The organism is Salinispirillum marinum, assembly GCF_042650105.1.
GTDB classification, from domain to species: domain Bacteria; phylum Pseudomonadota; class Gammaproteobacteria; order Pseudomonadales; family Natronospirillaceae; genus Salinispirillum; species Salinispirillum marinum.
This window is the reverse complement of sequence record NZ_JBHSAL010000002.1, coordinates 518,831-576,501: the sequence shown is the minus strand read 5'-3', so window position 1 is coordinate 576,501 and position 57,671 is coordinate 518,831. Positions and strand designations below refer to the sequence as shown.

Genomic DNA, 57,671 nt, shown 5'->3' with positions numbered 1-57,671 from the left:
CTGACCGAATTGAGGATTTCCGCACCGAGGTGTTGGGCTTGGTTAAAGCGCAGCAGGTGAAGAACGCTGTCATTGTGCCGGTGGGCGCCAAAGGTGGCTTTGTGGCAAAACAACTGCCAACCAGCGGTGACCGCGATGCCATGCTGCAGGAAGGTATCGCTTGTTACAAAACCTTCATTCAAGGCTTGCTGGACATCACCGACAATCTGGTCCAAGGGGAAGTCGTTCCGCCGGTGAATGTGGTGCGGCACGACCCTGATGACACCTATTTGGTAGTAGCGGCTGACAAAGGAACGGCGACCTTCTCAGATATCGCCAATGAAGTGGCTGGAAAATACGATTTCTGGCTGGGTGATGCCTTTGCTTCCGGTGGCTCGAACGGCTACGACCACAAAAAAATGGGCATTACCGCTCGTGGTGCATGGGTAAGCGTACAACGTCACTTCCGCGAGATGGGCATTAATGTGCAAAAAGAGCCCATTACCGTGGTGGGTATCGGTGATATGGCGGGTGATGTTTTCGGCAACGGTCTGCTGCGTTCGCAAAGCGTCAAGCTGGTTGCTGCCTTTAACCACATGCACATTTTCCTCGATCCGGATCCCGATGCGGCGAAATCGTTTGCCGAACGGCAACGCTTGTTTGATCTGCCACGCTCCTCTTGGGAAGACTACGACGCTAAATTGATTTCCAAAGGCGGTGGCATTTTTAACCGCAACGCGAAGTCCATTAAGTTGTCGCCGGAGGTGAAGAAGCTTCTTCAGGTCAACAAAGACCAGATGCCCCCAACCGAATTGATCAGTCATATTCTGAAAGCACCGGTGGATTTGCTGTGGAATGGCGGAATCGGCACCTATGCGAAAGCCAGCTCTGAAAGCCATGCGGATGTTGGCGATAAGGCCAACGATGCGTTGCGGGTCGATGCCAAAGATCTGCGCTGCAAAGTTATTGGCGAGGGCGGTAACCTGGGTTTCACTCAGTTAGCACGTGTTGAGTTCGGCTTGAAAGGTGGACGCTGTTATACGGACTTTATCGATAACGCCGGTGGGGTGGATTGTTCGGACCACGAAGTAAACATCAAAATCCTGTTGGATGAATTGGTGAAAAGTGGTGATCTGACCAGCAAGCATCGCAATCAATGGATGCTAAAGATGACCGAAGAGGTCGGTGATCAAGTACTGGCGAACAACTACAAACAAACGCAAGCGATCAGTTTGGCGGCGCGTGAGGCAGCCCATCGAATTGAAGAATACCGCCGGCAGATCAATGCATTTGAAGCGGCCGGGAAACTGAATCGGTCATTGGAATATCTGCCCGACGATGAAATGATTTCAGATCGTAAAGCCAACGGCAAAGGCTTGGTGCTGCCTGAGCTGTCGATCTTGATCAGCTACAGCAAGGGCGACTTGAAAGAAGCCTTAATCAAGCAAAAAGCGGGTGAAGATCCGTATTTGGTCAACGAAGTGCAACATGCGTTTCCGGCCAGTTTGGTGAAAGAATTCGGCAAACACATCAAGAACCATCGGCTGCGCAATGAAATCGTGGCGACTCAAGTCGCTAACGATTTGTTCAACCACATGGGTATCAATTTTGTACACCGACTGAGCGAGAGCACAGGGGCAAGTGAATTGGACATTGCCCGTGCCTACATCGCCGCGCGTGATATTTTTGACCTGAAGGGGCTATGGTCGCGCATTGAAGCCTTAGACTATAAGGTGAACGGCCAATTACAGCAGAGTATGATGGCGCGCAGCGCTCGTATGGTGCGGCGGGCAACACGGGCGCTGATCAAAGCCAACCGTTTAAGCTTTGATGTCGCCGCGGTGGTTAAACGTTATAAGGAACCGGTGGCACAGTTTGCCGCCGATATACCGAAGTTCTTACATGGGGAAATGGGGCAGAACTTTTCCGACGCGGTGAAGGAGTATCAAGCCGCGGGGGTCGAGTTGGCGTTGGCGCAACAGGTAGCGGTGTGCGATCACCTATATCATGCGCTGGGCATCATTGGCGTGGCCAATGACCTCTCGGTTCCCGTGAATCAGGTGGCCGAAGCCTTCTTTACCTTGGGTGAAAAACTGTCGCTGAACCAGTTCGCGGGGCAGCTAAATAATTTGTCCGTCGGTACCCATTGGCAAGCCATGGCCCGAGAAGCGCTGCGCGATGATCTGGAGTGGCAACAACAGCGTCTCACGCAGAGCGTGCTAAACATTCAAGGCAAGCAGCCGTTGTCGGAACTGCTTACCGAATGGAGTGAAAAGCATCGCTTGTTGGTTGATCGATGGTTACGCATTGTGCGCGAAATTCTGGCCACCACCGACCCGGAATTCAGCATGTACAGTGTGGCCATTCGGGAGTTGTTGGATCTCTCGCAAGCGACTTAACACCAGCGTATGCAACTCATGGGCGTAAATTCTTCGTCATGAGGATCATCGCCGCCATTGCCTAACCGGTTAATGGCGGCGATACTTGCGTCACCTATCACCTGAGTTGTTTTTGGCTGAGTATGAGTCACTCTATTGATGTCAGTTTTTACATCTCACCGGATGACATTGAGCGTATGTACGCCGGAACGGCAAAAAACGTGTATACCGTTTCGCACGATGGCCGTAGCGTCAGTTTTCCCATTCGTATATTGCAGCCCTTCATTACTCGAAACGGCATCCAGGGCAGTTTTCGCATTCATTTTACCGATCAGAATAAGTTCGACCGGGTAGAGCGCCTAGGTTGAGCGTTTGGATTGAGCATAGGAGTACTCGATGATGATCAGTTGGCTATGGCGTTTGGGTTTGATTGCTTTGCTGACCTGGTTTGCCGTACCGCTGATAATGCGTGAAGACACTCCGGTAGCAGTACCCGATACGGTCGGTGCAGAAGTGGTCGATTCGGCGCTCAATGCATGGCAGCGATTTTGGGCCGAACGTACCCCAGTGTCGCCAAATCAGAGCCCGGCGGTAGCTTTCTCAACCGGCACAATGCCAAACGCTTTGGCGTCGCTGCTGGGTGAGCAAAATATAGAAGGTATAGAAGGTAGCGCATTGTTGAACCTATTGCAGCGGCTGCCGCGCGGGCAGCAATTGAGTGTGGCGCAATTGCAGCAACGAGCACAGGACATGGGATTCGAGTTGGAAGCAGCCGATGCCGAACAATTATTGGCTTGGCTGGAAGCACAAACGCCCAATTAAATCACGCACCCGAATGGTGCGGAGTGCCCACCTACTGTGCATATGTCTACGCCATTTGATGCATGCCAATGCTATTAAACAGCTTCTATATTATTGATAAATAAGGAAAAATAAATATTCAAACAACGTTGGCATAAACTCTGCTTTGAAACCGTCATGAGCATAAGGGTTTGCCACAGGCGGTAAACCGATAAACAACTAACATGAGCAAAGGCGCTCGAACTTGACACCCTAGGGTCGTTGAGTTCGAGCGCTTTTTTTTGGTTCAAAGAAAATAGAGTGCGCTATGGTCAAGCCTAACGAAACAGTTGTTCAAGACATGTCGCCGCATGAAGGTAATGTCCGCGACGATACCATAAGCCCGCATGAACATTGGGTTATCGTCGGGCATGGCATGGCGGCGCAACGCTTATTGGAAGAATTGCATGACCCATTGACTCATCGTAAGCGCCAAGATGTCAGTATCACCATCATCAGCGGCGAACCAGTCGGCGGCTATAACCGGATCGGTTTATCGGATGTTCTGGCTGGCAAACGGACGTTGGCCGAATTAACGCCCCAGCAGATCCACAGTCAGCATTTGCCTAACTGTCAATGGTTGCAAGGCTGGGTCATGGCCATTGATCGTACTGCGCAAACGGTGCGGTTGTCCGATGGCGGGTTATTGCCTTACGACCGTCTCATTCTCAGTACCGGTTCCTCCGCATTGTTACCAGAATTGCCCGGCATTAACGGCCAGGGTATTCAGGCTTTCCGCACCGCCGCAGATACCGAAGGCTTAATGGCGCTGCCAGCCAATGCATCGGTCATCGTTGTGGGTGGCGGCCTGTTAGGCATAGAAGCGGCGGTTGGTTTGGCCGGGCGTGGCGTTAACGTTGCCTTGGTGCATCGCGGCGCGTGGTTGATGAACCGGCAGCTCGATGCGCTTTCGGGTGACTGGTTAGCCGAAGCGCTGACCAGCCGCGGCATCCGCGTTTATTTGAATAGTACTGTGGCCGAAATAGCGCGGGATGAGAGAGAGGACATGCAAGGCGTGATTCTGCAAACCGGCGAACAGTTGGACGCAGCCCATGCCGTGTTTGCGATGGGCGTAAAACCCAATGTCGATTTGGCCCAACGTGCCGGTGTGGCGGTGGCGGATGGCATCGAAGTCGATGACCAGATGATCACCAGCGACCCCGCTATTTATGCCTTAGGAGAATGTGTGTCACACCGTGGCGTACAGTTTGGCTTGGTTGGTCCGTTGTATGAGCAAGCGGCCGTATTAGCGCGGGTGTTGGTCGCGAATCGTGATCATATTGCGTGTGACGCCCGCTATGAGGGTACGGTGGTTGCGACCCATCTAAAAGTCAGTGGTGTACCTGTCTATTCTGCCGGTGACATCGATCCTGCGCAAGAGTCCCTAGTGTGGCAAGACCTACCTAAACGGCACTACAAACGACTGTTTTTAAAGGAAGGCCGTCTGGTCGGTGTCGTGTTGTATGGCGACATCTCGGATGGTGGGTTCTACCACGATCTTATTCAACAGCAGGTGGATATCCGTGCATGGCGTGAACATCTGATATTCGGTGCGGCGCATTGTACTGGCAATGTTGAGCGCAACAACAAGCCACAGGCTATCTCCCAAAAACCCTATTCGGCAGCAGCCTAGAGGACAATCCCATGACAATAGAAACACAACAACCGCACGTAGTGGTGATTGGCAACGGAATGGTGGGTCATCATCTGGTTGAACAATTTGCAGAAGGCGGACATCTAACCCGTTTTCGGGTCACCGTCATCGGAGAAGAGCAGCGCATTGCGTATGATCGGGTTCACCTGTCGGAATATTTTCAAAGCGGTGATGCCGAAGCACTGGCCTTGAGTACGGTTGACCAGTACAGCCAGTGGGGCATTAATCTGCTTTTGGGCGTTGCCGTCACCGCCATAGATCGTACCGCGCAAATCTTGCAATTGAGCGACGGTAGCAGCCTGCACTATGACCATGTGGTTCTAGCGACCGGCTCCTTTCCTTTTGTGCCACCCATGCCGGGGCATGATCGCCCCAATTGTTTTGTGTACCGTACGCTGGATGATCTAGATGCCATTCGTGCCGCCGCCAAAACCGCCACTACTGGCGTTGTGGTTGGGGGTGGTTTGTTAGGGCTGGAAGCCGCGAATGCTCTGCGCGAACTAGAGCTGGAAACCGCCGTGGTGGAATTTGCCCCACGCTTGATGCCCATGCAGGTAGACGCCGAAGGCGGTGTTGTCCTGCGCGAAAAAATTGAACATTTAGGTGTACAGGTGTTGACCGACCGCGCCACTCAGCGCATTGAAGATGGCATAGACAGCGCACACCGCATGGTATTCCAGGACGACAAAGTGCTGGAAACCGACCTCATTGTATTTTCTGCCGGTATCCGGCCGCGTGATGAACTGGCTCGACAAGCGGGTTTGACCATGGGAGAGCGCGGCGGGGTAGTGATCGACGATCATTGCCGTACCAGCGACGCGAACATTCTAGCCATTGGTGAAGTGGCCTTATGGAACCGGAGCATTTTCGGTTTAGTTGCCCCCGGTTATCAAATGGCCAAGGTGGCTCTCGATACCTTAACGCAAGGCGAACGGGTGTTTACCGGTGCCGACATGAGCACCAAACTCAAACTGATGGGTGTTGATGTAGGTGCTATTGGTGATGCCCACGGTACTCAGCATCCAGGTGCAAAATTATACCGTTATCTTGATCAGGTTAAGCAAGAATACCGCAAGCTGGTCGTCTCGGCAGACGGAAAACAATTGTTGGGGGCCATGTTGGTTGGCGACAACAGCTACTACGATACCCTGCTGCAGTATTACCTCAATGGCCTAGAACTCCCGGCCCAGCCGGAAGCCTTAATTTTACCGCAGCAAGAAGGCGGAGCACCCGCTCTTGGGGTGGATGCTTTACCCGCCACAGCAACCATTTGCTCTTGTCATAACGTGAGCAAAGGGGCCATTGTGAGCTGCATTGACGCCGGGGCGGCGGGAGTGCCTGACGTCAAAGCATCCACCAAAGCAGCTACCGGCTGCGGTGGTTGTGCCGCCATGCTGAAAGATGTGGTAGACCACGAATTGAAAGCGCGTGGCGTGGAAGTCAGCACGGATATCTGCGAGCACTTTGCCTATTCACGGCAGGATCTGGAAAACATCGTGCGCGTTGAGGGCATTACCACCTTTGCTGATTTACGTCAGCGCTACGGCCAAGGGTTAGGCTGCGACATCTGTAAACCTGCGGTGGGTTCTATATTGGCATCGGTCTGGAATGACTACGTGCTGAAACCTGAACACACCCCACTGCAAGACACCAATGACACCTTTTTAGCCAATATGCAAAAAGACGGCACCTTCTCTATTGTGCCGCGCATCGCCGGTGGTGAGATAACGCCACAAGGACTCATTACCCTCGGTGAAATTGCCCGTGACTTTAACCTTTACACCAAGATCACCGGTGGTCAACGCATTGATTTGTTCGGTGCCACGCTCAATCAATTACCTCAGGTGTGGCGTCGTCTGATCGATGCCGGGTTTGAAACCGGGCATGCGTACGGCAAATCGGTGCGTACGGTAAAAAGCTGTGTGGGCAGTACCTGGTGTCGTTACGGCGTTCAGGACAGCGTGCAACTTGCGATTGACTTGGAGCACCGCTACAAAGGCTTGCGCGCACCGCACAAAATCAAGTTTGGCGTCAGCGGTTGTACCCGCGAATGTGCCGAAGCACAGAGCAAAGATATCGGGGTCATTGCCACCGAGAATGGCTGGAATCTGTATGTGGCCGGGAATGGGGGGATGCGCCCGCGTCATGCGGACTTGTTTGCTACCGATCTGGATACCGCAACGCTGATCAAATATATCGACCGTGTATTGATCTTTTATGCGCGCACCGCCGACCGGCTGCAACGGACCGCCCGTTGGATAGAGAATTTGGATGGCGGCTTGGACTATCTGCGTCGGGTGGTGATTGATGATGCCCTGGACTTAGGCGAAGAACTGGAAGCGCAAATGGCGCGAGTGGTTGAGCAATATCAGTGCGAGTGGAAAACCACGCTGGAAAATCCTGAAGCATTGAAACGGTTCCGGCAGAACATCAATGACACCGCGGATGATCCTTGTGTGGTCATGGTGCCCGAACGCGGACAACCACGACCTGCCACCCCTGAAGAAAAACAACAGCGCATACCTGCGCAGGCTATTTAAGGAGATGACCATGACCACGACACTGACTCGGCATTCATCGCCAAGCACAACTAAACCGACCGATTCCGGTTGGATTGCCGTAGGACAGGCCGACGACCTCGTCGCATTCTCAGGCATCGGTGCGGCGGTACCGCAACAAGAAGGCAGCACTTCCGTCGCCATTTTTTGGTTACCGGGCGAGCCTACAGAATTGTTTGCCCTGAGCAATTATTGCCCGTTTTCCGGCGTGCATATTTTGGCACGCGGTATCGTCGGCGACCTCGGCGGCGAACCTGTTGTCGCGTCCCCGTTGCACAAAGAGCATTTTTCCTTACGCACTGGCGTGTGCTTGGAAGATTCAGCCGTGCAAGTGGCCGTTTGGCCGGTGCGGCTGCGCGGGGGCATTCTGGAAATTGGGTTATTGCCCGTACAGTCCGCGGCGGAAGAAAACAGCCAAGGTAAGGCGGCATGAAACGACGCGTAGACACCACATGCCCGTATTGCGGCGTCGGTTGTGGCGTCAGCGCATTAGTGCATGATCAACAGGTTATTGCGGTAGAAGGCAGTGCCCGGCATCCGGCGAATCGAGGCAGGTTGTGCGTGAAGGGCTCTGCCTTACATGAAACCCTAGACCCACAAGCCCGCTTGCTGCAGCCCAGCGTGCGTGGCGAAACCGTCGACTGGTCTACTGCGATTAATGAAGTGGCGACGGGCTTGCGCCAAGTTATTAAAGAACATGGCCCCGACAGTGTCGCCTTTTACGTGTCCGGCCAACTGTTAACCGAAGACTATTACGTGGCCAATAAGCTGATGAAAGGCTTTATTGGTAGTAGCAACATCGATACGAATTCACGCTTGTGCATGTCGTCGGCCGTGGCCGCGCAAAAACGTGCCTTTGGCAGTGACACTGTGCCCGCGCATTACGATGATTTGGAACTCGCCGATCTCTTGGTGTTGACCGGCTCTAATGCTGCTTGGACCCATCCTGTGTTGTTTCAACGCATGATGGCGGCTCGGACCGCTGCGCAAGAAGCCGGTGCGCCCGATAAGCGAATGGTGGTGATAGACCCGCGACGAACCGCTACCGCAGAAAGTGCCGACCTGCATTTGGCCATTCGTCCGGGTACGGATGCGGTGTTGTTCAACGGCCTGTTGGTCTGGTTACACCAGCGCGGCATAACGAATGCGGCGTATATTAAACGCCATACCCAGGGTTTTGCTGAAACGCTGGCTACCGCGCAACAAACCGCAGGCAGTGTGGCGGCTGTTGCTCAAGCTTGTGCGGTGCCCGTGCAGGATATTGTGCAGTTTTATGAATGGGCGGCGGAAACGCCCAACATGGTGACCTTCTATTCCATGGGCATCAATCAGTCCACCAGTGGTGTCGACAAAGCCCAATCCATCATCAATGTGCATTTGGCTACCGGTCGCATAGGCAAGCCCGGTGCTGCGCCATTTTCTATCACTGGACAACCGAACGCCATGGGAGGGCGTGAAGTAGGTGGCTTAGCCAATCAACTAGCGGCGCACATGAATTGGGATAACCCCGACGACATCAATCGTGTCGAGCGTTTCTGGCGTGCGCCGAACATGGCACGAGAGGCGGGTTTAAATGCCACCGATCTATTCTCTGCGGTGGGTGAAGGGCGCATCAAAGCGATCTGGATCATGGCAACCAATCCGGTCGTTAGCATGCCCGATGCCGATCGCGTGCGTGCTGCCTTGGCCCAGTGTGATCTCGTGATCGTGTCCGATTGCATGCAACACACTGATACCCTAGACATGGCACATATCCGATTGCCCGCTACTGGATGGAGCGAGAAAGACGGCACGGTCACCAACAGCGAACGCCGAATTAGCCGTCAGCGCGCGCTGGTCAAACCGCTGGGTGAAGCACAACATGACTGGTGGATCATCACACAAGTCGCGCATGCTATGGGCTTTGGGGCCTCATTTCCCTACCAGCAGCCGGTCGATATATTCCGTGAGCACGCCCAATTATCCGCCTATGAAAATAACGCCACGCGAGATTTCGACCTGTCATTGTACGCCGACATCAGTACCGCAGAATACGATGCCATGGCGCCCATGCAATGGCCCATTACCGCCAAAGCGCCCATGGGCACCGCGCGGCTATTCGGCGATGGACAATTTTTTACCCCAGAAGGCAAGGCGCGGTTATTTCCTATCGTGCCCCGGCGCCCGGTGGCGGAAGCCAACCCCGAACAAAGCCATTTTGTGTTGAATACCGGGCGGCTGCGCGACCAATGGCATACCATGACGCGTACCGGTCTAGCTGAGCGGCTAGACCAACATGCACCCGAACCTCGCGTCAGCGTACATCCAGACGATGCCGAAGCCCTGGGTGTGTCGCCCGATGGCTGGCTAAATTTAGCCACCTTGGGTGATCAACCGACGGGAGAACTCAAAGCGCGCGTTGTCTTGAGCACGACACAGCGCCGTGGTGAGCTATTCATGCCCATCCACTGGACTCATCAAAACAGTCGTCATGGCCGGGTCGGTGCCTTAATTCCAACCGCCATTGATCCCATTTCAGGTCAGCCAGAACTGAAGCATGCCGTGGTGCAGGCGCGTGTTTGGCAGCCGCAACAACAAGGCATGTTATGGTGCCGCCAGCCATTACCAAACCCGCCTTGGGATACGTGGCTAATGCGTACCGTCGGTGGAATCACGGTGTATCAATTTGCCGCTGAACGTGCGCTTGCACTCGACGCACCATTGGAAACATGGCTGCGCGATGAATGGCCCTATGGCGAGCTTTTGCAACGTTTTGATGACGCCACGAATGGCATGACGCGTGTGTTATGGGGGCAGGGGAATCGTATAGAAGCTTTGGTTTGGTTTGGCCCTACCATGCCTCAGCCAGACATTGCTTGGGTGGCTAATTGTTTACAGGCCGACACGATCAGCGCACCCGACCGCCGCGATTTACTGGCTGGGCGCAGTGGCGGGCAAGAAGACGCTGGCCCAACGGTTTGTAGCTGCCATCAAGTTGGCGAGTACCGTATTCGTCATGCCATCCAGCACGAAGGACTCACCACGGTAGCCGCCTTGGGTAAAGCACTTAAATGCGGCACACAATGTGGGAGTTGTATTCCGGATTTGCAGCGCTTGATTAGCACGAGTGTGGAGAGCGTGAAATCCGATTGATCAAACGAGATTCTGTTGTTACATAGGGGGAGACAGGTTTTTTTGGAGCCATTCGTGACCGACGCCCATGCGAGAGGCTATAATCCGCGCAGTCTAAACGGGAGCCCCGCATGTACCACCTTCTACAGCCATTATTATTCAGTCTGACGCCAGAAACTTCGCACGACCTTAGCTTGGATGCGTTAGGTGCGCTTAATCGTCTGGGTTTGCTCTCCTTGGTGGCACCTAAAGTGCCAGCGCATCCCGTTGAATTATTGGGTTTGAGTTTTCCCAATCAGGTTGGTTTAGCCGCCGGTTTGGACAAAAATGGCGACTACATTGATGCCTTGGGTGCACTCGGTTTTGGCCATATTGAAGTGGGTACCGTTACCCCATTGCCGCAGCCGGGAAATCCATTACCCCGGCTGTTCCGCTTGCCCGACGCACAGGCCATCATCAACCGTATGGGGTTCAACAACAAGGGTGTTGAGCACATGGTGGCGAATCTGAAAAAGCGACGCTTCAAGGGCATTGTGGGCGTCAATATTGGCAAAAATGCGGTGACGCCGGTCGAGAACGCTGCTGATGACTATTTGATTTGTTTGCGGGCAGTTTATCCCCATGCCGATTACATCACGGTGAATTTATCTTCGCCCAACACGCCGGGTTTACGTGCTTTGCAATTTGGTGCCATGTTGGATGCCTTGTTGCAAACGCTGATGGCAGAGCGGGAGCGGCTGTCGCAAGAACACGGGAAAACGGTTCCTGTGTTGGTGAAAATTGCGCCCGATATGAGCGATGATGATATTCGTTCGGTGGCTGCTTCACTGCAACAAGCCGGGGTTGATGGTGCGATCGCTACCAACACCACCATCGAACGGCCCGGCGTGAATGGCGTAGAGTATGCAGAAGAAGCCGGTGGGCTAAGCGGTAAACCCTTAGCGGTCGCGGCCACGCATGCCTTAAGTGTATTGACCCGTGCACTGGCTGGTAGCATGCCGGTAATCGGGGTAGGTGGCATCACGGATGGCGACAGTGCCCGCGCAAAAATAGACGTGGGTGCGGCTTTGGTGCAGGTGTATTCCGGTTTTATCTATCGGGGTCCAGGCTTGATAAAAGACATACAAGAAGCGCTGAACGGATAAAAGAAACTTTCTAATAAGGGGAAAAGGCAGGTTACCAGCAGCAGGCCGCGTCATGCGGCCTGCGAGGTTTGGGGAAAATACTAACCCTGATGAATTTGGTGATATACGACTCTGTTCAGTTTATGTACGGCACTGGCACCTTGGAAACCGTTCCACATATCGTCACGGCCTTCACGCCATCCGTTCATCCATTCCTGGTGCTCCGCACCATCCTGCTTTGGACATAACGACTTTGATCGCCCCTCCAAGCCTGCCAGATATCCACGCTGATAAGCTCTATCGTTACGATCACGTTTCTGTCTTTTCATAAAAGTCGACCTCATGCTTGTCGAAGATGTTCAGGGAACTGCTCAATCTGAGCGGAAATACGCAATGTTCCTGCTATACTCCTTTCCTTAATGGGCACCACTGGGGTACCGCGACACGTGAGAAGAACCCGATGCCAGATGTTGAGCGAGGGTTCATAGAGGGCTGGTGGCGACTGCAATGCCACAAGCTAGGTTCATTTTTACGGCAGGCTTGGGGTAAGTGTCGAATGCTATTGCGGTCTAAGAAGCGTTCTTTTTAGGCGAATAACATCTAAAAACTTCATCAAGCTGTAACCGACTGATTTGTCGAAGCTTTAAAATTCGTGCCAACTTTGTCTCGTTATTTTTTATAGCGCTTTTTTCTAAAAAACTGGTTTACATACGAAATGCATCTAAACAACACCGCTGATTTATCCTGGTTCATTGCTTGTCCCACCTTCATTGAACCTTTATTAGCCGACGAGCTAACGTCTTTGGGTGCACGCGATGTAAAAATCGGGCATGCCGGCGTTCAGGCCACAGGTTCTTTAAACTTTGGTTATGAGGTGGTGCTGTGGAGTCGTTTGGCGTCTCGTGTAACCCTGCAAGTGGCTGCCGGTAAAGCGGCGAATCAGGATGAGTTACGTGACCTTATCCAAGGTGTTGCTTGGGCCGACCATATGCACCCTAACGGTACGCTTAAGGTCCGGTTTTCGGGTCGTACCGAGGATTTACGCAATACCCAGTTCGGCGCTCAGTGGGTAAAAGATCAAATTGTCGATTTTTTCATGGCTTCGCACGGTGTGCGCCCCAGCGTGAGCGATGACCCTGACATCAACATAGTGGTTAATCTGCATAAGGGTTTGGGTACGGTCGGCATCGAAATCAATGCGCAAAGCTTGCATCATCGTGGTTATCGCCAGCCGGGTGCGAAAGCGCCGTTGCGGGAAAATCTGGGTGCAGCGGTGCTCATTCGGGCTGGCTGGCCTGAGCTGGTGGCCAGTGATAAAGCCGCGGTGCAGTTGGTTGACCCCATGTGTGGGTCAGGCACTTTATTGATTGAAGGCGCGTTAATGGCCTTTGACTGGGCGCCCGGCTTACTGCGCCAGGACAACTTGGCACGGCGCTGGCTCGGTCACGACCAAGCCCTATGGGACAGCGTCGTAGCGGAAGCCGAAGAGCGCCGCGACGAAAAGTTGAAGAACACAAAGCGCTTTGAGTTTTGGGGTAACGATGCCGATACCGATATGTTCAATTTGGCGCGTCGGCACTGGCGTTCTATCGGTTTGCCGGAAGCGCGCTGGAGTCATTGTGATATCGCCAGTATGCCCGGTGCAGCACCGACAGATGCCGGTTTGGTGGTGTGTAACCCGCCGTACGGTGAACGCCTGAGTTCGGTGGCTGAACTGAAGCCGTTGTACGAGGCACTTGGTGCCTTCATGAGTTCGCTCTCGGATGTTTTTCGGGGTGCTATTTTTACCCAGGCGGACGTGCCTATCACGCTGTCGAACCTCTATTACAGTAAAGAATATCGTCTGATGAATGGCGACTTGGACTGTAAACTGTTCCGCTTTGATTCGTTGGCGCAGAAAGAACGGCCCGCTAAAGTGCTGGCCGAAGACTTGGCAAACCGCATCACCAAAAATCTGCGCAAGCTCAAGCCCTTCATTAAAAGCGGCATCACCAATGCATACCGCGTGTACGATGCCGATATTCCCGAATATTCTATTGCCGTTGACCGTTACGGTGACTGGCTGCACGTGCAGGAATACGCGCCGCCGAAAGATATCGACCCGACCATTGCGCAAAAGCGTTTGAACTCGGCTTTGATGACGTTGCCCGAAGTGTTGAATATACCGGCCGATCAGGTGGTGCTGAAACAACGCAAGCAGCAGAAAGGCAGCAGCCAATACGAAAAGCAGGACGACCAGCGCAGCACGGGTAATGATCAAATTGTGTTCGAGCACGGCGCACGCTTCATCATCAATCTGACCGATTATCTGGACACCGGGTTGTTTCTGGATCATCGGTCTATGCGTTGGTGGTTGCAACAACAGGCGAAAAACAAAGTGGTACTGAACCTCTTTTGCTACACCGGCGCAGCCAGTGTGCATGCCGCATTAGGCGGTGCTTCTCGGGTCGACAGCGTGGATTTATCGAACACCTATTTAGAATGGGCTAAGGAAAACTTTCGCTTGAATAGATTGCAACCGGCCCGATATAACTTTATTCAGGCGGATGTGGTGGAATGGCTGGCTGACGCGCAGAGTAAATACGATCTGATCTTTCTCGACCCGCCAACGTTCAGTAACTCGAAACGCATGCGTGACCACTTCGATGTGCAACGTGATCATCAACAGTTAATTCACAACGCCATGAAGGTCTTAGTGCCGGGCGGAACGCTGGTGTTTTCCAACAATTTCCGTAAGTTCAAAATGGACGACGAGATAATGGCGGACTATGACGTGCAAGACTATCGACAGAAGTCCATTCCAGCAGACTTTGAACGCAACCAGAAAATCCATGGTTGTTGGTTGATTAAACACCGGGATTAGTTCAAACAGTGGGGGCATTAGGCGCTGATTAGCGCCAGTGCCAATTCCATGCGTTCTTCCGTGCTTTGCTGTGCTTCCGCACTTAATGCGCCGTTAGTGCATTTAATTAAGGCTGGGACGGTGGCGTCCGCATACTGCGCATAGCGACCTTTTTCGGTGCCGTAATGCAGCAAGTTTGCGGCGATCACCACGTCCACATAGTCCGGCGTTTCTTCCCCGGTTTCGCGCATAATCCGTTCATGTTCGCGCGCCATGCGCACCAAGTCATCGGTCATCTGCCAGCGCCGCAGCATGATGGCACCCACTTGTGGGTGCAAAATTTGTTCAAATTGCATCCGTTCGGTAGGCGATAGCTCCGCCTGACGCTCCAGAAAGTCACGCAGTGGCAGTTTACCAATATCATGCAGTAATCCGCCCAGGGCAGCCAGTTCAGGGTCTAGTTGCGCGTGTTGTCCAGCCAGCGTATGACATAAGGCACTGATGCGCAGGCCACCAGCCACAAAACCGCGCAGGCGATCTTTATCGCTGCTTGATTGCATGGTTTGCAGAATCGCTAATTGCGTGACGAGGGAGCGCACCAAATTAAAGCCAAGGCTGGTTATGGCTTGGCGGAGCGAGGTGAGCGGGCTGCCGCGTAACAAAGCAGAGCTGTTGGCGACTTTTAGTAAGCGCGCGGCAATGGCGGCATCTTTGGCAACTTCATGTTCGAGTACATGGACCTTACAGTCCGGGTCGGCCGTGAGTTCGCGTACCCGCATAGCGACTTCGGGTAACGAAGGAAGAATCAGTCGATTCGCCGCGATATCACGTTCGACCATACTCAATAAATGCTGTGCCCGCTCTTTCATGAGCCACTCCTGACTGTCCGCGCAGGTCATTATAAGAGATTACTGAACGAAAGCCAGAACAGTGCTCAAAATCTGTGGTTGTCGGCACGCTTAATATTTTATAGGTCGTATGTACTTTCGATGGATCAAAGATCAAGATGGCTCCCCCGGCAATCGTTGCGTTTGGTCCACACATTTAAGGAGTTGAACCATGAGCTTGTACATCGTAACCATAATATTGGGCGTCTTGCTGCTGACCGGTGGGGGTGAGTTGTTGATTCGTGGCGCATTGGCGGCGGCCAAACGATTGGGTGTTTCGCCGTTGCTCAGTGGCTTGATCATCGTAGGATTTGGCACCTCTGCGCCGGAGTTGGCGGTGTCGGTCGATGCGGCCATAAACGGTCAACCGGACATTGCAGTAGGTAATGTGGTCGGCAGTAATATTGGCAACATCTTATTGATTTTGGGTATTTGTGCGTTAATTTCACCCATGAACGTTAAGCCTTTGGTCTTGCGGCGTGACGGCGTGATGATGATCATCGCGACGGTTCTGTGCATGATATTGATTGGTGGGCAGGGCTTGGTGCGTTTAGACGCCGCGCTGTTGCTGGCCGCATTGCTGGCCTATTTGATTTGGGCTTATGTTACCGAACGTGATGAGACAGTGCCTTCAGCGGAGGTGCATAAGGCAGAAAGTGAAGCGGTAACGGCGATACCCGTATCCATGCTGTGGACGGTCGCATCCGTAATCTTAGGTTTGGCCTTATTGGTGGTTGGGTCGCGTGTTTTTTTATATGGCGCCATCGGTATCGCAGAATCCATTGGCATCTCGGAAGCGGTCATTGGCTTGACCTTGGTGGCGGTTGGCACATCGTTGCCGGAGTTATCCATTTCAGTGTTAGCGGCCATACGTCGGCAGGCCGATGTAGCGATCGGTAACGTGTTGGGCAGCAATATTTTTAACGCCTTAGGTATTTTGGGTGTTTCGGCCTTGCTGCAGCCTTTGCCGGTGCCCGAGCGCATTTTACACATTGACCAATGGGTCATGCTGGGCAGTGCGTTGTTGGTGTTGGTCTTTCTGTACACCGGAAAACGGTTGACGCGCTGGGAAGGGTTAGCACTGATACTGGGCTATGGAGTATATGTATTCAGTGCCTTATAGCGCTCTTTATTTAGGACGAATTAGCTACCCGGTGCAAACCTTCGGCGGCGCTCTGTAATTGTGTTTCCGTGACGTAGGGCGCTGGACCAAGGCGCAAGCTATCGCCTCGACTGTCACACCAGATACCTTGTGCACGAAGCCTGTGTACCCAGTCTTCCGCTTGCGGGGTTTTGATGACCAGAAACCCACCCAGTGCCGTCAAGGGTTCCGTTGGCAGAAGGACATCTTGAGGCCAGCGATATTGCGCTAATTGGGCACGTAAAAAACTCAATTGAGCTGTATTGATCGATCGCAATTTCGCTACGTCGAGTTGTTGTTCAGCGAAGAACTGCCAAACGCGTGCGGCGCGATAATGGCTGGTAGGGTCGTACGTTGAACCTTCAAAAGCCCAGCGACCTGTGCCGTAAGGGACGGAGTTGCCGGGTGCCGCGCTCAGATGGGCAAATTCGGCGTACCAGCCAGTCACCAGAGGCCGCCAGTTACAGTTCTTCGGTACTCGCAGAAAGCAATTACCTTCGCCAAGTTGGCAGTATTTATAGCCACCACCCACGATAAACGTACTGTCGGGTAACGCTTCGTCCATGGTAAAGGGCAGGGCGTTGACCAGATGGTAAGCGTCCAACAGCAGTGGCAGCTCACGTTCGGCACAGCGCTCCGCCAAGGCGTTAAGGTGTGGCACAATCTGCCCGGTTTGGAATAAAACCATGGAACACAATAGCGCTGCGGTTTGCTCTGTGCAGGCATGCCATAAACGCTCGGCGAGTGTATCCACGGGTTCCGTTGCGACCCGAGTCACAGTAATGTCGGTTTCGTTCAAACGCGCCAACAGGCGTCGCATGGAATGGAATTCACCATCGGTGGTCACTATGTGTGGTTTGCTGATCAAAGGCAGAGCTGACAACCACCGCACGAGCAATTCTTGCGTGTTTTGACCCAGTACATATTCACCACGGGAGTCACCCAGCCGTTCAGCAAAGCCTTTCCGTACCTGTTCCGCTTGAATAAAGGCGTGCTGCCATTTGTCATCCACATGCAGTGCTGCGTGCTCGAACGCCAGTAGTTGACCTTCACGCGCCACGTCTGGCCAGGCTTGGTGGGAATGCCCGGTAAGCAGTATTCGGTCACTGACGTTGAAGGTTTGATAATGTTGTTGCAGGTGGCGTGCGGTATCCGACCAATCCATAGTGTCTTTGTTCATCATCATGCTCCGTTAAAACTGTGCGCGAATGGCCCATAAATCCGGGAATACCGGTTTGAACAAGGTGGTTTGTAAATAACCTACGCCGTCGCTTCCCCCCGTACCCATTTTGCTACCTATGGTGCGGCGAACCATTTGCACATGGCGATACCGCCATTCCTGTAAGCCTTCGTCGAGATCGACGAGCAGCTCCATGATCAAGGTCAAGTCCGGGATGTTTCGATAAACCTCCAACAACACCGCTTGTATGTCTTCATTCGGTTCGGTTGCGGTTTCTGTCACCGCTAAGACAGTTTCGGGAATGGCGTAGTTGCGTTGCGCCAACAGCATGAGAAATTGCTGCCAAAGGCTGGGTTGTAACAGGTAGTGTTTGAGCAGTTCAGTGGCCGGACTGTCTTCGGGTTGGTGTTTCAGGGGTTCCAGACGTTTGTAACCCAAGGCAAATTCAAAGGCGCGAAATTGGTAACTTTGAAAACCGCTGGACGAGGCCAAAAAGGTACGGAAGCTGGCAAACTCCAATGGCGTCATGGTTTCCAGTATATCCACTTGGCCCACCAAGGTTTTCATGATCTTCAAGATGCGTTTCAATGTATGGGCGGCGCGTGATGTGTCACCTTTAGCCAGTGACCGCTGAACGAAGTCGATTTCGTGCAGTAATTGCTTAAACCACAGTTCGTAGGTTTGATGAATGATGATGAACAAGGTTTCATCATGTTCAACCGGTTTGGACACCGGCTGTTGTAAATTCAACAGTTCGTCGATGTTTAAATAGGATGTATAGGTCAGCATAAGTCGGTGTCTGCGTAGAATTTTTTTGGTTATTAAACAGAACGTCACAGCTTAGCCTGTATCATCTTGATGACGAAGTTGTCGAATTTTGCAAATGCTCTTCCCGTGCAAACTTATGTGCACAGTCAGTCTGAGTTGGGCGTCCAGTCTGGACGGCGGATGAGGTGGCGCAGACGATTCCGCCAGGTTTTATGCGGCGCGCGCGCATCACGCAGCATGTCACGCCATTCGTGGAAGGTGAGGGTAATGGGGTTGTGGGTGTGAATGGGTTTGGTGATGCCATACACACAGGGGTTTGCGTCGTTTTCAGGCACGAAGGTGCCAAACAGTTTGTCCCAAATGATAAGCACACCGGCGTAGTTACGGTCTATGTATTCAGCGTTGCGGGCATGATGTACCCGATGATGCGAGGGTGTGTTCAGAATGGCTTCCAGTAGGCCCAGCCGCTTTACTATTTGCGTATGCACAAAGAATTGGTACGCCAGATTCAGTAACACCACCATAATGATGATCTCGGGCGGAAAACCTACGATGGCCATGGGGAGCCAGAATACCCACATACCGGCTATGGGGTACATCAAGCTCTGCCGAAAGGCGGTCGAGAAATTCAGGTGTTCCGATGAATGATGCACTACATGCGCCGCCCACAGCCAGCGGATTTGGTGGCTACTACGGTGAAACCAGTAGTAAAGGAAGTCTTGTAGAATAAAAGCGCCCAATAAGCTCCAGCCATTGATCGGCAGGTCGAACAGACGCCAATCAAAAAAGCGGGTATAGACCCAAACAATCAACCCGGCGGCCAATAATTCACCGCCTTGGTGCATAGCGGCCAGCGTGGCGTTCGACAACGTATCTTTCAAGCCGTATTGTGCATTTTCCAGCTCAGGGTGTTGGCGCAGCCAAACCCATTCGATACCAATGAACAAAAAGAACACCGGAGCCAAGGCCAACAGAATGAGTTCGGGATGAAAGCTCATGAGATAAACCTCTAGCCGCCGGTGAGTTGGCCAAAAATACGGAAGCCGCCGATGTAGGTTGCGGCTGCGGAACCCAGGGTGGCGAAAAAGAACACCAACAATGTCCGTGACACCCGGTTGCGCCACCAACCCCACACTGAACTCACATCGTCCCGCAGATGGGCGAAGTCACCCACCGTAGGCTTACGTGCATACAGTTCAACCGCAGCGGCCACAAAGCCTGCGCCAATGGTTGGGTTCAACGAAGTGAAGGGCGCCGCTAAAAAGCCTGCAATGATGGTCAACGGGTGTCCACGGGCGATCATAATGCCTATGGCCGTTAGGCTGCCATTGATCAAAATCCACTCGGTGATCAAACGCAGGCCCAGCTCAGGACCACGACTGAACCCAATCGCAAAGCCGGTAAGGATCAGGGCTGCGATGAGCCATGGTAAGTACTTTAACCATTGGCTACCCGGTTGGACGGTTTCTAATATTTCACGTTGTTCTTTCGGTTTGGTTGGTAAGTGACTGTTTATATTGACTTCTAAGCCAGCCAAATGACCTGCGCCGATCACCACCAAGACGTTTTTATAGCGACTGTTGCCATTTTCTTCCGCCAAGCGCAGCGCCATGTAATGGTCGCGTTCGGTGATCAGGGCTTGATACAGCGCTTCCGATTCTTCCGCAAATTCGGCAAACGTGGCTTGCAGTACATCGCCTTCTTTCAGCTTTTCGACATCTTCCGCTGACACTTTTTCTTTTGACACCAGACTGCCGACAATACCGGCAATGAGTTGTGAGCGTTGCCACCACGGCACCCCACGATAAATGCGTCGTAAGGTGATGCCAATGTCACGGTCGATAGCCATGATGGGAAGTCCAGCGTTAGCGGCTTCTTCCAGTGCTGCTTTCATTTCTTCGCCGGGTGCAATCCCCGACTCGTCAGCCACTCGCTGTTGAAACGCACCCATGGCAAGATTGGCGGCAACCATGCCTGCTTTGCCTTGTTTGATCACCTGAAACAAGTCCAACTTGCTGAGTTGATCCGGGTCTTTCATGGCTTGCAAGCGCGCCGGGCAAAGCTCAACGGCAACGGCATCAAAGGCACCGGAACGAATTAAGGCACGCACTTCGTCGGCGCTGGCTTTAGAAACATGGGCCGTACCCAACAAGGTATATTCAGTATCGTACTTCTTAACCACCCGGCGTGGTCCGGCGGTGGAGGGTTGGGTATCGTTTTGGGTGTCGGAATCGTTCAAAGCAGCAGTCGTCATGGTTAGGTGTCGGCAAAAAAACAGCGGCTATTGTATGCAATAGGGCCGGTTTTGGACAGTGATTACACGGAATCCCCCAGCCATGCTGGTCAGGGTATGCGGCGCAAAAACGCCAAGCCTTTGTCAATTGCCCGCTGTGCCGTAATAAATGCCGTCGCATGACCGCGCCAGCGCATGAGATAGACTTCGTGTTCGATGTTGCGGCTGGCTAATGCGGCAGCATAATCCAGGCTGTGCTCAACGGGCACTAAATTGTCGTTGCGGCCATGATACAGAAAATGCGGTGGGGCGTTGTCGTGCAGATGCCACTGTGGAGACGCTAAGGCATATTGCTCGGGAATATCTAGGGGCGTTCCACCAAGATATTGTTCCACCAGGCGCCCTCCGGAAAACTTCAACAAGTCCAATGGCGCGCCGCCAATGATTACGCCATGGGGCCGCGTAGTTAACCCGCCGTAGGGCCTATCAAGTTCGCCGCCTTGACCGGCCACATTAGCCATTAGGCTTACTAAATGGGCACCGGAGGAAAAGCCGATGGCGCTGATTCGCGTCGGGTCGATGCGCAGCGTATCCGCCTGATCATGCAGCCAGTGCATGGCGATCTGGGTGTCATGTAGCGATGCAGGGAAAGGGAATTCGGGCGCGAAGCGGTAGTCTATATTCAGCACCACAAAGCCTTGCCGGGCCGCCCGGCGTGCTTGGGCGTTCATGTCCTGGCGCGAACGCGCCTCCCAGCCTCCACCGTGCACCAGTAACACGGCGGGTTTTAAACCCTCATAATCGGGTATGTACAGGTCGCCATATAAGTCTTGTGGCCAGTCATCGGGACTGAAACGTATGGCTTCGGTTTGTTCGTAGCCGACTCGTATTTTGTTTGTGCTGTCCACCGAGTCACTCATGGTTGATACGCTGTGTTGCGCACAACCCGCCAACCCTGCGGCCAATATGCCGACCAATACGCGCATGCGTCCTTTTGCCCCTTAATTTATGTCCTGATGCATACGAGCGTGGCGAGTTATTGGATGATCAGCCTGGGCGTCTCGTCAATAGAGCACCGGCTTCACGATGGTGTGAATACGGGAACTGGTCAAACAACGCCATTCGCTTGACCTCGTGCGTTGACTGTAACGCTTGAATGTTGGCCAAAAGCGTTTCCGGATTGCACGAAATGTACAGGATATGGTCGAATTCGCGCACGAGTTCAACGGTGTCGTCGTCGAGCCCGCTGCGCGGCGGGTCAACAAAGACGGTCGAGAATTGATAGCGGTCGAGTTGATATTCTTTTATGCGTCGACCTTCGCCGGTGCGCCAACCAACGCTAAAGTCTTCCGCCGACATGCGGCCGATCACAACATTCTCGATGCCGTTGAGACCTAAATTGTGTTCAGCCGCTCGCACGGAGGTTTTGGAAATTTCAGTCGCTAGAACGCGGTCAAACTGATACGACAGTGGGATGGTGAAGGTGCCCAAGCCACAGTAGAGTTCCAGCAAGTCGCCTGACAGCGGTTCCGCTTGCTGAATTGCCCATTCCAACATTTTTTCACACACCTGCGCGTTAGGTTGAGTGAAACTGTTCTCGATTTGGCGATAGCGGAATTTTTGCCCGTTTACCACCAAGCACTCCGTGACATAATCGCGCCCAATCACGATGCGCTGTTTGCGGCTTCGGCCAATGAGCTCAATGCCTAGGTTTTCAGCCAAGTCACGTGCCGACTGCTCCCAGGTTTCGTCTAATTTGCGGTGATAAACCAGCGTGACCAAGGCCTCATCCGATAGGGTGGTCAGAAATTCCACCTGAAATAAGCGATAGCGCAGCTCGGAGTCCTGATGGATGGCTTCCATCAACAGTGGCATCAGGCGGTTAATGGTTTCGGAGCCAATAGGGAAGTCAGGTACTTCAATCGGGTCACGCGGATTTTCCGGGTCAAACATCGCAAAATAGCTGCGTTCGCCTTCGTGCCAGACACGAAATTCGGCGCGCATGCGAAAGTGGGCGTCCGGCGATGCATAGACATCGATGGCTCCCGTATAGACGGGCTCGAAAGCCATCCGAAGCTGGTTAATTTTGTCGGTTAATTGTGCCTCATACTGGGCAGGATAGACCTGACCGGGTCGGTCTGACATGGCTCAGCAATGCTCTGTAACTGTGTTGGCGTGCATGGTAGCGGAAATCGTAAGGATTCTCACCCTTTGCGTAAAACAGCTATTTTTAACCGGGCGTAAGCCGCTTGCACTGCGCGGAAGGTCTGTGCGTCACCACCACGGTCTGGGTGATGCTTCTGACATAGGCGGCGATACTGCAAACGCAGTTCGTCACTGGTAACCGGCGGCTGTAAGCCCATCACGACCCAGTCATCGGGTTGCGCCGGACCTACCGACAGGCCGCGCCAAAACGCCTTTAATTTGTCATTGATGGACTGCGGTGTCTCGCGATCCAGGTTGTCGAGATCAAGATAATAGGCGCGCATGGTGTCGCCTGCGGCGGGCAAATCTGAGCGCTGAAGCATTGTTGCTGTGGTGCGCGGCTCTGCCGTGTTGAGCACGGCGGAGGTCGGCGGTAGCAAGCGCACTCGGGTGGCAATGATGTCAAGCATTTCGCCGGTGGTAGACAGCAACTCTACCTGTAACAAGTACAGGCAGTGGAATAACCAGAAATGACATTGAAACAGCATCCACGAATCCGTCATATTGGGCTTGGTGAACGGAATATCGGGGTCGTTATTGAGCACTTGAATCAGTTCGAACTCACTGATCCCTGCGCCATGTTGCCGCACGATGCGTTCGAGATGCGGAATCAACTCATGGGCGTTCATGCGCTTGGGCCTTGGCGCGCAACGGAGCGGCGGTGAAAGTTCTTGCCGTTTAATGCAGTTCTGGTGGCACGTACCCAATCTTGCGCTTGCATAAGCCAGTCATCGGGCACCACAAACAGCACTGTATGAGTGCCAGCTTCGTGGTTGGTCGGCACCCAAAGGAGCACTGGAGCGCGGTGCTTCAGTGGCTCTTGCAGCACATCGTAGCTACACCATTGCGGCACGTCAGGCCCTGCCAGCCAGTGTTGACGCGGTAAAATCATTGCTTCTGACGCGGCAAAGTTCTGTTCATAGGCGCTCAGTGACAACCAGCCCGAACGTTGTGGGTGTTCCGCCGACCAAGGCAAAAAGCCACGGCCTTTCATCACGCACTCATGACGCTCCGGCGCAGTGCCTAAGGCGGTCAAAACCTGTGGGTGCCTTCCTAACGGTAATTGACGATGGTGCAGTTGCGCACGTTTGCGCGCCAAACTGTCACGAAGGGAGGATCCTACCCAGCAAGTCGCATCATCCTGCTCGGCGGCATGGGGTTCGTTTGGCATGGGTACCCACAGATAAAACTTAACGGCGAGCTCAAGATGGACAAGCTCACCGGATGTATCGTGCTGGATAACCGCATCGATTTCGCCTTCCGTGGTTTTGTCGTTTGGGGGCATGTGATACACCACATGGTTCGACAGACGGATATGCCACTGCGGATGATGCTGCAAATAAAACAACCACAAGGCTTCAAAATAGTGGCCTAAGCGGCGTTTTTGCAACGAAAAGAGATTGGCTTCAGCCAAGGTGTCGTAGGATAGCGCCTGCACCCATGGCAGGAACCAAGAACCGGATTCGTGCCACGGCACGGTGAACTCGTTCAGCCAGTGATCCGCACTCGTCACCGCCCACTTCAAGTCGCGGCGCACTTGCTCCGCCAGTTCATCGGGCGATGCGGTATTATCTGGTTCACGCATTCTGTTATGCTTGCTCACAGAAACCAGAGGACAGTGTATTGGAATCCAATCGTTTTAACAAAATTGGGGTGCTGGGTCGCTTGGGCAGTGAAACGGTCGCGGCCACGTTGCAACGACTGGCTCATTGGTGTCATGAACAAGCCTTGCCGGTAACGTTCGATACGGCCCTTGAGGCAATGCTAGAATCTTCCGCAATGGAACCGGCACCACAATTTGCGTCACGCGAAGAAATCGGTTTCTGGGCTGATTTGATCATTGTGGTAGGGGGTGACGGCACCTTACTGGGTGCGGCACGCGACATGGCGCAGTATGAAAAACCGTTACTGGGCATTAACCGCGGGCGCTTGGGCTTTCTTACCGACATCATGCCGGACAACATGGCGACGGAAGTCGGGCGCGTTCTGCAGGGTGATTATGTGCTGGAAAACCGCTTTTTGTTGGAGGCGCAAATTGTCCGGGAAGGCAAAGTCGTTGCCCATGCCATGGCAATGAACGATGTGGTTTTGCACCCGGGGCAATCTATCCGGATGATTGAGTTTGAACTGCATGTCGATCAGCAGTTTGTCTACAGCCAAAGGTCGGACGGCTTGATTATTTCAACCCCAACAGGTTCGACGGCTTATGCACTGTCCGCCGGAGGGCCGATCATGCACCCGAGCCTGGATGCCATCGTTTTGGTCCCTATGTTTCCCCATACTCTGACCAGTCGGCCACTTATGATTGCTGCCGACAGTGAAATCTGTGTGGTCATCAGCGATAATAACGACTTGCCACCCCATGTATCCTGCGATGCGCAACATCACATGGAAACACGTAACGGTGACGAGTTGGTGATTCGCCGACACCCGCACCGGTTGCATTTGTTGCATCCGTCCGGTCATAACTACTACGAAACCTGTCGTACCAAACTGGGCTGGGGCTCACGTTTAGGAGACGATTGATCTTGCACGAGGTATTTCATGAGCTTTATTGACACCGCCAAAGGCCTGAACGCCGATATCGTGGCTCGTTTTCGGTCCGCCTTAGAAACGGGTAAGTGGCCAGATGGCAAACCATTAAGTGCAGAGCAGAAAAGTACCGTTATGGAAGCTGTGTTGGCTTGGGAAGTGGCTAATTTACCGCCCGAACAGCGCACCGGATATATTCCACGTAATGAATGCCAGTCGACTCAACCGGATATCATTCCAACGGTGACCCGACATGACGCCTGATTTATTCGGCAATGCGGGTGCGTACTCTAAGGTGGGTGAGGCCGGCGTGCTTGATAAGATGCCGATTGCCGTAACGGATGATGGCCCACAGTACACTCTAATACTGGGTGAGCAGCGCATTGCCATGAATGAATTTATTGGCCAGCGTATCCGCTTGGAACACAGCGGCCGCATATTTTGCCAACATTGCGGTGTGCAAACCAAAAAAAGCTGGCAAGGTTTCTGTTACGACCATTTTATGAGTTTGGCGCAAGCCGATGGTTGTATCATGAGCCCCGAAAAGTGCCATTTCGAGCAGGGAACGTGCCGCGAGCCGGAGTGGGGCGAACGCAATTGCTTTCAAACGCATTATGTCTACCTAGCCAATACCGGTCAGGTAAAAGTGGGTATTACGCGCGGCACGCAGGTGCCCACACGCTGGCTAGACCAGGGGGCGCACCAAGCCTTGCCGATTGCACGCGTGCGCTCACGGTATCTGGCCGGTCTGCTTGAGGTACTGTTTAAACAACACGTCAGTGATAAAACGCATTGGCGGACCATGTTGAAAAGTACCGATGAAGACATCGATTTAGCCGCCACCCGCGATCAGTTGTTTGCTGAATGCACCAGTGAATTGCAAGACCTCCAAAGCCAGTACGGCCTGCAAGCGGTACAACTTATTCAGCACGCAGATATTTATACCGTTATCTACCCTTTAAAAGACATGCCGGAAAAATTCTCATCATTCAATTTTGATAAAGAAACGGTGGTGGAAGGGACTTTATTGGGCATGAAAGGCCAGTATCTGATCTTGGACACGGGTGTTATCAATATTCGACGCTTCACCGGCTACGAAGCGTCCTTCAACGTACAGGAATAAGGTTCATCATGCGCACCGAAATGCCTCAAGTCATCCAGTTAAGCGACTATCAAGCGCCATCCTATTGGGTAGATGAAACCTCGCTTTGTGTACAAATCTTCGATGAATATACCGATGTACAGGCACGCCTGAAGATGCGTGCGAATTCTGATCGACCTACAGGTAGCCCTATCGTATTGCAGGGCGTAGATTTAACCCTGCAAGCGCTCAGTATTGACGGTGTGGCGGTGGCCAACTACGAAGTACAAGGCGAGGATCTGATCATTCCTGCACCGGCCGCGACGACATTTGAAGTACAGTCGCGTGTGCGGATTTATCCGCGCACTAATACGTCGCTGGAAGGGCTGTATGTATCTGGTGGAATGTACTGTACTCAATGTGAAGCCGAAGGCTTCCGTAAAATCACCTATTACCCGGATAGGCCCGATGTGCTTTCGGTGTTTACGACCCGTATTGAGGCGCCCAAATCGTTTAAAACCTTGTTGTCAAACGGAAACCCGGTAGCGTCAGGCGAGCTCGATGCGGATCGTCACATGGCTGAATGGCACGATCCCTTTCCCAAACCGTCCTATCTGTTCGCCCTGGTGGCCGGTGACTTGGTAGATGTACGCGACACTTTTGTGACCTGCACAGGTCGCACCATCGACCTGCGTATCTACGTTGAACCGCACAACCGGCATAAAACCGCCTTCGCTTTGTCGTCGTTAAAGAAATCCATGACGTGGGATGAAACCGTGTATGGCCGGGAATACGACCTTGATATTTTTATGATCGTTGCGGTCGATCATTTCAATATGGGTGCCATGGAAAACAAAGGGCTCAATATTTTTAATTCGGCTTGTGTCTTGGCGGATCCTGAAACCACCACCGATGATGGTTTTGAGCGCATTGAAGCCATCGTTGCACATGAGTATTTTCACAACTGGAGCGGCAACCGTGTCACCTGCCGGGACTGGTTTCAACTCAGTTTAAAAGAAGGCTTTACGGTTTTTCGTGATGCCGAATTTACCGCCGATACGCATGCCCGCGCAGTTAAGCGCATGGATGATGTCACTTTGTTGCGCACCTCACAGTTTGCCGAAGATGCAGGCCCCATGGCGCATCCGGTTCGGCCTTCGTCGTACATTGAAATCAATAATTTCTACACCCTGACGGTGTATGAAAAAGGGGCTGAAGTCGTACGGATGCTACACAGCTTGCTGGGTGCCGATCGCTTCCGCCAAGCCACCGATCTTTATTTTGACCGTTTTGACGGTCAAGCCGTCACCACAGACGACTTTGTTACTTGCATGGCTGACGTTTCCGGGTTGGATTTGACCCAATTTAAACGCTGGTATGACCAAGCGGGCACGCCGCGCTTAAAAGTAGAGGGACATTATAACGCTGCGCAGCAGACCTTTTCGTTGATGTTTGAACAGTTCTGCCCGGCCACACCGGGGCAGCCTGAAAAGCTGCCCTTCCACATGCCGGTAAAATTGGGCTTGATGGGCAAACACAGTGGCGCTGAATTGATGTTCAGTACCGATCATCCCGGCTATGACGCAACCTTGCAGACATTCAGCTTGCGCAAAGCAAACGATACCCTGGTTTTGCGTGGCGTAACCGAAGATGCCGTGCCATCACTGCTGCGTGATTTTTCGGCGCCAGTTGTCTTGTCGTATCCGTACACGGTGGAAGACCTTCGCCATTTGGTGCGCCATGACAGCAACGCGTTTAACCGATGGGATGCAATGCAAACCTTGGCCACTCGGGTATTGCTCAGCGCAGTTCGTGGCGCTGCGGAAGCCGATGGCTTAAAAACGGTATTGACCGATGCGGTACGAGATGTGTTGGTCGATGACACATTAGATCATGCGGTGAAAGCCCGCTTGCTACGATTACCCAGTCAAGCCTATTTGGCGGAACAATACACGCCGGTTGACCCGGTGGCTTTAGACAAAGTACATACGGATATACGGCGCGATTTGGGCCAGTCACTGGCGGCCGAGTGGCAGGTGTTGTACGGACAAACACAGCCAGAAGCGGCTTATGTTTTTGAGCATCAACAGGTTGCCCGACGCGCCTTACATCGAGTGGCATTGAGTTATTTAATTGCCGGTGATCACACTGCCTGGCACCTGGCCGCCGAGCTTTATCAACAAGCCGACAATATGACGGACCAAAGTGCGGCATTGCAACTGTGGGGTGAAGTGGCCAATGAGGCGTGGGACGAGGCCATGAATGGTTTCTATCAGCGTTGGCAGGACGATGCGCAAATGGCGGAACAATGGCTGTCCATCCGCGCCACTGTACCTCGCATACGTGTCCCCGAAATACGCCGTTTAACCGAACACCCAGGGTTCAGTTGGACCAACCCCAACCGTGTGCGTTCGGTTATAGGCGGTTTTGCCATGCGCAACCCGGTGGCCTTTCATGCGGACCAGGGAGCAGGGTATCGCTTTTTGGCCGACGCCATCATTCAATTGAATAGCTTAAATCCGCAAATCGCTGCTCGCCTGTGTACGCCTTTTACCTACTGGCGACGTTATACACCGGAAATACAAGACGCCATGCAAACCGAATTGCAGCGCATTGTGGCCGTTGAGGCGTTGTCGAAGGATGTCTACGAAGTGGTGTCCAAAAGTTTGGTGTGACCAAGCGGTCAGGATAAAAAAGGCGGCCTCCGTGCCGCCAAGAGCGTCACACAATCCGTTCACGAATACGCATGGGTCGCGGATTGATCATGTTTTCAGGCTTTAAAAACTCGTCCAATTCAGCGGCCGTTAACAAACCGTCTTCTAGCACCAAGTCCAACACAGAACGTCCGGAATTCAACGCTTCTTTAGCAATACGCGTCGCGTTGTCATAACCGATATAGGGGTTCAGAGCCGTTATCAAACCGATGGAATTCGCCACCAGCTCGCGGCAACGTTCTCGATTCGCTGTAATCCCGTCTATGCAGCGTTCGCGCAACATATCCATGGCTCGACGCAATAAACGCATGGATTCCAAAATTTTGTAGGCAATTAAGGGTTCCATGACATTGAGCTGCAACTGCCCGTTTTCGGCTGCCATGGTGATGGCGAGGTCATTGCCAATGACTTGATAGGCAACCTGATTGACCGCCTCTGGTATCACCGGGTTCACTTTGCCCGGCATAATGGACGAGCCCGGCTGTTGAGCCGGTAAGTTGATCTCGTTAAAACCGGTGCGTGGTCCACTCGACAACAAACGTAAGTCGTTACAAATCTTCGACAGTTTGATGGCTAAGCGTTTGGTCATCCCGGAAAACAACACGAAAGCACCCATGTCGGAGGTGGCTTCGATCAGGTCTTGCGCCAAACGCATCTCATGACCACAGACACCGGACAATTCTTTTACCGCTAAGGCCGCGTAGTCCGGGTCTGCATTGATGCCCGTGCCGATGGCCGTGCCGCCTAAATTTACTTCACGCAACAGATCAAACAGAGAGGCGATGCGGTCTATGTCCTCGCCTAAGGTGGTGGCGTAGGCACCGAATTCCTGGCCCATGGTCATGGGTACTGCATCTTGCAATTGGGTACGGCCCATTTTGATGACATCCTGGAACTCATCGCGCTTGCGGGCAAAGCTGTCGCGCAGTAAGGCCAAGCTGTCCACCAGCTCTGCGTGTGATAGCTGCAAGCCGACCCGAATAGCGGTTGGGTACGCGTCGTTTGTAGACTGTGACATATTGACATCATTGTTGGGGTGCAAGTATTGATATGCGCCCTTTGCATGACCGAGAAATTCCAAGCCGATATTGGCAATCACTTCATTGGCGTTCATGTTGGTAGAGGTTCCCGCGCCACCCTGGATCATGTCGACCACAAATTGGTCGTGGAAATCGCCGTTGATCAACCGGTCACAGGCATATTGAATCGCCATGTTGCGCTTTTCTTCCAGCAGTCCCAATTGTGTATTGGCGGATGCGGCGGCCTTTTTTACCATGGCCAGCCCGATGATCATTTTTGGAAAGTGCGACAAAGGAACGCCCGTTAGTGCAAAGTTTTCCACGGCGCGCTGAGTCTGCACGCCATAGTAGGCATTCGCTGGCACGGCGAGCGGGCCAAGTAGATCTTTTTCCAATCGGTGCGGTTGAGTTAACACTTCGTCTTGGCGCGGTACGGGGTTCATGATGTCTACAATTTCACCTATATGATGGGACGGAAAACTGGGCGAGGAAGTATTGTTGGCTTCCTTATTGCCCAAGCAACGAAACCATTGTGCCGCGCAAATTTCTAGCTGACTAATGCTGAATATAGATTTATCATGCAGTTTGTGCATACCTTTAAATATGCACAGTGTTCGGCAATCATAATTAAAACGATAAAAATCACACAGCGAGAGACACCATGGACTTTGAAACACGTTGGATGGAAGATTTCCTTGCCCTAGCGGCGACGCACAGTTTTTCTCAAGCGGCCGAGCGCCGCCACGTAACACAACCGGCATTCAGTCGGCGGATAAAGGCGCTGGAGGTAGCTGTAGGTGTACAGTTGGTGGACCGTTCTACCACACCCATAGACCTTACCCCGGAAGGTCAGTTATTTCTCATCACCGCACGAAATGTGGTGGCGCAGTTACACGAAAGCATTAGCCGATTGCGTGGTTTGCAAAAAGAGTCGCTACCCGTGGTAGAAGTGGCAGCGGCGCATTCTCTGGCGTTTACCTTCTTTCCCGATTGGTTATCGACCATGAAGGATGTCATGCAAGACATGTCGCTGCGTTTAGTTGCCATGAACGTCGAGGACGCAGTGCATGCGCTGCGCGAAGGGCAGTGTGATTTGATGCAGGTGTATTACGACTCTTACGCCACCTTACAGCTCGATGCGCAAACCTTCCCCTCCATTTTATTAGCGCATACCACGATGTTGCCAGTATGTATTCCAGACCCGGAGACCGGCCTGCCCATGTATTCATTAGATGACGCCGGTGATGATGATATTCCTATGCTGTCCTACACACCCGGGGCTTTTTTAGGGCGCACCGTGCGCTTGTTGTTGCGCAATGACCCCGTGGTGATGCGTTTACGCACGGTTTATGAAACAGCCATGGCCGAAGGTTTGAAGGGCATGGCGTTGAACGGCGCCGGAGTAGCTTGGGTACCTGAGCTGTGTATCGAGCGGGAATTGCGTGAAGGCCGTCTATTGGTCTGCGGCGGCAGCCAATGGCAGGCGCCATTGGAAATTCGTATGTACCGCTGTGCCCTGGTGCGCAAACCGGCCATCGACAAGCTTTGGAAACGTTTGGAAAAAGTGGTCTGATCAGCGGATCGGTAGCTTAGAACGTTACTCGGCTAACGATATAAACCAGCCACGCCAGCCCGAACAGCACGGGCTGGTGCACCAGATACACCAGCAGTGGCCGTCGGCCAAGCCAGAGCAGTGTCTGTTTGCCATAAAATACGGGTACAGTGCCTTTTAACCAGGGTTGATGGCCAAGCCATATCCCCAGCCAAACCACGCCCAGCCAAGGTAATAAGTACATCCGATCTAAGGTGCCACTGGGTAAATTCAACAGTGGTTGAAGGATGTCATACACCCAAGGGTCCGTAAACGGCGCATTTAGGCGTTCTGCAACAATCAGCAATAGCCCGAGGAACAACGCTGCTCTGGGGTGTTTGAGCAGTGGCAAGCTGACCGTTAAGGCCACCACAAAGAAATGCAGAATGCCAAAGTAGACCCAACTGTCAGGATAAGCGAACAGGCTGAATGCGGTAACGAGAAGGGCGCCTAAGGCGACTTGACCTTGGCGTTTAGCCCAATGCGGCCAGTGTATATGTTGTCCATTGGCCCATACCAAGCTGGCGCCAGCGGTCAGACAAAACAATCCGACAATCACGGCTCGGAGACTGAACCAAAGCGGGTCCTTCATGCTCATGTCGACAAATCGAAACACCGATAGATCGTACCAGCCATGAAAGAACATCATAAGCACAATGGCAAAACCACGCAGCACATCGGGCCGTTCAAAACGAGCCGTGTGTTGAGAGGTTGCTGTGCTTGATGTGCTCATGCGTTTTCTCTACCGTTTGCTTTGTCCTATCCGGTCAGTTGCACTGGTTCAGTCGTCCAGAAGATCCCACAAGTCGTCGCCGCTTAATTGATCAAACCGGGGTTTCTCTTTCGCGGGCTGCGCCGTGTCGGTTTGCTCAAAGTTTGGCTTGACGGGCTTGATTGGTGTCGGCTTGGCTTTTTTGGACGCAGTGTCCATAGCCTTTTGACTCACCGCACCGTCTTTGGTCGAAGGTGACGTTTCCTGCTTCGCCTTGCTTTTTGGCTGGGCGTGCGGCTTGACAGTTACCGATGGCTCGACAGGCACGTGTTCGGCTGCCGGTTTTTCGCGTTCGGCCTGTTTGGCCGCTCGACTGAACGGGGCCGGCGCGGCGGCTAGGGCTTCGGCCTCATCAGATGCCGATTTGCGCTCGGCTTGTGGAAGATTTTGTTGTTCTTCCAAATGCTTTTTAAAAGCCGATTTCAGCTTGTCAGGGTGCTTTGCCAATTTGTTTTTTGACGGAATGCGCCCTTCTTGGCCGCGTTCAATGAAGTTCTTTTTTGAGCCGGTCTTGATGTCAAGTTTGTCTTTTAGACGGCGAGATTTTTTCGTTCTGGACATGGGTTCCACAGTTAGTCGTATACTGGGCAGCAGTATATATTGAATCAGTCGTTAACCATAGGAGATACGATGGAATACCGTCAACTTGGTCGCACCGACATTAATGTGTCGAAAATTTGTTTGGGTACCATGACATGGGGGCAACAGAACACCGAAGCCGAAGCCCACGAGCAAATGGATTACGCCCTTGCGCAAGGTATCAACTTCTTCGATGTAGCCGAAATGTACCCTGTGCCACCCAAAGCCGAAACCCAAGGCTTGACCGAACAATACATGGGTACCTGGTTTGCGCGCCAAGGGCAGCGCGATAAAGTGGTTCTAGCCACTAAGGTGACCGGTCGTTCGCAAGACGGGTTTCGTTATTTGCGCGGCGGCCCACGGTTGAATTTGGCGCACATTTCTCAGGCGGTGGAAGACAGTCTACGTCGTCTGCAAACGGACTATATCGACCTCTATCAGATTCATTGGCCTGAACGCTTAACAAATTATTTCGGCCAGTTGGGTTACCAGCACCAAGCCGATGATGATGCCATAGCCATCGAAGAAACCCTGTCCGCACTGGACACTATCGTGCGCAGTGGCAAGGTACGGCAGATTGGTTTATCGAATGAAACACCTTGGGGTATGCACGAATTTCTGCGTCTGAGCGATGCCGGAATAGGCCCGCGCGTGCAAAGCATTCAAAACCCCTACAATTTGCTGAATCGTAGTTTTGAAGTGGGCCTGGCTGAAATGGCCATTCGTGAAGACGTTGGCTTACTGGCCTATTCGCCGCTGGCTTTTGGCGTGTTGAGTGGTAAGTACATGCACGGAAAGCAGCCCGAAAACGCGCGCATCACGCTGTTTAAACGGTTCCAGCGGTACAACTCCGAGCTGGCACATGCCGTTGCTGCGAAATACGTTGAAGTGGCGCAGAAACACGGCTTGGATCCGGCGCAAATGGCGTTGGCTTACGTCAATGATCGGCCTTTTGTCACTGCAAACATCATCGGCGCGACCACGATGGAACAACTGAAATCTAACATAGCGTCGGCCGAGATCTGCTTGTCGGACGCCGTAAAGGCCGATATTGAAGCCATACAGCGTGTCCATTCGAATCCTTGTCCTTAACGAACGACAGCGCCAGAGCTGGCTACCATTGATCCCTCAAGTTGCGTAGCGCAGCGAATGTTGATTCCGAAGAGTCTGTTTTAAAGCCTTGTTTATCAAGGCTTTTTATTATTTCCTCACGTTCCGTATTAAGGAAAAGGTTGTACTGCAGTTCATCACCGATGGTCGTGATGGGGCGGGTATCAGGCGTGGCTTTTTCACATTGACTGATCCAGTGCCGGGTGATTTCTGTAGAACCCACCACAGATTCCGTAAACTTTAAGTTGGTTAAAAAGTAGTCGTGACCGTTGTAGACCTGAGTCTCAGCAGGCAATTTTTTTAGTCGTTGAATGCTGCGATACAGGGTTGGGGTATCGCCGCTGCGCGTGTTGCCGACGCCGGCATTGAACAGGGTATCACCAGCGATAAGTGCTGGAACATTGGGCAGGAAAAAGCAAATATGGTCGGGTATATGACCCGGTGTTAACAACACCTCAATGCGCTCGCCTGCGAACTCGAAACTCGTTGCCTGGTCAACGGGCTGCGTGATGTTGAGCTGGCTGGCCAGATCGACATGGCCTATGATGCGGCCTGAAAAGTTGGCCGGTACGCCGCGAATATGATCGCCATGACCATGGGTGAGCCAAATTTCTTGCAGGTGCACGCCCAGTTGCTGAGCCTCGTGCTCTGCTGCCGCCCAATCGAATGGATCAATCACGGCCGCAGTTTTGTGCTCCGCTGACCACACCAAATGATTGTAGTTTTGAAAACTTTCGGGCAGAAAATACCGTTGTACCTTGAGCGCCATACGGACAACCTCCGAGAGAAATTTAGCATCAAACGTTACCATGACGGGGTACATTGCCCAACTAATTATCGGTCTATTGAGGAGACGCAATGTTAGCTGTTATTTCGCCTGCGAAGACTTTGGATTTTGATTCGCCAACGCCAGCACACAAAACCACGACCCTACGTTTTAGTGATGAGGCAGCGACGCTGGTCGACATCATGCGTACCTATACGCAACAAGATCTACAAGAGTTGATGGCCATTTCGGAAAAAATCGCGGCTGAAAATGTCACTCGGTTCAGTCAATGGACATGGCCTATGCCCAAAAAGCGGTCCAGGGCTGCTGTTTTTGCGTTCAAGGGCGATGTTTATTCGGGTTTGGATGCGTATCAACTCACCGCAGAACAACTGGCTTACGTGAATCGGCATGTCAGAATTCTTTCTGGACTTTACGGGTTATTGCGACCAACCGATAAAATTTTGCCTTACCGATTGGAAATGGGGAAGAAAGTACGCACCGCCGAAGGAAATGATCTATATTCTTTCTGGCGTAACAAAATTGCCACTGTGTTGCGCAATGATCTAAAGGCAACAAAAGAGCACACCTTGGTGAATTTGGCATCCACGGAATACTTTCGCAGTGTGGCGCCGTTTGTCAAAGATTGCACCGTGATCACGCCGGTTTTTAAAGACTGGAAGAATGGGCAATATAAGGTCATCAGTTTCTTCGCCAAAAAAGCGCGTGGTGCTATGGTACGATACATGGCTGAACAGCAGTTGACGCGCCCAGACAGTTTAAAGGCGTTCTCGGTGGATGGTTATGCCTTCAACGAAGCAGAATCCAGCGCCACTGAATGGGTGTTTTTGCGGCGACAGTAGTGTGGTTTAACGAATGATAAGGAGTGACCCGATGTTGAAATCGATTATTTTATTGATGAGTGTGATGGTGTTTGCGGTGGGTTGTGCCGTGTCACCGCAGCAAGTGGTGGTTGAACCCAAATCAGAAGCCACTTTCGCTGGTTCAGTTGCTGGTACGCTGATCAGTGTTACCGTGCGTGATAATCGCGGTACCAGTGTATTGGGTAACCTGGGTGGAACCTATTCTGAAACCAGTACCTTGTCATCCAGCAATAATGTAGCGCAGGAATTAGGCGCGTTGCTCAATGCGAAATTGACCGAAGCGGGGTACGTGATTACGCCCAACAACGCCCAGTTCTCGCTGTCTGTGTCATTGAACGAATTAGCCTATGAGTACGTAACAGAGGGTCTGGTTCGCCAAGTTGAGACCGTAGCGGAAATCGCTTACCGGGTTGAAACTGCGGATGGTAACAGCTTCCGTGAAGGGCGGTTTAGAACGCCGCAAACTCAACCTCGCGCTACCCGTCCGACCAGTGAGGAAAATAAGGTGTTTCTTGAGGAGGTTTTGACGGCGAGTATTGATCGGATGTTGACCCACCGGCCGTTAGCAGAATTTATGCAATAAGTGTTTAAAACCACATACTCTCATTCTGGCGTTGTTAAAAAAGGTCTCAAGTTGCTTATTTACCACCAGTAAACGCGCTCCTTTCGATCTTTTTTGCCTAGCCAGAATGTCGCTATGTGGTTTCAACGTCTGGAATATTCTCATTCTGGCGGTGTTAAAAAAAGGGCGATAAAAATCGCCCTTTTTTAACTCGACTTACCGCAGGGAATTTTTCTCGAAGTAGTCGGCCATAAAGTCGATAAAGGCACGGCTTTTCGCTGATAGATAGCGATTCTCCGGATACACCACATGAATGGTGCGTTTGGGGAAAACGATCTCTGGCAGCACATGCACCATTTTTCCACTGTCGAGTGCTTCCTGTACCATGTAAGTCGGCAGTGCGGCCACACCCATATCGTGGTGACAGGCTTCGCACATGGTGTCTACGTCATTGACCGTAAAACGACGTTCTTTATCTTGCAGATTGGCTTCCTTCAAGAATCGTTTAATCCACCGGGGCTCGGCATAATCAATGCCAGAAACCATCAGCATATGATGATTGTTCAGGTCTTCGAGATTTTTCGGCAAGCCATGCTTTTGCGCATATTTCTGGGTGGCAACCATGATCACATTTTGTCGCGCCACCGGGCGTGCAACCAAGCGGCTGTCCTGTAAAGACCCGAGGTGAATCGAAAGATCAATGCCTTCGCGCACTAAATCCAAACTCTTATCAGCTAAAATCAAATCAAAGTTTACGTCCGGATATTCGTGCAGGAACTCACTGAAGATCTTCATCAGCATCGCCCGTCCAAAGGTCGGTGTCGCTGTAATTTTGAGCGTTCCTTTGGGGCTGGTGTCCAAGTCCTTTACCATGTGCTCGGCTTCTTCCAAGTCCTCAAGTATCCGATTACACCGGTTAAAGAACAGTTGCCCGGCCTCGGTTGGGCTTACACTCCTTGTCGTACGGTTTAACAAACGAACTCCTAGCCGATCTTCCAGTAAACTGATCTGTTTACTCACTGCGCTGGGTGTGAGCCCTAAAGCATGAGCCGCGTTCGTAAAGTTATTGGCCTTAACGACCGTTGTGAAAATCACCAGAGAATCAAGTCGAGCCATGGTCTAAATTCTTCTTTCGTGTGAAATGGGGCTGACTCGGCATATGGACTTCATCTGTGCTATCGATGTAGGTATTATGACGAGTTGCCAGTGATTGATGAATTTTGTGGCGGAATGATACCAGTTATTCGTCATTTTTCTACATACACTTATGAATTATTTTCTGCTTAGCGCTGATTTGTCGAACTCGATATCGAACTAAGTAAGAAATTTCACTGGAGTTACAAAACATTACTTAAGTTTCTTTAAGCCATGCCGCTAAATCTGACACAGCGGAATGGAGTAATCGACATGCAAATATCAACCCCCATGACGGGAATGGTGCCTATTGGTGCGTCCCAAGTCGGTCAGGCGAGCAATAAACCCGCCGTGGCTGACACCCCGAATAAAGCACAATCAGGCCGTGATACGGTCAATTTAAACAGCAGCGTTTCCACAAAATACAACTCGCCCGAAGCCGTAGTGCAGAATTTTGACGCGGATACCGTGATCAAAAATGTCGCCTCATTTATACAGCGGTCTATGGCGATGGCGAAAGCTAACGGGGCAACGGAAGGGGAATTGACCCGCATTCGTGAACAGTCGTTGGCAGGTATGGAACAGGGCATTAAAGACGCGGCCGGCATTATCGATGGCCTCGGCCTGATGTCGGATGAATTGACCGATGTGCTCGCCAACACCAAAGCAGCCATACGTGAAATGGTGGAAACCGGCCAATCAGCGGACGCCCTGAGAAGTAGCCAAGCGGGCTCGGTGCAGGCTGCCGGTCAACAAGTGAACAATGACTTCTCCTTCAACTTGAAAACGAAAGAAGGGGATGTCATCACCATCAGTGCAGCGCAAATGCAGTCCTCCAGTATGGCGGTGGCAAAGGGTAATAACGGTGATGCACAAGCATTGGCGGCTGTTTGGGAATCCAACAACAGTCAATCTTTCAGCTTTTCCGTGCAGGGTGATTTAAGCTCTGAAGAGTTGAAGGCCATTGAGAATTTATTAAAAGACATCGGCCGCATTGCTGATAAATTCTTCAGTGGAAAATACGAGCAAGCCTTTGAAAAGGCGAAGTCTCTGAATCTGGACAACAATACACTGGCGTCTATGACGATGAACATGACACAAACCAAAGCGGTAGCCCAATACAGTGCTATGAGTTCTGGTAGTGATTGGATGTCGCCGATTCGCGAATATGGGCAAGCACTGGCGGAAGCGCAGCGTAAGGACCCTGAGTTTCTCGTTAAGCCAGCCTGGTTAGATGCCCTAAGCGCCCATCCGAAGAAAAATTCCGCCATGTTGGATTTTGCTAAGGCCATCATGCCGATGATGCGTACCTAGTCGATGGCTTGGTAGTTATTCCGCTGTAGTTTGTCTAGAATGAAGGGACTCATTCTATCGGGTACTCGCTGTGCGCGCTTTGATTCTCTATGAAACCTCTCATTGTCATCTCTGCGAATTGGCGCAAGGCATTTTATTGCCGTTTGTGGAACAATCTCGCTGCTCGGTCGAACTGATAGATATCGCCGAAGACAGTAAACTGTTAGAGCAATATGGTACTCGCATCCCTGTGCTGCTGGATGAATCCACGCAAACCTCATTGGATTGGCCATTTTCAGCTGATGATATTGCGCATTGGTTAACGAATACATCTACTATGCATCAGAATAAACCTGAATAATTAATGATCAATAAGGAGATATGGATGAAGCAGACATCCTTGGTAGGCGGCCTGATCGCGTCGTTATTGTTCGTCGGCTGTGCTGCGCCAAGTGCCAAGTACACCAACGAAGCTGTTGCCTATGCGTTGGCAACAGAAGCAGAGTTACGCGCTTTAGTGGCGGCGTGCGATGGCGTCAGTGGCCCGGCCAGTGCAGCGGCGCGAGAGGCGGATCAGGAGTGGTGGCGACGCAATGCTACCATGATGCAAGCCGCTGATTATGGGTTTATCACGGAATTGAACGGCTTTGTCGATGATCGTCGTACCGAGAGCTTGGCATTATTTACCATGAATGCCGGATTTGCCCTAGATGAACAGATGCGCGAGCGCGTGGCTGGAAAGTTGGACACCCGAAATCCAGAACGCATCTGTTTGCAAGAATTGGCTAATTTTCGTGCTGGTGATCGGGATCTAAACCAGGATGATCGTCATTATGCCGAGTTGGTGGCCTTGAGCACCGAGGCGAGGGTAGATCAAAATGCACTGCGCAGCAGCCGGACACCCACCGCCGCGAATCGTGAGTTTGGCCGGTCTTTCTATCAAGCGGAGCAGGCGTTGTCCGCGGTGGGTTGTCAACAGGCGGATATCAGTATGTTAAAAAATTCGTGGCCTTTGGAAGTCTATGAAGCACAATGTCGAGATATGACCTACCATTTGGTAAGGTGTGAATGGAATCGTTGTAACGTTTATTAGTACGCGGTCGTGAAGATCGTCTAAAATCATTTGATGTATGGTTTGGAGTGATGGCGAATATGTCCAACTTAATGAGTTCCGTCGATAGTCGCACGAACTTGGTCGGTCAAAACCGCTTGGAGATTCTGCTCTTTAATTTGCGCGGTTCCCAGCTGTTCGCCATCAACGTCTTCAAGGTGCGCGAAGTCCTGACGTTGCCAAGAATTACCTTAATTCCGAGTCAACATCCGGTGATCTATGGTGTTATTCATTTGCGCGGTATGACGGTGCCGGTGTTCGACTTGAGTCGCGCCATTGGTATGCGGCCCATCGAAGTGAACGATAAGTCCACCATCATAGTTACGGAATACAACAGCAGTGTGCAGGCGTTCGTTGTCGGAGCGGTCGACCGTATCGTCAACCTGAATTGGGAAGACATCATGCCGCCACCGGTTGGTTCAGGACGCTCGCATTATTTAACGGCTATTACCCGTTTTGAAAACCGAATCATCGAGATCATTGATGTCGAAAAAGTCCTTTCTACTGTGCAGCCCCCCGTGACCGAGATACCAGCCGGTACTCTCGAGGATGATGTCGTCGAACGCGCCAAGGGCATGGAGATTTTGATGGTGGATGACTCGCACACGGCGATTTCACAAGCCACTGCCACCTTTGAAAGCATTGGGATCAAAGTGTATCAAGCGACAGATGGGGCAAAAGCACTGGCCATGTTGAAGGGCTGGGCGGACAGTGGCGAGGATGTGCCTAAGAAATTGTTGATGTTGGTAACCGACGCGGAAATGCCTGTAATGGATGGCTACATGCTGACCACGGAAGTGCGGAAAGACCCAAGACTCGCCGGTCTATTCGTTGTTCTGCATACCTCGCTCAGTGGAAGTTTTAATGAGGCCATGGTTAAAAAAGTGGGTTGTGATGCGTTTTTGTCCAAATTCCATTCCGGGTCGTTAGCCAATATGGTGCAAGACCGTATTAAAGCAGTTGCGGCCACTGAGGTCGAATAGTCGGAATAGACAATACAACAGCAAGGAGATTTGGCCGTGTCGGTGATGGTTTCAGGCTTGTGGGTATATCCGGTAAAAGGTATGTCCGGAAATCCCGTCGCCAGTCTGCGTTTTGACGAATTTGGGCCGATAGACGACCGTCGCTGGATGCTGATGGACGAACAGGGTCGTTTTATCTGCCAACGACGTTTTCCTCTGATCGGTCTATTTAAAGCCAGTGTCTTAGGGCAACGATTAACCATTACGGCACCCGATGGTGAGACAAAAAACGTTTCACCTGTTGACTGCGTGACCGCGGTACGGGCTCAAGTTTGGTCCGATGACGTAGCGGTGCGTTTGGCACCCGATGCTATGAACCAGTGGCTGAGCCAGTATTTTTCGCAGCCTGTCTACTTGGTGTGTTATCGCACCGACCTACCTCGATCCACCCATCCAGACTACGCTCAGGCCAAGGTAGGATTTGCCGATGGCTTTCCTTTGCTGGTGTGTCTGGAAGAGTCGTTGGCAGCCTTGAATCAACAGCGGGACGGTAGTAATGCCTTGTCTATGTTACGTTTTCGACCGAATATTGTGTTGAGCGGTGCACCCGCGTGGCAGGAACAATATTGGCTTAAATTAACGAGTGATACGCATCAACTTACGATTGTGAAACCCTGTACGCGTTGTGCCGTGGTGACGATTGAGCCCGGAACCACCGAACGGGACCCGTCAGTCTTACGAGATTTAATGCGCAATTTGGTTTGGCAAAAACAACCGGTGTTTGGCCAGAACGCGGTGTTAGCAAAAACAGAAGGGGCTCTCGTGTTGGGCGATAGCTTTGACGTGTTCGAGGGTGAAGAGCCGTTTGCCGCCGTGATTGATCGAACAACATCACAGCCCGCCTAAAAATCGCTGAGCACTGGGCTCAGCGATTCGCTTGTATTTCCTTCTTATCCCTCGCTAGGGATGGCATTGTCAGGCAATGTTTCGGCCGCTTCTTTAGGCTCCAAGGGCGCCGGCTTTGGACGCTTGGGGCGCGAACGCCACGCCTTCACGTTGGCCAATGTATTGTCAATACCGACCAATAACGCTGGCGTCAGAATCAACGTCAGTATGGTTGCGAAGGCTAGACCGCCAGCAATGGCCGTCGATAGCTGGGTCCACCACTGTGCTGAAGGAGCGCCGACGGTATAGGATTGGGACAGGATATCCAGGTTCAACTGCAACACCAACGGCATTAAACCTAAGATGGTTGTAATGGTGGTTAAAAGAATAGGGCGCAGACGCTGGGCGGCGGTCTTGATGGCAGCCATATACGGCGTATCCCCTTCATTCTTCAACGCATTGTAGGTGTCGATCAGTACGATATTGTTGTTAACGACGATACCAGCCAACGCAATGATGCCAACGCCACACATCACAATACCGAAAGGGTCTCCCGTCAACATCAGGCCGAGTAGCACGCCGAAGGATGAGAAGACAATCGCACTCAGAATGATGAAAGCTTGATAAAGGCTATTAAATTGCGTGACTAAGATCACCAACATCATAAAGATTGCGACACCAAAGGCCGTACTCAGAAAGATCATTGATTCCTCCTGATTTTCCTGATCTCCCCGGAATACCGGGCGCACGGTGTCTGGAATCTCGCCCGAAGCCAACATGGCGCGAAACTCGTCATTCAACGCCGTAATGACGTCTGCCACGGCATAGTCCGCTGATACATTGGCCTCAATGCGGTGTGCGAGTTGTCCGCCTGTGCGCAGTAGATCACCTTGAATACCTTGGGCATTTCGTTCAATGAAATTGGAAATAGGTACCTGTTCACCCCGAGCGGAAATCGTCAGGCGCTCGATCTGGTCAAGATCACGACCATCAAACGGATAACGAATGCGGATGTCCAGTTCCTCTTCAGCATCCGTCGGCCGATAGCTGCCAATGGTTAAACCCGTGGTGATCATTTTCAAGGCAGAGCCAACGGAAGCCAAGTCGGCACCAAATCGACTGGCCGCCTCACGGTCAACATCGATACGCCATTCCAAACCATCTAAGGGCAGATTGTTCGATACATCGGTAAAACGCGGATCATTGTTCATCTTTTCGGTCACCATGGCGACCGTGCGCTGCAGATCACCGTGATCATTGGAGAGAAAATCCAATTGAATATCGATGCCTGCCGTTGGACCCATGGCCAACGCCTTTTTCTCCACGATGATACCCGGAATCTCGGCGGCTTGGGCGACAATACTGTCCATCACCTGTTCCGCCGTGCCGCGGAATTCCCAGCTAACAAACTCCAACTGGAACACACCTATAGTGTCCGCAGAGTAGTTGTTCATGGAACCGCCAGACGTCAACGAGTTAATGGATTTCACCTCAGAACGGCCTATGATCAGGTTTTCAACCTGTTTGACCAAAGCGTCTTTTTCATCCAGAGAGAGGTTGCCGCGGGCACGCACCGCGATATTGCCGAAGTCGGAGTCAATATTGGGGAAGAATTCTATGCCGTTACCATACTTGGCGTAACTGGCGCCCAGCGCGGCGATCACAAAGAACACGCCCGCTAAAACCAGAATGGGTACGTGCAGTAGCTTGGACAACAACCAAACATAAGCACCACCCAGACCACTCATTTGGCTGACATTACCCTCTGCAGCGGCAGCTAGATTGCGCCGTTGTCTGGCGGACACGAAAGCGGCCTTGCCAAAAACCGTACCTAGGGCCGGTAAAACGATCAAGGCGACCACCAAGGATGCACCCAGTGTCACGATCACTGTGATCGGCAAGTAGCTCATGAAATCACCGACGATGCCCGGCCAGAACAGCAGCGGCATAAATACCGCTAAGGTCGTTGCTGTCGATGAAATAACCGGCCACGCCATGCGCGATGCTGCCTCTCGGTAAGCCTTTATTTTTGGTGCACCTTCACTCATTCGGCGATCGGCGTATTCCGTCACTACGATGGCACCATCCACCAGTATGCCCACACAGAGAATCAGCGCGAACAGCACAATGATGTTCAGCGTTATACCCATCATGTAGAGGATTAAAATACTGGCCAGGAAAGACGTGGGTATGGATACGCCGACCAACAGCGAAGCCCTAGGTCCCAGCGTCCAAAGCATCACCACAACCACCAAAATAGTGGCGAGAATGACACTGTTGAATAAATCGCGCAGAGTTTGTTCAATTTCCCGCGATTGATCACCGGTATAAATTACCTGCAAACCTTCCGGCCAAAATGGTCGGGTGGCTTCCACGGCGTCTTTAACGTCTTGTATGGTGTTGATCAGGTTTTCGCCGACGCGTTTAGTCACCTCTAAGGTTACCGCTGGTTGTCCGTTGACGCGTGAAATTTGCTGAAAATCGGCATAAGTACGTTGGCCGATGGCGACATCACGAAACCGCACCACGCTGTTTTCAACCGATTTTATCGGCAGGTTAAGAATGTCTTCTTCCGTTTCAATGAGGCCCGGTACCTTGACTGAAAAGCGGCCTGCGCCGGTGTCCAAGTTGCCCGCAGCCACCAACTGATTATTCCGCTGCACGGAGTTGATCAATTCTTCATTGGACAGGTTATAACTGGCCAACATCGTAGGGTCGACGATGATTTCCGCGATCTCTTCTCGCTTACCACGAACGGGCGCTTCAAGAACACCGGGCAGGGCTTCTATCTGGTCTTGCATCCGATCGGCAATGCTGTACAAAACCCGATCGTCTAAGTCACCGAACAAATTGACGTTTATGACCGGGAAAAGGGCCAAATTGATTTCATTGACCGAGGGCTCGTCGGCACTGCTGGGCAGATCGTTTTTGGCAATATCGACTTGACGACGCACATCATCGAGTGCCTGATCTATATCAACATCCGATTCGAACTCCAACGTGACGGAGGCATGGCCTTCGGTGGCGACCGACGAATATTCTTTCAATCCCTCCAGGCTTTTGATCTGCTGTTCAATAGGGTTTACCAACAGACGATCTGCATCTTGTGGCGAGATACCTTCAAGCCCTGTAGAAATATAGATAAAGGGTACGGTAATGTCCGGCTGCGCTTCCTGCGGGATGGCGCGAAATGCACCTATACCCGCCAGCACCACCAAAATGAACAACAGCATCACGGTGCGAACACGGTTTAACGCTGCATGTATTATGGCAATCATCGTTATTGCTCCGTCTGAATCGCATCGACGCGGTCACCGGCAGACACAAAGCCTTGTCCAACCGTAATGATATCGGCCGGTTCGTTTAGTCCGCCTACCCAGACCCCATCGGTCGAAGATTTTACAATTTCCACGCGAGCCTGCGTCACCGTTTGATCCGCAGCAAGCACCTTCAGACTGAGATTTCCGGCTTGATCCAGTGACAAAAGAGCCGGACTGATAAAGTGAGCGCGGCGTTCAGCCAACGGGAAAAGTACCTTGGCCGTTAAGCCGGCACTCGGGGTCAGGACTTGCGAAGCAATTGCAATCTCAACCGTAAAAGTACGGGTTGCCTGGCGAGCTTGACTGCTGATGAATCGAATTTCTCCATTAAGGCGTTCGCCCGTCACCAATTCAATGTCGGCCCGCTGGCCAACGATCAAGTTGCCCAAGTCATTTTCGGACACCTGCGCACTGACGATTAACGGTGAAAAATCATTCAACAGTGCAATGCTGCTGCCTACTTGAATGTAACTGCCTAATTCAATCGCTAGACTTTCCAACACGCCACTAAAAGGCGCCTTAATTTCAGTGTGCTCTAGCTGCAACTCTAAACTGCGTCGGTTGGCGATGGCATCGGCATAGGCCGTTTCTGCGGCCGCTAGATTGGTGGCATTCTGTAAACCACGATTCACCAGAGTGCGAACCCCATCCAGTTCGATGCGGCGCTGTTGTTCCAATGCTTGTGCGCTGATCAGGCGTTCCGGTAATTCGCCGGCGTCAAGACGGGCAATCACTGTGCCGGCGCTGACTGTGTCACCGCGACGATAATTTAATTCAAGTACCTCGCCCGATGCCTGGGCGCGAATCTCCACCGATCGGTTGGCTTGTGTTTGCGCACTGACTTCGAGGATACGCTGTACGGTTTCAGCTTCCACGCGCTGAATTTGTACTTTGGGTAACGACGTGGAAACCGTGGTTTCGCGGGTTGGCTGTGCCGTCTCGGCGTCATCAGGTCCTGAATACATCCAAACCGTCAGTAGCACCATAATGACAATTGCCGCAGCTTGTCCTAGATATCTTTTCACCGAGTACCTGACCTTCACTTTTCGAGGGGAAATGGGCTATATCTTTCCTAACTATAACGCCGGAATACATACGCCGTTAACTTTAAAGAGCGTACTCTGCCACAAGGCCGCATTGAACCCTAGTGATCTTTGTCATGGATAGGTGTTCGGTGTGCGCTCTAAACACCACGACAACACCTAACACAGTGCGTATCATACGCCTGAATATTTTTGGGTTCTAAGTTTCCGTATATGCCTAGTCTTGTCTTACAAAACCTTTATCATGCCTATGGCGCTGAGCCAGTCATTAATGATTTGAATTGGAATCAAACTGACGCCGAAAAAATTTGCCTTGTGGGGCGCAACGGCGAGGGCAAAAGTACGTTGATGCGTTTGCTCGCAGGCGTAGAGCAAGCGGATCAGGGTACGGTCGGATGGTCGGACGATGTTCGCGTAGGGTATGTCCCACAAGCGTTGCCGTTGGCCGACCAAACCAAGGTCAGAAATTTTATCATGGCTGGTGCTGGGGAAGCCGCGGACTATATTCTGCGGTATGAAGAACATCTCATGGCGGACCCTACGCATCCCGAGGTGGCGCGTTTGCAACACTGGATTGAAGAGCAGGATGCTTGGTCGTTGATGAATCGCATTGAAACGATATTGCAACGTTTCGAGCTGGACGGGCAGGCCACCATGTCCCAACTGTCTGGTGGCTGGCGGCGTAAGGCACTGGTGGCACGGGCATTGATGACCGATCCCAATGTGCTGTTGCTGGATGAGCCCACCAACCACCTGGATATCGACAGTATTCGCTGGCTCGAACAGTGGTTAAAGGATTTTCGTGGTTTGGTGTTGTTCATCAGTCACGACCGTGGATTTATCAATGCGGTGGCCGATGTCATCATGGAGCTGGATCGGAGTAACCTATACCGTTACCCGACACCTTATGCGACATTTCTAGAGAAGCGCGACGAACGGTTGGAAATAGAGGCAGAACAAAATGCGCTGTTTGACAAGCGATTGGCACAAGAAGAAGTATGGATACGACAAGGCATCAAGGCTCGGCGTACGCGCAACGAAGGCCGTGTAAGACGCTTGGAGGCTTTGCGCCAAGAACGGTCGCAACGCCGGAATGTCGGTGGCAAAGCTGACCTGCAGGTACAAGCGGCAGAACGCAGCGGCAAGCTGGTGTTTGAGCTTAAAGACGTCACCTTTCACTACCCGAATCAGCCCATCGTTGACCAGCTCAGTACCGAAGTACAGCGTGGTGAAACCATTGCTTTGGTGGGCGCTAATGGAATCGGCAAAACCACCCTGATTAAATTGTTGTTGGGCCAATTGGACCCAACTTCGGGTGATATAAAGCGTGGCACCAATTTAGCGGTGGCGTATTTCGATCAGGGTCGCCATCAATTGGACCCGGAAAAAACCGTGATGGATACGGTATCCGAAGGGCGTGATTTCATTGAAATCAACGGTAAAAAAGTGCACTGCATTACGTATTTGGAGCGCTTTCTGTTCTCGCCCAAACGCAGTCGCAGCCCGGTAAAGTCACTCAGTGGTGGTGAAGCCAACCGGCTATTATTGGCAAGGCTATTTAGCCAACCCGCCAACTTATTGGTGCTCGATGAGCCAACCAACGACCTCGACATTGATACCTTGGAATTATTGGAAGAATTGATCGTAGATTTTTCTGGAACTGTGATCTTGATCAGTCACGATCGGTATTTTGTTGATAATGTAGCCACTAAGGTTTGGGGGATGCCCGGAAACGGTCGTGTGATTCCTATTGTGGGTGGTTACGAAGAATGGAATGAATTTTGGCGGCGGCAAAACAGTGCACTATCGAGGCCTAAACGTACGGATACCAGTCCTGCGAAAACCACGGAGACGGTCAACCGCAAGCCGAAAAAGTTGAGCTACAAGGATCAGCGTGAGTTTGATCAACTGCCCGATAAAATTGCTGCGTTGGAAGAGCACATTTCTGAGGTCCAGTCGGTGATCAGCCAGGCAGATTTTTATACCGGCGCACAAGAGCAGGTACAGTCTACCTTGGCACAACTTGCCGAACTTGAGGCGCAGTTGGAAAAATTGTTGGAACGTTGGGTAGAGTTGGAAGAGCAAACGTAAACGAGAACAGGCCACACCATAGCAGTATCGGTGCAGCTATAAAGGAAAGCATCGCGAGGTTATAGATACCATGACCATAGAATATCGATTTGCCCTGGATGATCACGAACCGGAACTGCATTACATCATTGCAACGGATGCGTCAGAACAAGGGAATCTGCAGCCGACTGCACCGGCCAAATGGACACGTTTAAAAAACAATCAGTGTGTGAACTGTCCGTTGGATGCCAAGAAACATGAATTTTGCCCGGCGGCGGTTGATATTCAAAACGTAGTGGAAGACGTTGGGGCATTGCCGGCCATTAAAAAAGCACGGGTACGGGTCATAGCGCCAGAACGTGAATACGCAAAACAGACCAGCTTGGAGGAGGGCGTGCGTTCCCTTATGGGTTTATTGATGGCGAACAGCGCGTGCCCAATTTTAAACAAATTGAAGCCCATGGCATTAACGCATTTGCCCTTTGCATCACAGCGTGAGTTTATATTGCGCAGTGTCAGCACCTACCTCTTACGGCAATATTTCCTAGTGGGCGATAAAACCAAAGGAGACTGGTCATTACGGGGTTTGATCGAACTGAACAAGCAATTACAGTTGGTAAATCAGGCTATGTGGCAGCGAGTGAATTCAGCGCATCAGGGTGAGGCGAATTTGAAAGCGTTGTTAAGTTTTTTCTCCATGGCCGCCAGCGTCTCGTATTCGTTAGAGACCCAGTTGCAAAAAATCAAACCGGAATTCCTGGCTGAATCCAATTTGGGATCCTTCGATTTATGATGAATTTGGGCATTATTGCACTGATTTTCTTCACCATGCTGGGTTCGCTCATGTGGGTGATGCCCAATAAGGCTGAAAAGCGTTTGGCGGCCATTCGTGCGTATGGCATTAGCAAGGGTCTACGTGTTACCAGCATTAAAGCACCGGACCTGAGTGTGGAAGGTCGCATCGATGGAAAATTCAAGCTCTACACCGCCTATAAAAAAGGCATGCCCCGGCAGAAAGGGGCCACTGAATACATTGTGTTGCGTACGACCGGTGAATCCGGCTACGGGTTAATTGATGGCTGGCGCTTTGAAAACCCCGCGTTTCGCCTGCAAGGGGCGGAGCTCGTGCGCTTGAACGATGCATTGACGCAATTGCCACCCTGGGCAGATTTATTGGCTATACTCCCAGACGGAATAGCAATCGGCTTCGACGAACGAGGCGGTAATGAACAAGTTGATGCCGTGTGTGATCTCTTGGACGCTTTTTGTCGCCAATTCTTTGTGAAGTAAATTCAACAAAGACGCCATGCAGTGTCCAGTATTCACTATTCCCACCATAGACGTACTCTTTGCCTGATCAGGGTTGAGAGAAAACGCAGTTTAGGCCTAGAATTCAAACGGTCGTTTTAAATACATGTTTGGTTGGCTAAACAACAACGGAGCTACCTATATGATCTATCAGGGTGATGCAATTCAGGTAACCCTGCGCGATGATGGCATCGCGCACATGGTGTTTGACCTGAAAGGCGAATCGGTCAATAAATTCAATCGTCAGACGCTGTTGGAGCTGGATGCAGCGGTCAAAGCGATGGCGACCAACAATGCTATCAAGGGCCTTGTCGCCAGCAGCAATAAAGAAGCCTTTATTGTGGGTGCAGACATCACTGAATTCTTGGGCATGTTCCAGCAAGAAGAAGATGTGCTGATTGATGGTATTTTACAAACCAACGCTATTTTCAACGGCTTAGAAGATCTACCTTTCCCGACGGCGGTGGCCATTAATGGTTTAGCCCTTGGCGGTGGCTTCGAATTCTGTTTGGCGTGCGACTTCCGCCTCATGGCGCCCAAAGCTAAAGTCGGCCTGCCCGAAGTAAAATTGGGCATCTTTCCCGGTTTTGGCGGCACCGTGCGCTTATCTCGCTTGATCGGTGCGGACAATTCCATTGAATGGATTTGTTCAGGTAGCGAGAAACGCTCTGATGCGGCCTTGGCCGATGGCGCGGTAAATGCTGTTGTTGAAAATGACAAGCTGTTGGATGCAGCGCTGGCTTTAGTGCAGCGTGCAATTGATGGTTCGGTTGACTATCAAGCTCGTCGCGCCGAGAAGAAAGGCAAACTGCACTTGAACAGCATCGAAAGCATGATGTCGTTCGAGACCGCGAAAGGCTTTGTTGCCGGTCAGGCGGGTCCAAATTACCCGGCGCCTGTATTGGCTATTAAAACCATTCAAAAGCACGCCGGTATGGACCGTGACGATGCCTTGAAAGTCGAAGCTAAAAACTTTGCCACCGTAGCGCGTAGCTCGGTAGCACGCAATTTGGTCGGTCTGTTCCTGAACGACCAAGCGCTGAAGAAAACCGCTAAACAGTGGGAAGAGAAAGCTCGTCCGGTGAATAAAGCAGCGGTTTTGGGTGCGGGCATCATGGGTGGCGGTATCGCTTACCAGAGCGCATCGAAAGGCACACCGATTTACATGAAAGACATCAATGACGCTGGCATCAAGCTGGGCTTGGACGAAGCGGCGAAGCTGCTGAGCAAGCAAGTTGAGCGCAAGAAGATGGACATCATGGGTATGGCGAACGTATTGAACGACATTCGTCCGACCTTGAGCTATGGCGACTTCGAACAAGTCGACGTCGTGGTTGAAGCCGTTGTTGAAAACCCCAAAGTTAAACACGCGGTGTTAGCAGAAGTAGAAACCAAAGTGGGTCCGCAGGCTGTTATTGCTAGCAACACCTCGACCATTTCTATCGACAGCCTGGCAACCGCGTTGAAAGACCCGTCACGGTTCTGCGGCATGCACTTCTTTAACCCGGTGCACCGTATGCCTCTGGTAGAAGTTATTCGCGGCAAGGATTCATCCGATGAAACCATTGCTACCGTGGTGGCTTACGCCAAGAAGTTGGGTAAATCACCCATCGTGGTGAATGACTGCCCGGGTTTTTATGTAAACCGCGTGCTGTTCCCATACTTTGCTGGCTTCGCCATGCTGGTGCGTGACGGGGTAGATTTCCAAGCCATCGATAAGGTGATGGAACGTTTCGGTTGGCCTATGGGCCCGGCATATTTGCTGGACGTCGTAGGTTTGGACACAGGCGTGCACGCCCAAGGTGTTATGGCAGAAGGTTTCCCTGAGCGTATGGGTCAGGACTTCCGTTCCGCTATGCACGTCATGTATGACGAAGGCCGTTTAGGTCAGAAGAATGGCAAAGGTTTCTACGCTTACGCATTAGACAAGAAAGGCAAACAGAAGAAATCGGTCGACGAAGACGCTATTAAGTTAGTCAACAGCGTCGCCGGTCCTAAGCAAGAGTTGGACGCCGACGCCATCATTGATCGCATGATGATCCCCATGTGCATTGAAGTGGCTATGTGCTTGGAAGAGAAGATTGTTGCTTCTCCAGCAGACGCCGATATGGGCCTGATCTATGGCTTAGGTTTCCCTCCATTCCGTGGCGGCATCCTGAAATACATGGATGAAGTGGGCTTGGATGAGATCGTCAAGCGTGCCGATAAACTGGCTGACCTGGGTGCACTGTACCGCGTCACCGATCGCATGCGCGAAATGGCCGCTAACGGTGAAACCTACTACAAGAATGCCTGAGGGGATTGAACAATGAATTTGAAACCGAATGATGCAGTGATTGTCGATTTCCTGCGCACACCTATGGGGCGGTCGAAAGGTGGCAGCTTCCGTCATACCCGTGCTGAAAACCTCAGCGCACAGTTGGTCGATGGCTTGCTGGCGCGTAACCCTAACTTAGATCCGGCTGAGATCGACGACATCATCTGGGGTTGTGTAAACCAGACCAAAGAACAGGGCTGGAACGTAGCCCGTATGATGCAATTGATGACCAAAGTGCCGCATACCGTGCCCGCGCAAACCGTCAGTCGCTTGTGTGGTTCTTCTATGTCAGCACTGCACATCGCTGCACAGGGGATTCAGTCCGGTAACGGCGATTTCTTCCTTATTGGTGGTGTGGAGCACATGGGGCACGTGGATATGATGCACGGTGTTGACCCCAACCCCGCCTTGAGCAAGCGTGCTGCTAAAGCCGCCGGCATGATGGGTTTAACTGCCGAATTGCTGGGCAAAATGCACGGTATCACCCGCGAAGCACAAGACGAATTTGCCTATCGTTCACACCAATTGGCCCACGCTGCCACTGTTTCCGGCGCTTTTGCGAAGGAAATTCAGCCGATCGAAGGGCATGATGAAAACGGTACGCCTTATCTGTTGGCTCAAGATGAAACCATTCGCCCGGAAACGACGGTGGCGAAACTGGCCGAATTGCGCCCCGTGTTTGACCCCAAAGGCGGTACGGTAACCGCAGGTACGTCATCGCAAATCAGTGATGGGGCATCCGCGATGCTTGTTATGTCCTGGAAGAAGGCACAAGAGCTGGGTGTCAAACCACGCGCTGTCATTCGTGCTATGACCTTGGCCGGTGTTGATCCGTCGATTATGGGCTATGGCCCGGTACCGGCGTCCAAAAAGGCGCTGAAACAGTTGGGTATGACGATTGACGATATCGACTACATCGAGCTGAACGAAGCCTTCGCGGCGCAGGCCTTGCCTGTGTTGAAGGACTTGAAGGTACTGGACAAAATGACTGATAAGGTGAACCTGCATGGCGGCGCTATAGCCTTGGGTCACCCCTTCGGTTGCAGTGGCGCACGTATCACCGGCACCTTGCTGAACGTCATGGAAGAGAAGGGCGGGCAGTTCGGTCTGGCGACCATGTGTATTGGATTAGGTCAGGGCATCTCTACCATCATTGAGCGTTTCGACGGTTAAAACCTGCGGCGCTCGTTAGGGTAGTGTTAGGAAAGCGGCTGGGCTACTGGCCGCTTTTTCTTTTGTGGATAACGCAGAGAATCAAACAATGAACATACCTCATAATGCACCAGAGCCCGGGTTGTATAGGCACTATAAAGGCGGGGAGTACCGCGTCGTGGGGTTGGTGCGGCACTCGGAAACCGAAGAGTGGCTGGTGTACTATCAGTGCATGTACGGCGACTTCAGTTTTTGGGTGCGCCCGTTGCCGATGTTTCTTGACGAGGTGACCGTGGACGGGCGTCGGGTGAAGCGGTTTTCCCGTATTTAAGCGGATTTGACGTTGTCTTCTTCCGAGATATCTTCGTCGTTATTTTCTTCGTCTGATTCCTCATCCTCATCGCTTTCAGAGATATTTTCTGAGGCTGGCGTGGCACTGTTGTTGGTGAAGTCGATATTCAAATCAAAGCGACCTGACTCCATCGCATCAGACACCGATTCAAACTCCTTCTCCGTCGAGTAGATGCTCGATATCATTTTCGAGATACGTTTCACCATATCGGTCCGCTCCGGGAAGCTCTGCTCGGCAGCCACCAGGCGTTCCTTGGCATGCTTGAAATAGGAGGCTGCGGTCAATCGATCACCCAGCTTTAAGGCCACCTTGCCCTGTTGTACATAGGCATTAGTTTCAGTCTTTAACAGCAGCACCTTTAAGCGGTCACTGTGCGCCATAAAGTCTTCTTCAAGGAAATAGCCTTTGGGGTACATGACTTTGAGCAATTTAAGCAAACGGGCAATATCTTTACGCAGTTCATCTATTTCGAAATCGTTGGTGGGAATATTGAAGGGCGTTTTGCCAATGAATTGGTCCGCATTTTCCAGTCGATGGCGCGCTGTTGCCAGCTCCTCGTCAATCTCCGCATCGTCCGGGTAGATTGCTTTACGTTTTTCAATTTGGTTGATTAAGAACTCGGTCACCGACTTGATGAGATTCTCGTTCGTATCATACCGCACCAATTTTTGGGTCAGTTCTTCAATCTCTTGGCAGCGACGTTTCAACAAGCCCGCGCGATGTTTCTTTTGCACATCTTCTTTATACATTTCAGACGATACCTGGCCCATCCACAGTGCACCCACCAGGACCATCAAAAATGCAAATAGGGCAACAAACCACATCATCAGTCATCGGCTCCAGAGAACTTGACGAAACGTTAAATTATTCTAGCATGAAAAGGAAACGTGGTTAGCAACACTTGACCTAAGCCAGTCAAACCGTTATACCTCGCCCGCCTTTTCAATTTACACGAGCAGATATCATAGTCCTATGGGAAAGTCTTTAGTTATCGTTGAGTCACCCGCCAAAGCGAAAACCATCAATAAGTACCTAGGGCCAGGGTTTGTGGTGAAATCCAGCGTGGGTCATATTCGTGATTTACCTACGTCAGGTCAAACAAAGCCCGTAAATGCTACCGAGCGCGCCAAACAGGCGGCAAAAACTCGTGCCATGCCAGAGGCGCAAAAAGAGCAGTATAAAAAAGAAAAAGCCCGGTCACAGTTGATCGCCCGTATGGGTGTTGACCCGGAAAATGACTGGCAAGCGCAGTATGAAATTCTGCCCGGCAAAGAAAAAGTGGTGGATGAACTTAAACGTCTGGCGCGCGATGCAGATCAAATTTATCTGGCAACGGATTTGGATAGAGAAGGGGAGGCGATTGCCTGGCACTTGAAAGAGGCCATTGGTGACGTAGCGCCCTATAAGCGCGTTGTGTTCAGTGAAATTACTAAAAAAGCGATTCAGTCTGCCTTTTCCAAACCCAGTGAGCTGAACGTGAGCCGGGTGAATGCGCAGCAAGCCCGCCGGTTTCTCGACCGGGTGGTGGGTTACATGGTATCGCCCCTCCTGTGGAAAAAAGTAGCGCGTGGCTTGTCAGCTGGCCGCGTACAGAGCGTTGCGGTCAAGTTGATTGTTGAGAAAGAGCAAGAGATTCGCCGTTTCGTGCCTGAAGAGTACTGGGACACCATGGCGGAAACCACCACGGGCCAGGGCGTAGCGTTGCCGCTAAAAGTCGCGCGTGTGGGTGACAAAGAATATCGTCCCACCAACGAAGCCGATACCCGGGCGCATGAACAGCGCTTGCGTGCGGCACAACTGACGGTATCTGAACGAGCGGATAAGCCGACCACATCACGGCCCAATGCGCCTTTTATAACCTCTACCCTGCAACAGGCCGCCAGCAACCGTCTTGGCTTTTCGGTGAAGAAAACCATGATGATGGCGCAGCGCTTGTATGAGGCGGGTTACATCACCTACATGCGTACCGATTCTACGAACCTGAGCGCCGATGCCGTTGCTTCCGTTCGTCAGCTTATTACGGATGAATTCGGTGCCAAGTATTTGCCGGATAATCCTATTCGCTACGCCAGTTCCGATGCTGCCCAAGAAGCGCACGAAGCCATTCGTCCATCAGATGTATCTATGCGCTCAGCCGCCTTGCAAGGCATGGAGCAAGATGCGCTGCGCTTGTACGACCTTATTTGGCGACGCTTTGTGGCTTGTCAAATGGTGGCTGCCCAGTATTTGAGCTCAACCATCTCTGTAACGGCCGATGATTACACGCTGCGTGCCAAAGGCCGAATTCTGGTGTTCGATGGCTACACCCGCGTGATGTCACAACCCAAGAGCAATGAAGACCTTGAATTGCCCGATGTTAAGATCGGGGAAGTACTGGCGGTCGATAGCATTGAGAGCCAACAACATTTTACCAAGCCGAGTGCCCGCTTCACGGAAGCCACTTTGGTAAAAGAATTAGAGAAGCGAGGCATTGGCCGTCCTTCGACTTACGCCTCCATCATTTCCACGATTCAGGATCGGGGTTATGTGAAGCTGGAAAATCGCCGTTTTTATGCCGAAAAAATGGGCGAAATCGTGACGGGTCGCTTGGATGAAAGCTTCTCCAATTTGATGAACTATGACTTCACCGCACGCATGGAAGAAGCCCTAGATAAAGTGGCTAAAGGCGAGCGTGATTGGAAGCAGGAGCTGAACACCTTTTACCATGATTTCTCCGCTCGGTTAGAGGTTGCAGACAAAGATGACGGCGGCATGCGGGGTAATACCCCGACCTTAACGGACATTGATTGTCCGGCCTGTGGTCGGAAAATGATGATTCGCACCGGCACGACTGGTGTGTTCTTAGGTTGTTCGGGTTACAGCCTGCCCCCTAAAGAACGCTGCAAGCAAACATTGAATTTGGTGTCAGCGGACGAGTTCGTTGCCGCCGATGACGACGAAGCAGAAGTGCGGGAATTGCGTAACAAGCGGCGCTGTCCGAAATGTTCGTCATCCATGGATGCGTACATTTTGGATGAGCAACGAAAAATCCATATCTGTGGTAACAACCCGGATTGTGATGGCTTTGAACTGGAGTCCGGCAAATTCCGCCTGAAGGGTTACGATGGCCCGACGTTGGAATGCGATAAATGCGGCTCTGAAATGCAGTTGAAAACCGGTCGGTTTGGCAAGTATTTCGATTGTACGAACGACAGTTGTAAGAATACGCGGAAACTGTTGCGCAGTGGGGAAGCGGCACCACCAAAGATGGAGCCAGTGAAAATGCCCGAACTGAAGTGCCAGAAAGTGGATGACACCTACGTATTGCGTGATGGCGCAGCGGGTTTGTTCCTGGCCGCCAGCCAGTTTCCAAAGAACCGTGAAACGAGGGCGCCCTACCTGCACGAACTGATACCGCATCAGGCCGAAATTGATCCCAAATACGAATTTTTATTCAGTGGGCCGACGACCGATGGTGATGGTAACCCCACGCTGATTCGTTTCGCGCGTAAAACACAAGAGCATTACTTGTCGACGGAAGTTGATGGTAAGGATACGCGGTGGCGGGCATTCTACGATAACGGTAAGTGGGTAGAGCAGAGTGCGGGAACGCCGAGCAAGGCAAAAGCTAAGCCTAAGGCTAAACCCAAAGCGAAAGCCAAGCCGAAGGCCAAGTAAAGCGCCATAAAAAAAGCCACTCGATCGAGTGGCTTTTTTCAGCTTAAACTCATTATTTCTTCGGATATTGCCGCTCGGTAGCGCCGGTATACAACTGGCGTGGACGACCAATGCGGTAGTCACCATCGATCATTTCTTTCCAGTGGGCAATCCAGCCTGCAGTACGGCCGAGTGCAAAGATCACCGTGAACATCGACGTTGGGATGCCCATGGCGCGCAATAGAATGCCGGAATAGAAATCAACATTGGGGTAGAGTTTCTTCTGTACGAAGTACTCATCTTCCAAGGCAATTTTTTCCAGCTTCATAGCGATTTTTAACAGGGGGTCGTTTACTTGGCCCAGTTCTTTCAGCACTTCGTCCGCATGTGCTTTCATAACTTTGGCGCGCGGGTCATAGTTTTTATATACCCGGTGGCCAAAGCCCATCAAACGGAACGGATCGTTCTTGTCTTTCGCGCGCTCGATGAAGGCTTCAATATTTGATTCATCACCGATTTCTTCCAACATAGACAGTACTGCTTCATTGGCACCGCCATGAGCGGGGCCCCAAAGCGCT

Annotated in this window: 49 protein-coding genes (2 of these 49 running past the window's edge); 30 read left to right on the top strand and 19 right to left on the bottom strand. The window is 51.9% G+C overall.

Annotated elements, in window-relative coordinates:
- The 8 genes from ACFOSD_RS09815 to ACFOSD_RS09780 all read left to right on the top strand — a co-directional run.
- Positions 1–2,378, top strand: the end of a protein-coding gene (locus ACFOSD_RS09815; protein WP_380695988.1) for an NAD-glutamate dehydrogenase. The gene continues 2,434 nt to the left of window position 1, outside the view; 2,378 of the gene's 4,812 nt are visible here — the last part of the coding sequence; the start codon falls outside the window, past its left edge; its stop codon occupies positions 2,376–2,378.
- A gap of 122 nt (positions 2,379–2,500) precedes the next feature.
- Positions 2,501–2,725, top strand: a complete 225-nt coding sequence (locus ACFOSD_RS09810) for a DUF2835 domain-containing protein (protein ID WP_380695986.1) — start codon at positions 2,501–2,503, stop codon at positions 2,723–2,725.
- Positions 2,726–2,753: 28 nt separating this feature from the next.
- Positions 2,754–3,179, top strand: a complete 426-nt coding sequence (locus tag ACFOSD_RS09805; RefSeq protein ID WP_380695984.1) for a hypothetical protein — start codon at positions 2,754–2,756, stop codon at positions 3,177–3,179.
- A 286-nt stretch (positions 3,180–3,465) separates the two neighbouring features.
- On the top strand, positions 3,466–4,830 hold the full coding sequence (locus tag ACFOSD_RS09800) for an NAD(P)/FAD-dependent oxidoreductase (protein WP_380695982.1): 1,365 nt from the start codon (positions 3,466–3,468) through the stop codon (positions 4,828–4,830).
- A gap of 11 nt (positions 4,831–4,841) precedes the next feature.
- Entirely contained in the window at positions 4,842–7,391 is a 2,550-nt protein-coding gene (nirB, locus tag ACFOSD_RS09795; protein WP_380695980.1) for a nitrite reductase large subunit NirB, read from the top strand.
- A gap of 10 nt (positions 7,392–7,401) precedes the next feature.
- Positions 7,402–7,842, top strand: a complete 441-nt coding sequence (nirD, locus tag ACFOSD_RS09790) for a nitrite reductase small subunit NirD (RefSeq protein ID WP_380695978.1) — start codon at positions 7,402–7,404, stop codon at positions 7,840–7,842.
- The gene (locus tag ACFOSD_RS09785; protein WP_380695976.1) at positions 7,839–10,541 is read left to right on the top strand and encodes a molybdopterin-dependent oxidoreductase; all 2,703 of its coding nucleotides are present in this window, start codon (positions 7,839–7,841) and stop codon (positions 10,539–10,541) included. The genes nirD and ACFOSD_RS09785 overlap by 4 nt, the downstream gene beginning before the upstream one ends.
- A 110-nt stretch (positions 10,542–10,651) precedes the next feature.
- Complete coding sequence (locus ACFOSD_RS09780) at positions 10,652–11,665, top strand: quinone-dependent dihydroorotate dehydrogenase (protein WP_380695974.1); 1,014 nt, start codon at positions 10,652–10,654, stop codon at positions 11,663–11,665.
- A gap of 80 nt (positions 11,666–11,745) precedes the next feature.
- On the opposite strand, the gene rmf is transcribed toward ACFOSD_RS09780, so the two are convergent.
- A complete protein-coding gene (rmf, locus tag ACFOSD_RS09775; protein ID WP_380695972.1) occupies positions 11,746–11,973 on the bottom strand; it encodes a ribosome modulation factor in 228 nt (75 codons plus the stop codon).
- Between the two features lie 386 nt (positions 11,974–12,359).
- On the opposite strand from rmf, the gene rlmKL reads away from it, so the two are divergent.
- Complete coding sequence (gene rlmKL / locus ACFOSD_RS09770; protein ID WP_380695970.1) at positions 12,360–14,507, top strand: bifunctional 23S rRNA (guanine(2069)-N(7))-methyltransferase RlmK/23S rRNA (guanine(2445)-N(2))-methyltransferase RlmL; 2,148 nt, start codon at positions 12,360–12,362, stop codon at positions 14,505–14,507.
- A gap of 17 nt (positions 14,508–14,524) precedes the next feature.
- Here the strand turns inward: rlmKL and ACFOSD_RS09765 are convergent, their stop codons facing one another.
- Complete coding sequence (locus ACFOSD_RS09765) at positions 14,525–15,355, bottom strand: HDOD domain-containing protein (RefSeq protein ID WP_380695968.1); 831 nt, start codon at positions 15,353–15,355, stop codon at positions 14,525–14,527.
- Between the two features lie 190 nt (positions 15,356–15,545).
- On the opposite strand from ACFOSD_RS09765, the gene ACFOSD_RS09760 reads away from it, so the two are divergent.
- The gene (locus ACFOSD_RS09760) at positions 15,546–16,496 is read left to right on the top strand and encodes a calcium/sodium antiporter (RefSeq protein WP_380695966.1); all 951 of its coding nucleotides are present in this window, start codon (positions 15,546–15,548) and stop codon (positions 16,494–16,496) included.
- A gap of 10 nt (positions 16,497–16,506) precedes the next feature.
- Here ACFOSD_RS09760 and ACFOSD_RS09755 read toward each other — a convergent pair whose 3' ends face one another.
- The 8 genes from ACFOSD_RS09755 to ACFOSD_RS09720 form a co-directional block, all read right to left on the bottom strand.
- Positions 16,507–17,694: a kynureninase gene (locus ACFOSD_RS09755; protein WP_380695964.1), complete on the bottom strand. Its 1,188-nt coding sequence runs from the start codon at positions 17,692–17,694 to the stop codon at positions 16,507–16,509.
- A gap of 12 nt (positions 17,695–17,706) precedes the next feature.
- A complete protein-coding gene (locus ACFOSD_RS09750) occupies positions 17,707–18,483 on the bottom strand; it encodes a tryptophan 2,3-dioxygenase (protein WP_380695962.1) in 777 nt (258 codons plus the stop codon).
- Positions 18,484–18,608: 125 nt separating this feature from the next.
- Positions 18,609–19,460 (bottom strand): sterol desaturase family protein, encoded by an 852-nt coding sequence (locus tag ACFOSD_RS09745; RefSeq protein WP_380695960.1) that lies wholly within the window; start codon positions 19,458–19,460, stop codon positions 18,609–18,611.
- An 11-nt stretch (positions 19,461–19,471) separates the two neighbouring features.
- A complete protein-coding gene (locus tag ACFOSD_RS09740; RefSeq protein ID WP_380695958.1) occupies positions 19,472–20,716 on the bottom strand; it encodes a TraB/GumN family protein in 1,245 nt (414 codons plus the stop codon).
- Between the two features lie 89 nt (positions 20,717–20,805).
- Positions 20,806–21,681 (bottom strand): alpha/beta fold hydrolase, encoded by an 876-nt coding sequence (locus ACFOSD_RS09735; RefSeq protein WP_380695956.1) that lies wholly within the window; start codon positions 21,679–21,681, stop codon positions 20,806–20,808.
- A 61-nt stretch (positions 21,682–21,742) separates the two neighbouring features.
- Positions 21,743–22,840, bottom strand: a complete 1,098-nt coding sequence (gene trmA / locus ACFOSD_RS09730; protein WP_380695954.1) for a tRNA (uridine(54)-C5)-methyltransferase TrmA — start codon at positions 22,838–22,840, stop codon at positions 21,743–21,745.
- Between the two features lie 59 nt (positions 22,841–22,899).
- On the bottom strand, positions 22,900–23,529 hold the full coding sequence (locus ACFOSD_RS09725; protein ID WP_380695952.1) for a DNA-J related domain-containing protein: 630 nt from the start codon (positions 23,527–23,529) through the stop codon (positions 22,900–22,902).
- The gene (locus ACFOSD_RS09720) at positions 23,526–24,485 is read right to left on the bottom strand and encodes a DUF1853 family protein (protein WP_380695950.1); all 960 of its coding nucleotides are present in this window, start codon (positions 24,483–24,485) and stop codon (positions 23,526–23,528) included. The genes ACFOSD_RS09725 and ACFOSD_RS09720 overlap by 4 nt, the downstream gene beginning before the upstream one ends.
- A gap of 38 nt (positions 24,486–24,523) precedes the next feature.
- Here ACFOSD_RS09720 and ACFOSD_RS09715 point away from each other — a divergent pair, with 38 nt between their 5' ends.
- From ACFOSD_RS09715 to pepN, 4 genes are read left to right on the top strand one after another with little or no spacing between them, the layout of a single operon-like run.
- Positions 24,524–25,426: an NAD(+) kinase gene (locus tag ACFOSD_RS09715; protein ID WP_380695948.1), complete on the top strand. Its 903-nt coding sequence runs from the start codon at positions 24,524–24,526 to the stop codon at positions 25,424–25,426.
- 18 nt (positions 25,427–25,444) lie between these two features.
- Positions 25,445–25,696: a YeaC family protein gene (locus ACFOSD_RS09710; RefSeq protein ID WP_380695946.1), complete on the top strand. Its 252-nt coding sequence runs from the start codon at positions 25,445–25,447 to the stop codon at positions 25,694–25,696.
- Positions 25,686–26,555 (top strand): DUF2797 domain-containing protein, encoded by an 870-nt coding sequence (locus ACFOSD_RS09705; RefSeq protein ID WP_380695944.1) that lies wholly within the window; start codon positions 25,686–25,688, stop codon positions 26,553–26,555. Before ACFOSD_RS09710 ends, ACFOSD_RS09705 begins: the two co-directional genes overlap by 11 nt.
- Positions 26,556–26,563: 8 nt before the next feature.
- Positions 26,564–29,188 (top strand): aminopeptidase N, encoded by a 2,625-nt coding sequence (gene pepN, locus ACFOSD_RS09700; RefSeq protein ID WP_380695942.1) that lies wholly within the window; start codon positions 26,564–26,566, stop codon positions 29,186–29,188.
- Between the two features lie 46 nt (positions 29,189–29,234).
- Here pepN and aspA read toward each other — a convergent pair whose 3' ends face one another.
- On the bottom strand, positions 29,235–30,689 hold the full coding sequence (gene aspA / locus ACFOSD_RS09695) for an aspartate ammonia-lyase (RefSeq protein WP_380695940.1): 1,455 nt from the start codon (positions 30,687–30,689) through the stop codon (positions 29,235–29,237).
- Between the two features lie 218 nt (positions 30,690–30,907).
- On the opposite strand from aspA, the gene ACFOSD_RS09690 reads away from it, so the two are divergent.
- A complete protein-coding gene (locus tag ACFOSD_RS09690) occupies positions 30,908–31,819 on the top strand; it encodes a LysR substrate-binding domain-containing protein (protein WP_380695938.1) in 912 nt (303 codons plus the stop codon).
- 16 nt (positions 31,820–31,835) lie between these two features.
- Here ACFOSD_RS09690 and ACFOSD_RS09685 read toward each other — a convergent pair whose 3' ends face one another.
- Together ACFOSD_RS09685 and ACFOSD_RS09680 are read right to left on the bottom strand one after the other, a co-directional pair.
- Positions 31,836–32,570 (bottom strand): heparan-alpha-glucosaminide N-acetyltransferase, encoded by a 735-nt coding sequence (locus ACFOSD_RS09685; protein ID WP_380695936.1) that lies wholly within the window; start codon positions 32,568–32,570, stop codon positions 31,836–31,838.
- Between the two features lie 48 nt (positions 32,571–32,618).
- On the bottom strand, positions 32,619–33,170 hold the full coding sequence (locus tag ACFOSD_RS09680) for a hypothetical protein (protein ID WP_380695934.1): 552 nt from the start codon (positions 33,168–33,170) through the stop codon (positions 32,619–32,621).
- A gap of 69 nt (positions 33,171–33,239) precedes the next feature.
- Here ACFOSD_RS09680 and ACFOSD_RS09675 point away from each other — a divergent pair, with 69 nt between their 5' ends.
- Entirely contained in the window at positions 33,240–34,280 is a 1,041-nt protein-coding gene (locus ACFOSD_RS09675) for an NADP(H)-dependent aldo-keto reductase (RefSeq protein ID WP_380695932.1), read from the top strand.
- Positions 34,281–34,302: 22 nt separating this feature from the next.
- On the opposite strand, the gene ACFOSD_RS09670 is transcribed toward ACFOSD_RS09675, so the two are convergent.
- A complete protein-coding gene (locus ACFOSD_RS09670) occupies positions 34,303–35,067 on the bottom strand; it encodes a hydroxyacylglutathione hydrolase (RefSeq protein WP_380695930.1) in 765 nt (254 codons plus the stop codon).
- 89 nt (positions 35,068–35,156) lie between these two features.
- On the opposite strand from ACFOSD_RS09670, the gene yaaA reads away from it, so the two are divergent.
- Both yaaA and ACFOSD_RS09660 read left to right on the top strand, forming a co-directional pair.
- Positions 35,157–35,927, top strand: coding sequence for a peroxide stress protein YaaA (gene yaaA, locus ACFOSD_RS09665; protein ID WP_380695928.1), 771 nt, complete (start codon positions 35,157–35,159; stop codon positions 35,925–35,927).
- A 31-nt stretch (positions 35,928–35,958) separates the two neighbouring features.
- Positions 35,959–36,531: a YajG family lipoprotein gene (locus ACFOSD_RS09660; protein WP_380695926.1), complete on the top strand. Its 573-nt coding sequence runs from the start codon at positions 35,959–35,961 to the stop codon at positions 36,529–36,531.
- A gap of 195 nt (positions 36,532–36,726) precedes the next feature.
- Here the strand turns inward: ACFOSD_RS09660 and ACFOSD_RS09655 are convergent, their stop codons facing one another.
- Positions 36,727–37,626 (bottom strand): LysR family transcriptional regulator, encoded by a 900-nt coding sequence (locus ACFOSD_RS09655; protein ID WP_380695924.1) that lies wholly within the window; start codon positions 37,624–37,626, stop codon positions 36,727–36,729.
- Positions 37,627–37,917: 291 nt separating this feature from the next.
- On the opposite strand from ACFOSD_RS09655, the gene ACFOSD_RS09650 reads away from it, so the two are divergent.
- From ACFOSD_RS09650 to ACFOSD_RS09630, 5 genes are all read left to right on the top strand, one after another.
- The gene (locus ACFOSD_RS09650; RefSeq protein ID WP_380695922.1) at positions 37,918–38,958 is read left to right on the top strand and encodes a DUF5610 domain-containing protein; all 1,041 of its coding nucleotides are present in this window, start codon (positions 37,918–37,920) and stop codon (positions 38,956–38,958) included.
- A gap of 70 nt (positions 38,959–39,028) precedes the next feature.
- Entirely contained in the window at positions 39,029–39,298 is a 270-nt protein-coding gene (locus ACFOSD_RS09645; protein ID WP_380695920.1) for a glutaredoxin family protein, read from the top strand.
- Between the two features lie 24 nt (positions 39,299–39,322).
- Positions 39,323–40,030 (top strand): hypothetical protein, encoded by a 708-nt coding sequence (locus ACFOSD_RS09640; protein WP_380695918.1) that lies wholly within the window; start codon positions 39,323–39,325, stop codon positions 40,028–40,030.
- A 59-nt stretch (positions 40,031–40,089) separates the two neighbouring features.
- Positions 40,090–41,031: a chemotaxis protein gene (locus tag ACFOSD_RS09635; RefSeq protein WP_380695916.1), complete on the top strand. Its 942-nt coding sequence runs from the start codon at positions 40,090–40,092 to the stop codon at positions 41,029–41,031.
- A 45-nt stretch (positions 41,032–41,076) separates the two neighbouring features.
- The gene (locus ACFOSD_RS09630; RefSeq protein WP_380697260.1) at positions 41,077–41,916 is read left to right on the top strand and encodes an MOSC domain-containing protein; all 840 of its coding nucleotides are present in this window, start codon (positions 41,077–41,079) and stop codon (positions 41,914–41,916) included.
- A gap of 44 nt (positions 41,917–41,960) precedes the next feature.
- Here ACFOSD_RS09630 and ACFOSD_RS09625 read toward each other — a convergent pair whose 3' ends face one another.
- The gene (locus ACFOSD_RS09625; RefSeq protein WP_380695914.1) at positions 41,961–45,173 is read right to left on the bottom strand and encodes an efflux RND transporter permease subunit; all 3,213 of its coding nucleotides are present in this window, start codon (positions 45,171–45,173) and stop codon (positions 41,961–41,963) included.
- A 2-nt stretch (positions 45,174–45,175) separates the two neighbouring features.
- Entirely contained in the window at positions 45,176–46,240 is a 1,065-nt protein-coding gene (locus ACFOSD_RS09620; protein ID WP_380695912.1) for an efflux RND transporter periplasmic adaptor subunit, read from the bottom strand.
- Positions 46,241–46,471: 231 nt separating this feature from the next.
- On the opposite strand from ACFOSD_RS09620, the gene ACFOSD_RS09615 reads away from it, so the two are divergent.
- From ACFOSD_RS09615 to ACFOSD_RS09590, 6 genes are all read left to right on the top strand, one after another.
- Complete coding sequence (locus ACFOSD_RS09615; protein ID WP_380695910.1) at positions 46,472–48,349, top strand: ATP-binding cassette domain-containing protein; 1,878 nt, start codon at positions 46,472–46,474, stop codon at positions 48,347–48,349.
- Positions 48,350–48,419: 70 nt separating this feature from the next.
- Positions 48,420–49,121, top strand: a complete 702-nt coding sequence (locus ACFOSD_RS09610; protein ID WP_380695908.1) for a DUF6901 family protein — start codon at positions 48,420–48,422, stop codon at positions 49,119–49,121.
- On the top strand, positions 49,118–49,618 hold the full coding sequence (locus ACFOSD_RS09605; protein ID WP_380695906.1) for a hypothetical protein: 501 nt from the start codon (positions 49,118–49,120) through the stop codon (positions 49,616–49,618). The genes ACFOSD_RS09610 and ACFOSD_RS09605 overlap by 4 nt, the downstream gene beginning before the upstream one ends.
- A gap of 160 nt (positions 49,619–49,778) precedes the next feature.
- Complete coding sequence (gene fadB, locus ACFOSD_RS09600) at positions 49,779–51,932, top strand: fatty acid oxidation complex subunit alpha FadB (protein WP_380695904.1); 2,154 nt, start codon at positions 49,779–49,781, stop codon at positions 51,930–51,932.
- 12 nt (positions 51,933–51,944) lie between these two features.
- Entirely contained in the window at positions 51,945–53,126 is a 1,182-nt protein-coding gene (gene fadA, locus ACFOSD_RS09595) for an acetyl-CoA C-acyltransferase FadA (protein WP_380695902.1), read from the top strand.
- Positions 53,127–53,214: 88 nt separating this feature from the next.
- A complete protein-coding gene (locus tag ACFOSD_RS09590) occupies positions 53,215–53,436 on the top strand; it encodes a DUF1653 domain-containing protein (protein WP_380695900.1) in 222 nt (73 codons plus the stop codon).
- Here ACFOSD_RS09590 and ACFOSD_RS09585 read toward each other — a convergent pair.
- Positions 53,433–54,284, bottom strand: a complete 852-nt coding sequence (locus tag ACFOSD_RS09585; RefSeq protein WP_380695898.1) for a hypothetical protein — start codon at positions 54,282–54,284, stop codon at positions 53,433–53,435. The genes ACFOSD_RS09590 and ACFOSD_RS09585 overlap by 4 nt on opposite strands.
- A 145-nt stretch (positions 54,285–54,429) precedes the next feature.
- Between ACFOSD_RS09585 and topA the strand changes: the two genes are divergently transcribed.
- A complete protein-coding gene (topA, locus tag ACFOSD_RS09580; RefSeq protein WP_380695896.1) occupies positions 54,430–57,114 on the top strand; it encodes a type I DNA topoisomerase in 2,685 nt (894 codons plus the stop codon).
- Between the two features lie 52 nt (positions 57,115–57,166).
- Here topA and gltA read toward each other — a convergent pair whose 3' ends face one another.
- Positions 57,167–57,671: the final stretch of a citrate synthase gene (gene gltA / locus ACFOSD_RS09575; protein ID WP_380695894.1), read on the bottom strand. Its footprint extends 773 nt past the window's final position; the window shows 505 of its 1,278 coding nt (coding positions 774–1,278); its start codon lies off the right edge, out of view; its stop codon occupies positions 57,167–57,169.

Coding starts and splice junctions, on each gene's coding strand:
- ACFOSD_RS09805 (WP_380695984.1), top strand. CDS start 2,754: ATGATGATCAGTTGGCTATGGCGTTTGGGTTTGATTGCTTTGCTGACC.
- ACFOSD_RS09690 (WP_380695938.1), top strand. CDS start 30,908: ATGGACTTTGAAACACGTTGGATGGAAGATTTCCTTGCCCTAGCGGCG.
- ACFOSD_RS09625 (WP_380695914.1), bottom strand. CDS start 45,173: ATGATTGCCATAATACATGCAGCGTTAAACCGTGTTCGCACCGTGATG.
- ACFOSD_RS09785 (WP_380695976.1), top strand. CDS start 7,839: ATGAAACGACGCGTAGACACCACATGCCCGTATTGCGGCGTCGGTTGT.
- ACFOSD_RS09720 (WP_380695950.1), bottom strand. CDS start 24,485: ATGCGTGAACCAGATAATACCGCATCGCCCGATGAACTGGCGGAGCAA.
- ACFOSD_RS09710 (WP_380695946.1), top strand. CDS start 25,445: ATGAGCTTTATTGACACCGCCAAAGGCCTGAACGCCGATATCGTGGCT.
- yaaA (WP_380695928.1), top strand. CDS start 35,157: ATGTTAGCTGTTATTTCGCCTGCGAAGACTTTGGATTTTGATTCGCCA.
- ACFOSD_RS09650 (WP_380695922.1), top strand. CDS start 37,918: ATGCAAATATCAACCCCCATGACGGGAATGGTGCCTATTGGTGCGTCC.
- ACFOSD_RS09765 (WP_380695968.1), bottom strand. CDS start 15,355: ATGAAAGAGCGGGCACAGCATTTATTGAGTATGGTCGAACGTGATATC.
- ACFOSD_RS09655 (WP_380695924.1), bottom strand. CDS start 37,626: ATGGCTCGACTTGATTCTCTGGTGATTTTCACAACGGTCGTTAAGGCC.
- ACFOSD_RS09810 (WP_380695986.1), top strand. CDS start 2,501: ATGAGTCACTCTATTGATGTCAGTTTTTACATCTCACCGGATGACATT.
- ACFOSD_RS09725 (WP_380695952.1), bottom strand. CDS start 23,529: ATGAACGCCCATGAGTTGATTCCGCATCTCGAACGCATCGTGCGGCAA.
- ACFOSD_RS09750 (WP_380695962.1), bottom strand. CDS start 18,483: ATGCTGACCTATACATCCTATTTAAACATCGACGAACTGTTGAATTTA.
- fadB (WP_380695904.1), top strand. CDS start 49,779: ATGATCTATCAGGGTGATGCAATTCAGGTAACCCTGCGCGATGATGGC.
- ACFOSD_RS09735 (WP_380695956.1), bottom strand. CDS start 21,681: ATGCGCGTATTGGTCGGCATATTGGCCGCAGGGTTGGCGGGTTGTGCG.
- ACFOSD_RS09740 (WP_380695958.1), bottom strand. CDS start 20,716: ATGACGACTGCTGCTTTGAACGATTCCGACACCCAAAACGATACCCAA.
- ACFOSD_RS09780 (WP_380695974.1), top strand. CDS start 10,652: ATGTACCACCTTCTACAGCCATTATTATTCAGTCTGACGCCAGAAACT.
- aspA (WP_380695940.1), bottom strand. CDS start 30,689: ATGAACCCCGTACCGCGCCAAGACGAAGTGTTAACTCAACCGCACCGA.
- rlmKL (WP_380695970.1), top strand. CDS start 12,360: ATGCATCTAAACAACACCGCTGATTTATCCTGGTTCATTGCTTGTCCC.
- topA (WP_380695896.1), top strand. CDS start 54,430: ATGGGAAAGTCTTTAGTTATCGTTGAGTCACCCGCCAAAGCGAAAACC.
- trmA (WP_380695954.1), bottom strand. CDS start 22,840: ATGTCAGACCGACCCGGTCAGGTCTATCCTGCCCAGTATGAGGCACAA.
- ACFOSD_RS09760 (WP_380695966.1), top strand. CDS start 15,546: ATGAGCTTGTACATCGTAACCATAATATTGGGCGTCTTGCTGCTGACC.
- ACFOSD_RS09660 (WP_380695926.1), top strand. CDS start 35,959: ATGTTGAAATCGATTATTTTATTGATGAGTGTGATGGTGTTTGCGGTG.
- fadA (WP_380695902.1), top strand. CDS start 51,945: ATGAATTTGAAACCGAATGATGCAGTGATTGTCGATTTCCTGCGCACA.
- ACFOSD_RS09745 (WP_380695960.1), bottom strand. CDS start 19,460: ATGAGCTTTCATCCCGAACTCATTCTGTTGGCCTTGGCTCCGGTGTTC.
- ACFOSD_RS09670 (WP_380695930.1), bottom strand. CDS start 35,067: ATGGCGCTCAAGGTACAACGGTATTTTCTGCCCGAAAGTTTTCAAAAC.
- ACFOSD_RS09705 (WP_380695944.1), top strand. CDS start 25,686: ATGACGCCTGATTTATTCGGCAATGCGGGTGCGTACTCTAAGGTGGGT.
- nirD (WP_380695978.1), top strand. CDS start 7,402: ATGACCACGACACTGACTCGGCATTCATCGCCAAGCACAACTAAACCG.
- ACFOSD_RS09680 (WP_380695934.1), bottom strand. CDS start 33,170: ATGTCCAGAACGAAAAAATCTCGCCGTCTAAAAGACAAACTTGACATC.
- ACFOSD_RS09630 (WP_380697260.1), top strand. CDS start 41,077: ATGGTTTCAGGCTTGTGGGTATATCCGGTAAAAGGTATGTCCGGAAAT.
- pepN (WP_380695942.1), top strand. CDS start 26,564: ATGCGCACCGAAATGCCTCAAGTCATCCAGTTAAGCGACTATCAAGCG.
- ACFOSD_RS09590 (WP_380695900.1), top strand. CDS start 53,215: ATGAACATACCTCATAATGCACCAGAGCCCGGGTTGTATAGGCACTAT.
- ACFOSD_RS09635 (WP_380695916.1), top strand. CDS start 40,090: ATGTCCAACTTAATGAGTTCCGTCGATAGTCGCACGAACTTGGTCGGT.
- ACFOSD_RS09610 (WP_380695908.1), top strand. CDS start 48,420: ATGACCATAGAATATCGATTTGCCCTGGATGATCACGAACCGGAACTG.
- ACFOSD_RS09640 (WP_380695918.1), top strand. CDS start 39,323: ATGAAGCAGACATCCTTGGTAGGCGGCCTGATCGCGTCGTTATTGTTC.
- ACFOSD_RS09685 (WP_380695936.1), bottom strand. CDS start 32,570: ATGAGCACATCAAGCACAGCAACCTCTCAACACACGGCTCGTTTTGAA.
- ACFOSD_RS09800 (WP_380695982.1), top strand. CDS start 3,466: ATGGTCAAGCCTAACGAAACAGTTGTTCAAGACATGTCGCCGCATGAA.
- ACFOSD_RS09585 (WP_380695898.1), bottom strand. CDS start 54,284: ATGATGTGGTTTGTTGCCCTATTTGCATTTTTGATGGTCCTGGTGGGT.
- ACFOSD_RS09675 (WP_380695932.1), top strand. CDS start 33,240: ATGGAATACCGTCAACTTGGTCGCACCGACATTAATGTGTCGAAAATT.
- ACFOSD_RS09615 (WP_380695910.1), top strand. CDS start 46,472: ATGCCTAGTCTTGTCTTACAAAACCTTTATCATGCCTATGGCGCTGAG.
- ACFOSD_RS09755 (WP_380695964.1), bottom strand. CDS start 17,694: ATGAACAAAGACACTATGGATTGGTCGGATACCGCACGCCACCTGCAA.
- ACFOSD_RS09605 (WP_380695906.1), top strand. CDS start 49,118: ATGATGAATTTGGGCATTATTGCACTGATTTTCTTCACCATGCTGGGT.
- nirB (WP_380695980.1), top strand. CDS start 4,842: ATGACAATAGAAACACAACAACCGCACGTAGTGGTGATTGGCAACGGA.
- rmf (WP_380695972.1), bottom strand. CDS start 11,973: ATGAAAAGACAGAAACGTGATCGTAACGATAGAGCTTATCAGCGTGGA.